38 protein-coding genes and 7 pseudogenes are annotated in these 49797 nt (G+C 72.3%); 29 read left to right on the top strand and 16 right to left on the bottom strand.

Annotated features, from left to right (window positions below):
- The first annotated feature begins 531 nt into the window (after positions 1–531).
- From AC5WRT_RS34395 to AC5WRT_RS34385, 3 genes are read left to right on the top strand one after another with little or no spacing between them, the layout of a single operon-like run.
- Complete coding sequence (locus AC5WRT_RS34395) at positions 532–1518, top strand: hypothetical protein (protein WP_496100916.1); 987 nt, start codon at positions 532–534, stop codon at positions 1516–1518.
- Positions 1519–1557: 39 nt separating this feature from the next.
- Complete coding sequence (locus AC5WRT_RS34390) at positions 1558–3405, top strand: HSP90 family protein (RefSeq protein WP_496098234.1); 1848 nt, start codon at positions 1558–1560, stop codon at positions 3403–3405.
- 2 nt (positions 3406–3407) lie between these two features.
- Positions 3408–6338, top strand: a complete 2931-nt coding sequence (locus AC5WRT_RS34385) for a hypothetical protein (protein WP_496100915.1) — start codon at positions 3408–3410, stop codon at positions 6336–6338.
- Positions 6339–6418: 80 nt separating this feature from the next.
- On the opposite strand, the pseudogene AC5WRT_RS34380 reads toward AC5WRT_RS34385, so the two are convergent.
- A pseudogene (locus AC5WRT_RS34380) lies at positions 6419–7101 on the bottom strand (DNA polymerase III subunit beta family protein); the annotation flags it as partial.
- A gap of 64 nt (positions 7102–7165) precedes the next feature.
- Positions 7166–9181: a serine/threonine protein kinase gene (locus AC5WRT_RS34375; protein ID WP_496100914.1), complete on the bottom strand. Its 2016-nt coding sequence runs from the start codon at positions 9179–9181 to the stop codon at positions 7166–7168.
- A gap of 712 nt (positions 9182–9893) precedes the next feature.
- Here AC5WRT_RS34375 and fusA point away from each other — a divergent pair.
- The 6 genes from fusA (at position 9894) to AC5WRT_RS34345 (ending at position 19562) form a co-directional block, all read left to right on the top strand.
- Positions 9894–11951 (top strand): elongation factor G, encoded by a 2058-nt coding sequence (gene fusA / locus AC5WRT_RS34370; protein WP_496098237.1) that lies wholly within the window; start codon positions 9894–9896, stop codon positions 11949–11951.
- Positions 11952–12894: 943 nt separating this feature from the next.
- Entirely contained in the window at positions 12895–14211 is a 1317-nt protein-coding gene (locus AC5WRT_RS34365) for an ABC transporter substrate-binding protein (protein ID WP_496098238.1), read from the top strand.
- 8 nt (positions 14212–14219) lie between these two features.
- Positions 14220–15209, top strand: a complete 990-nt coding sequence (locus tag AC5WRT_RS34360) for a carbohydrate ABC transporter permease (protein ID WP_496098258.1) — start codon at positions 14220–14222, stop codon at positions 15207–15209.
- Between the two features lie 16 nt (positions 15210–15225).
- Positions 15226–16065: a carbohydrate ABC transporter permease gene (locus AC5WRT_RS34355; RefSeq protein WP_496098259.1), complete on the top strand. Its 840-nt coding sequence runs from the start codon at positions 15226–15228 to the stop codon at positions 16063–16065.
- A 29-nt stretch (positions 16066–16094) separates the two neighbouring features.
- Positions 16095–17459: a GH1 family beta-glucosidase gene (locus AC5WRT_RS34350; protein ID WP_496098239.1), complete on the top strand. Its 1365-nt coding sequence runs from the start codon at positions 16095–16097 to the stop codon at positions 17457–17459.
- Positions 17460–17735: 276 nt separating this feature from the next.
- A complete protein-coding gene (locus AC5WRT_RS34345) occupies positions 17736–19562 on the top strand; it encodes a pectate lyase-like domain-containing protein (protein ID WP_496100913.1) in 1827 nt (608 codons plus the stop codon).
- 423 nt (positions 19563–19985) lie between these two features.
- Here the strand turns inward: AC5WRT_RS34345 and AC5WRT_RS34340 are convergent.
- Positions 19986–20534 (bottom strand): annotated as a pseudogene (locus AC5WRT_RS34340) (integrase core domain-containing protein); the annotation flags it as partial.
- Between AC5WRT_RS34340 and AC5WRT_RS34335 the strand changes: the two are divergent.
- Positions 20533–21021: pseudogene (locus AC5WRT_RS34335) on the top strand (SAM-dependent methyltransferase); the annotation flags it as partial. The pseudogenes AC5WRT_RS34340 and AC5WRT_RS34335 sit on opposite strands and share 2 nt — an antisense overlap.
- 27 nt (positions 21022–21048) lie before the next feature.
- On the opposite strand, the pseudogene AC5WRT_RS34330 reads toward AC5WRT_RS34335, so the two are convergent.
- The 4 genes and pseudogenes from AC5WRT_RS34330 to AC5WRT_RS34315 form a co-directional block, all read right to left on the bottom strand.
- A pseudogene (locus tag AC5WRT_RS34330) lies at positions 21049–21306 on the bottom strand (3'-5' exonuclease); the annotation flags it as partial.
- Positions 21273–22517 (bottom strand): annotated as a pseudogene (locus AC5WRT_RS34325) (DUF4357 domain-containing protein); the annotation flags it as partial. The pseudogenes AC5WRT_RS34325 and AC5WRT_RS34330, both read right to left, overlap by 34 nt.
- A gap of 272 nt (positions 22518–22789) precedes the next feature.
- Complete coding sequence (locus tag AC5WRT_RS34320) at positions 22790–23200, bottom strand: hypothetical protein (protein ID WP_496098241.1); 411 nt, start codon at positions 23198–23200, stop codon at positions 22790–22792.
- Positions 23182–24120, bottom strand: a complete 939-nt coding sequence (locus AC5WRT_RS34315; protein ID WP_496098242.1) for a 5-methylcytosine restriction system specificity protein McrC — start codon at positions 24118–24120, stop codon at positions 23182–23184. Before AC5WRT_RS34315 ends, AC5WRT_RS34320 begins: the two co-directional genes overlap by 19 nt.
- Before the next feature lie 164 nt (positions 24121–24284).
- On the opposite strand from AC5WRT_RS34315, the gene AC5WRT_RS34310 reads away from it, so the two are divergent.
- Positions 24285–24683 carry an EVE domain-containing protein gene (locus tag AC5WRT_RS34310; protein WP_496098243.1) on the top strand — a complete coding sequence of 133 codons (399 nt, stop codon included), beginning with the start codon at positions 24285–24287 and terminating at the stop codon, positions 24681–24683.
- A 96-nt stretch (positions 24684–24779) separates the two neighbouring features.
- A complete protein-coding gene (locus AC5WRT_RS34305; RefSeq protein WP_496098244.1) occupies positions 24780–25262 on the top strand; it encodes a hypothetical protein in 483 nt (160 codons plus the stop codon).
- Between the two features lie 399 nt (positions 25263–25661).
- Here AC5WRT_RS34305 and AC5WRT_RS34300 read toward each other — a convergent pair whose 3' ends face one another.
- Positions 25662–26114, bottom strand: coding sequence for an ATP-binding protein (locus AC5WRT_RS34300; protein WP_496098245.1), 453 nt, complete (start codon positions 26112–26114; stop codon positions 25662–25664).
- A gap of 331 nt (positions 26115–26445) precedes the next feature.
- Between AC5WRT_RS34300 and AC5WRT_RS34295 the strand changes: the two genes are divergently transcribed.
- The 3 genes from AC5WRT_RS34295 (at position 26446) to AC5WRT_RS34285 (ending at position 29013) form a co-directional block, all read left to right on the top strand.
- Complete coding sequence (locus tag AC5WRT_RS34295) at positions 26446–27657, top strand: L,D-transpeptidase (RefSeq protein WP_496098260.1); 1212 nt, start codon at positions 26446–26448, stop codon at positions 27655–27657.
- Between the two features lie 313 nt (positions 27658–27970).
- Complete coding sequence (locus tag AC5WRT_RS34290; RefSeq protein WP_496098246.1) at positions 27971–28831, top strand: helix-turn-helix domain-containing protein; 861 nt, start codon at positions 27971–27973, stop codon at positions 28829–28831.
- Positions 28828–29013, top strand: a complete 186-nt coding sequence (locus AC5WRT_RS34285; protein WP_496098247.1) for a DUF397 domain-containing protein — start codon at positions 28828–28830, stop codon at positions 29011–29013. The genes AC5WRT_RS34290 and AC5WRT_RS34285 overlap by 4 nt, the downstream gene beginning before the upstream one ends.
- A gap of 112 nt (positions 29014–29125) precedes the next feature.
- Here the strand turns inward: AC5WRT_RS34285 and AC5WRT_RS34280 are convergent, their stop codons facing one another.
- The gene (locus AC5WRT_RS34280) at positions 29126–29995 is read right to left on the bottom strand and encodes a hypothetical protein (RefSeq protein WP_496100912.1); all 870 of its coding nucleotides are present in this window, start codon (positions 29993–29995) and stop codon (positions 29126–29128) included.
- 71 nt (positions 29996–30066) lie between these two features.
- Here AC5WRT_RS34280 and AC5WRT_RS34275 point away from each other — a divergent pair, with 71 nt between their 5' ends.
- From AC5WRT_RS34275 to AC5WRT_RS34260, 4 genes are all read left to right on the top strand, one after another.
- Positions 30067–30429 carry a hypothetical protein gene (locus tag AC5WRT_RS34275; protein WP_496098248.1) on the top strand — a complete coding sequence of 121 codons (363 nt, stop codon included), beginning with the start codon at positions 30067–30069 and terminating at the stop codon, positions 30427–30429.
- On the top strand, positions 30426–31511 hold the full coding sequence (locus AC5WRT_RS34270) for a DEAD/DEAH box helicase (RefSeq protein WP_496098249.1): 1086 nt from the start codon (positions 30426–30428) through the stop codon (positions 31509–31511). Before AC5WRT_RS34275 ends, AC5WRT_RS34270 begins: the two co-directional genes overlap by 4 nt.
- Positions 31512–31669: 158 nt before the next feature.
- The gene (locus AC5WRT_RS34265) at positions 31670–32287 is read left to right on the top strand and encodes a hypothetical protein (protein ID WP_496098250.1); all 618 of its coding nucleotides are present in this window, start codon (positions 31670–31672) and stop codon (positions 32285–32287) included.
- 47 nt (positions 32288–32334) lie between these two features.
- Positions 32335–33039 (top strand): YcnI family copper-binding membrane protein, encoded by a 705-nt coding sequence (locus AC5WRT_RS34260; RefSeq protein ID WP_496098251.1) that lies wholly within the window; start codon positions 32335–32337, stop codon positions 33037–33039.
- Between the two features lie 72 nt (positions 33040–33111).
- Here the strand turns inward: AC5WRT_RS34260 and AC5WRT_RS34255 are convergent, their stop codons facing one another.
- Positions 33112–33882: a CDP-alcohol phosphatidyltransferase family protein gene (locus tag AC5WRT_RS34255; RefSeq protein ID WP_496098252.1), complete on the bottom strand. Its 771-nt coding sequence runs from the start codon at positions 33880–33882 to the stop codon at positions 33112–33114.
- Between the two features lie 107 nt (positions 33883–33989).
- On the opposite strand from AC5WRT_RS34255, the gene AC5WRT_RS34250 reads away from it, so the two are divergent.
- The 5 genes and pseudogenes from AC5WRT_RS34250 to AC5WRT_RS34230 form a co-directional block, all read left to right on the top strand.
- Entirely contained in the window at positions 33990–34979 is a 990-nt protein-coding gene (locus AC5WRT_RS34250) for a zinc-dependent alcohol dehydrogenase (protein WP_496098253.1), read from the top strand.
- A 111-nt stretch (positions 34980–35090) separates the two neighbouring features.
- Positions 35091–35489, top strand: coding sequence for a 6-pyruvoyl trahydropterin synthase family protein (locus AC5WRT_RS34245; RefSeq protein WP_496098254.1), 399 nt, complete (start codon positions 35091–35093; stop codon positions 35487–35489).
- Positions 35486–36667, top strand: a complete 1182-nt coding sequence (locus AC5WRT_RS34240; protein WP_496098255.1) for a glycosyltransferase family 4 protein — start codon at positions 35486–35488, stop codon at positions 36665–36667. The genes AC5WRT_RS34245 and AC5WRT_RS34240 overlap by 4 nt, the downstream gene beginning before the upstream one ends.
- Positions 36664–37866 (top strand): class I SAM-dependent methyltransferase, encoded by a 1203-nt coding sequence (locus AC5WRT_RS34235; RefSeq protein ID WP_496098256.1) that lies wholly within the window; start codon positions 36664–36666, stop codon positions 37864–37866. Before AC5WRT_RS34240 ends, AC5WRT_RS34235 begins: the two co-directional genes overlap by 4 nt.
- A 275-nt stretch (positions 37867–38141) precedes the next feature.
- Positions 38142–39320 (top strand): annotated as a pseudogene (locus AC5WRT_RS34230) (lysylphosphatidylglycerol synthase transmembrane domain-containing protein); the annotation flags it as partial.
- A 257-nt stretch (positions 39321–39577) separates the two neighbouring features.
- On the opposite strand, the gene AC5WRT_RS34225 reads toward AC5WRT_RS34230, so the two are convergent.
- Positions 39578–40369 carry a creatininase family protein gene (locus AC5WRT_RS34225; protein ID WP_496098784.1) on the bottom strand — a complete coding sequence of 264 codons (792 nt, stop codon included), beginning with the start codon at positions 40367–40369 and terminating at the stop codon, positions 39578–39580.
- A 38-nt stretch (positions 40370–40407) separates the two neighbouring features.
- On the opposite strand from AC5WRT_RS34225, the gene ribA reads away from it, so the two are divergent.
- Positions 40408–41079: a GTP cyclohydrolase II gene (gene ribA, locus AC5WRT_RS34220; protein WP_496098783.1), complete on the top strand. Its 672-nt coding sequence runs from the start codon at positions 40408–40410 to the stop codon at positions 41077–41079.
- A 47-nt stretch (positions 41080–41126) separates the two neighbouring features.
- On the opposite strand, the gene AC5WRT_RS34215 is transcribed toward ribA, so the two are convergent.
- Positions 41127–42359 (bottom strand): serine hydrolase domain-containing protein, encoded by a 1233-nt coding sequence (locus tag AC5WRT_RS34215; RefSeq protein ID WP_496100911.1) that lies wholly within the window; start codon positions 42357–42359, stop codon positions 41127–41129.
- Between the two features lie 313 nt (positions 42360–42672).
- Here AC5WRT_RS34215 and AC5WRT_RS34210 point away from each other — a divergent pair, with 313 nt between their 5' ends.
- On the top strand, positions 42673–43122 hold the full coding sequence (locus tag AC5WRT_RS34210; RefSeq protein WP_496098781.1) for a PPOX class F420-dependent oxidoreductase: 450 nt from the start codon (positions 42673–42675) through the stop codon (positions 43120–43122).
- A gap of 17 nt (positions 43123–43139) precedes the next feature.
- On the opposite strand, the gene AC5WRT_RS34205 is transcribed toward AC5WRT_RS34210, so the two are convergent.
- Positions 43140–44024: an NAD(P)-dependent oxidoreductase gene (locus AC5WRT_RS34205; RefSeq protein ID WP_496100917.1), complete on the bottom strand. Its 885-nt coding sequence runs from the start codon at positions 44022–44024 to the stop codon at positions 43140–43142.
- 103 nt (positions 44025–44127) lie between these two features.
- Between AC5WRT_RS34205 and AC5WRT_RS34200 the strand changes: the two genes are divergently transcribed.
- A complete protein-coding gene (locus tag AC5WRT_RS34200) occupies positions 44128–44724 on the top strand; it encodes a TetR/AcrR family transcriptional regulator (RefSeq protein WP_496098780.1) in 597 nt (198 codons plus the stop codon).
- A gap of 236 nt (positions 44725–44960) precedes the next feature.
- Here the strand turns inward: AC5WRT_RS34200 and AC5WRT_RS34195 are convergent, their stop codons facing one another.
- Positions 44961–45626, bottom strand: a complete 666-nt coding sequence (locus AC5WRT_RS34195) for a TetR/AcrR family transcriptional regulator (protein WP_496098779.1) — start codon at positions 45624–45626, stop codon at positions 44961–44963.
- Positions 45627–45812: 186 nt separating this feature from the next.
- Here AC5WRT_RS34195 and AC5WRT_RS34190 point away from each other — a divergent pair.
- Positions 45813–46094, top strand: a pseudogene (locus AC5WRT_RS34190) (sugar phosphate isomerase/epimerase and 4-hydroxyphenylpyruvate domain-containing protein); the annotation flags it as partial.
- Between the two features lie 160 nt (positions 46095–46254).
- Positions 46255–48213 (top strand): ArnT family glycosyltransferase, encoded by a 1959-nt coding sequence (locus AC5WRT_RS34185; RefSeq protein ID WP_496098778.1) that lies wholly within the window; start codon positions 46255–46257, stop codon positions 48211–48213.
- A 22-nt stretch (positions 48214–48235) separates the two neighbouring features.
- Here AC5WRT_RS34185 and AC5WRT_RS34180 read toward each other — a convergent pair whose 3' ends face one another.
- Positions 48236–48823, bottom strand: coding sequence for a histidine phosphatase family protein (locus AC5WRT_RS34180; RefSeq protein WP_496098777.1), 588 nt, complete (start codon positions 48821–48823; stop codon positions 48236–48238).
- A 6-nt stretch (positions 48824–48829) separates the two neighbouring features.
- Positions 48830–49708: a phosphogluconate dehydrogenase (NAD(+)-dependent, decarboxylating) gene (gene gnd / locus AC5WRT_RS34175; RefSeq protein WP_496098776.1), complete on the bottom strand. Its 879-nt coding sequence runs from the start codon at positions 49706–49708 to the stop codon at positions 48830–48832.
- Positions 49709–49797 lie beyond the last annotated feature (89 nt).

The following is a 49797-nucleotide window of genomic DNA, read 5'->3' as shown; positions in this document are numbered from 1 at the left end:
CCCATGGACCGCGTGTCCGGTCGGCCGGGATGCCCGGCGTCCGCGGGCCGCGCAGACGCCGCGCGGCGGGCGCCTTGGCCCTGGGCGCGGGCAGCCCTGCGGGCCTCCGCCCGGCCGCCCCGCGGCACGCCGTCCGAGCCGGACGGCCGGTTCCTCCCCGACGATCGGCGCCGGTGTTCACTCATCCTCGCGACTCCTCAGCCAGGTACAGGCCCGCCTGCCCGTGCGAAGCCGACCGGCTTCGCCATGATGCGTCATGGGGGGCCTGGCCCGGGCCCACTGACGCTCCAGGCGATTACTACAAGTTGTAAGAGTAGGTGGTGCCCGACAGGCTCCGACGACCACCCCGGGCCAAGGCCCGACGGTACGGTACGGGACGCGGTGCCGAGGCGGCGCCTACCGGGGCCGGGGCCCGGAACGCGGCGGGCCGGACGGGGAACGCGGGGCCCTGGGGAAAACCCTGTGGCAGCGGTGTCGGTGGTGCCGCTTATGCTGCACGGACGATCACGCGGAACCTGGGGAGGGCGCGGCATGTTCGGCAAACTGTTCGGCAGGGGCGGGGAGAGACCGGCGGTGGATCCGTACGCCCTGCCCGCCCCGCGCAGGCTGAAGAACGGGACGTACACGCTGCACGCGCTCGGTGACGCACGGGTGCTCGCGCTGGTGGAGGCGGCCGGTGCGGGCGACTGGGCGGCGGTCAGGGCCGCGCTGGCGCCCTTCGATCTCGGCCGCGACCACCACGTCCTCGGTGAGCTGGCCGACCTGGCCGGGGTGCAGGACTGGATCGGCCGGGCCGCCGAGGAGGACAAGGAGAACCGGGCGACGGCCCTGCTGATATCCGGCGCGCGCCACATCGCATGGGGCTGGGAGGCCCGCACCTCCGCGCGTGCCGTGAACGTCACACAGGAACAGTGGCGGATCTTCCACGAGCGGCTCCACATCGCCGAGGAGCAGCTCTTCGAGGCCGCCGAGTCGCGGCCGGACTGGATCACGCCGTGGCGCCGCCTGCTCACCTCCGGCCGTGGCATGTCGCTGGGACCCGCCGTCACCGAGACCCGGCTCGACGCCGCCCTGCGCCGCGACCCGCTGGACCTGGAGACCCACATCGAGTGGGTGTCGCAGCTGCAGCCCCGCTGGGGCGGCGAGCCGGGCCAGGCCCTCGCGTTCGCCCGTGAGGCGTTCGCCCGGGCACCCGAGGGCCATCGCCTCGGCTGTGTGACAGCCATGGCGCACATCGAGGACTGGGTGGAGGCGGACAACAAGAACTGCCTCAGAACCCCCGAGATCCAGGACGAGTTGCTGGAAGCGGCCGAGCACAGCATCCTCCACCCGGCCTACGTGCGGCGCCCGGGCTGGCAGCACGACTTCAACATCTTCGCGATGGCCCTGTCCCTGGCCTCCGAGCGGATCGCGATGCCGCGCGTCTTCGACGAACTGGGCGGCGCCTACACCGCGTGGCCCTGGAAGTACATGGCGAAGCCGGAAGAGATGTACGCCCGCGCCCGGCGCAACGCCTGACCCCGCCAGCCACTTCTCCATCCCACCCCGGACTGCCCCATGACTCTGCCCGACACCCCTTCGAGCCAGGCCGGCGCCGACCGCACCTTCCAGGTGGATCTGCGCGGCCTCGTCGACCTCCTCTCCCACCACCTCTACTCCAGCCCTCGCGTCTACCTGCGTGAACTGATGCAGAACGCGGTGGACGCGCTGACCGCCCGGCACGGCATCGAACCGGCTGCCCCCGGCGGCGCGTTCGGCATCCGCCTGTACGCCGACGGTTCGGTGGTTCGGGTCGAGGACGACGGCGTCGGTCTCACCGAGGCCGACGTGCACACCTTCCTCGCCACGATCGGCCGTAGCAGCAAGCGCGCCGACCAGATCGCCGAACAACGCGGTGACTTCATCGGCCAGTTCGGCATCGGCCTGCTCTCCTGCTTCCTGGTCGCCGACGAGATCCACGTGCTGAGCCGCTCCGCCCGCACCCCCGACGCCCCGGCAGTGGAGTGGCGGGGCCGCGGCGACGGCAGTTACACCGTCCGCACCCTGCCCGCCTCCGCCCGCCCCCGGCCCGGCACCACCGTCACGCTGACCCCGCGCGCCGACGCGGGCGAGTGGACCCGGCCCGCCCAGGTGCACGCCCTGGCCCGCCACTTCGGCTCCCTGCTGCGCCACCCCGTGACCTTCGACGACGGCACCGAGGGCCCCGGCGCGGCCGTCAACCCCGAGCCCGCGCCCTGGGCGCGCGCGTACCCCACGCCGGGGGCCCGATCCCGCGCACTGGCCGCGTACGGCGAAGAGGTCCTCGGATTCACGCCGCTGGACACCATCGAGCTGGACCTGCCGGCGGTGGGCCTCAAGGGCATCGCGTGCGTGCTGCCCGAGGCGGTGCCGGCCGGGCGCCGACACGGTCACCGCGTGCACGTCAAGGGCATGCTTCTGTCGGAACAGGCCGCGGAGATCCTGCCCGAGTGGGCGTTCTTCGTCCGCTGCGTCGTCGACGCCGAGAGCCTGCGCCCGACGGCGTCCCGCGAGTCCCTGTACGAGGACGACACCCTCGCCGCGGTCCGTGACGCCCTCGCCGAGCGGCTGCGCGCGTGGATCGCCCGGACCGCCGCCAGCGACCCGGACCTCCTCGGCCGCTTCCTCCAGGCCCACCACCTGGCCGTGAAGTCGCTGGCCGTGCACGACGACGAGATCCTGCGGATGCTGCTGCCCTGGCTGCCGTTCGAGACCACCGACGGACACGCCACGCTCGACGAGTTCGCGCGCGCCCACCGCACCGTGCTCGTGACCTCCAGTGTGGAGGAGTTCCGGCAGATCGCGGCGATCGCCTCGGCCGCCGGGCTCGGCGTCGTCAACGGCGGCTACACCTACGACCGTGAACTGGTCCACCGGCTGCCGGAGATCAGGCCGGAGGTCGGCGTCGCCGACCTCGACCCGGCGACGCTCACCGCCCACCTCGACCCCGTGGACCGGGAGACGGAGCTGGCCGCCGCGGCCTACCTCGCCCTGGCCCGCGACGCCCTCGCCGTCTTCGACTGCGACGTCGCGCTGCGCACCTTCCAGCCCGCCTCCGCCCCCGCACTGCTCCTCGACAGCCGCGAGGCCCGCCACGAGCGCACCCGTTCCCGGCTCGCCCGCGAGCAGCAGGGCGGCCTGTGGGGCGACATCCTCGGCCACCTGCGCCAGGAGGCCCCGCGGGCCCAGCTGATCCTCAACCAGCTCAACCCGCTGGTCCGTACCGCCGTCACCATCGACGAACCCGAACTGGCCCGCACCAGCGCCGAAGCCCTCTACGGGCAGGCCGCGATGCTGTCCCGGCGTCCGCTCAGGCCCGCCGAATCGAGCCTGATCAACCGCTCCTTCCTCGACCTCCTCGCCCACGCCCTCCGCAAGGACAGCTGACGATGCCGACCGCACCCCAGACCATTGACGAGCTGTACCAGGCACTCCAGGAGAACGACCGGCGCCCCTACGGCCGTACCCGCACCGTCACGGCCGAGGAACTGGTAGACGCCGCCGAGCAGTTCGCCGAACCGCTGCCGCTCGTCCACGCGCTCCTCGAACTCCAGGAGGCGTACACCTACGGCTCCGAACCCCGCAAGTCGCCCGTCGTCTTCGCCCGCCTGCTCACCCTCTTCGACGAGCAGCCCGACGTCTTCGACGAGCGCCTGCGCCATTCGCTGTTCTGGCGGTTCAAGTGGGTGGCCAACGCCCTGCGCCAGCTGCCCGAGATACCGCTGGCCAGCCTGCGCCAGTGGCTGACGGAGATGCGCGACCGGTACGAGAAGGCCGGCCTCGGCCTCCAGCCGTACTACGGGCAGGCCTATCAGCTCGCCGCCCACATGGGCGAGGACACCGCCCTCGCCTACGAGCTGTGGGCGGGCCGCACCCGCACCAGGCTCAGCGACTGCGAGGCCTGCGAGACCTGCGAACGCGCCCTGTACCACCTCGCGGCGGGCGACGACGAGCGGGCCCTCGGCGCCTGGGAGCCCGTCCTGGCCGGGAAGGAGTCCTGCAGGGAGGAGCCCGCCCGTTCCGTCTCGTACGCCCTGCTGCCCCTGCTGCGCACCGGTCACGCCGACCGGGCCCGCCACCTGCACCTCGCCGGCTACCGCGCCTGCCGCCGCGACCCCTCGATGTCCGGGGAGGTCGGCCGGCACCTGGAGTTCTGCGCGCTGACCGGCAACGAGGCACGCGGTCTGGAACTGCTCGCCGAGAACCGGAGCCTGTTCGACGAGGTCGACTCGCCGCTGGACCAGCTCAGCTTCCTCACCGGCGTGGAGGTCCTCCTCCAGCGCGTCGAACTCCTCGGGCACGGCGGCCTGCCCGCCGCCGGATACGCGGGCCGCACCTGGACGGTGGCCGGGCTGCGCGCCGAGGTGCGCGGCCGCGCCGACGATCTCGCCGCCCGCTTCGACGCCCGCAACGGAACCACGGCCCACACCGACCGGCGCAGGGCCCGCCTGGAGCGCGCCCCTCTCCTGGACGCGCTGGAACTGACCCTGCGCACCCGCGGCCTCGACGACGTGGTCCCGGTCGCCCCGGCCACCGTACCCACCACCCGCACGACCGAAGCCGCCCCCGAGTCGCTGCCCGAACTCGCCGCCCGCGCAAGGGAGCTGGACCAGCAGGGGCATCCGGAGGCGGTGGTCTGCTGGGCCCGGCTGCGCCGCCTCGTCGCCGCCCCCGACTACGTCCACCCCGACGATCCGGCCGTGGGACCGCTCGGCCGGCTGCGCGCGGACCTGCTCACGGACGAGGCGAGCCGGGCGGGCGACCGGGACCGGTTCGAGGAGGCCGCGGAACTGTACGAACAGGCTGCGGGCCTGTACGACGAGGCGGGGGTGCCGGGGCACGCGGCGCTGGCCCGTGCCTGCGCCGTGCTCGCGGCAGCCGAGGCCGCGGAACGGGCCGACGGAGCCGAGCCGAAGGGGGCCGCGCTGACCGCCGCCCACACGGCCCTCGTCCGGCTGCACGAGGAGACGACCGGCCTCGCGCCGTACCAGGAGGCCCGGCTGCTGCGGATGCGGGCGACCGCGCTCGGCCTGCGACTGCAGACGTCCGGGAACAAGGAGCACGTCGGGCCGGCCCTGGCCGAGGTGGACCTGCTGCTCGACTTCGCCACCCGGCACGACATCGCCGGGCAGGTCGCCGGCGGCCAGTTGCTGCGGGCCGGCACGTATGCCCTCTCCGGCGACCTGCCCGCCGCGGCCACGGAGACCGACGCTCTCCTCGACCGGCTGAAGGCGCACGGCCCCGCCTGGCACCTGCCCCGCGCGCTCGCACTGCGCGCCCGGATCCGGCTCGGCCTGCGGGACGCGCAGGCCGCGCACGCGGACCTCACCGAGTGCCTGCGACTGGCCGCCGAGTGGCCGTCCGGGACGGTCGACACCGCCCGCCTGCACGGTGATCTGGCCCAGGCCTGCATGTACCTGGGCCGCCCCGACGAGGCACTGCGGCACCTGACGCGCTCCGCGGAGCTGGACCTGCGCCGCGGAAGCCGGACGGACGCGTTCTGCACCTACAGCAACGCGGCCCAGCTCAGCCTCGACCTGGGCCGCGTCGAGGACTGCATCGCGCTGCTCGACTCGCTCCTGGCCGAACCCGACGTCGCCGCCGGAGAGCTGGACGGCCGGCTCGTCGCCCAGCTCCGCCTGACCCGTGCCCGCGCCCTGCACGCGGGAGAGGACCTGAAGGCGGCCACGGCGGAGTTCGTCGCCCTCGCGGCCGAGTCGGCCGGCTGGGACGACGACCCCGGGAGCCATGCCATGATCGCCGCGGAGACCGCCGTACTCCTCGCGGAATCCGGCGAGTTCGGCCGGGCCCGCGAGGCCGCGGACCAGGCTCTCGCCGCCCACGCCCGGGCCCCGCGGTACGAGCAGCTCAGCAACTGTCTGCGCGAACTCGCCCGCCTCCAGGCCCAGCGGCAGGGCTCCGAGGGCCTGGCCGACGCCCTCGCCTTCCTCACCGACGCGGGTCGGGTCGCCGACGAGGCCCGCGCAGCGGGGTACGAGGCCCGCGGCCGGTCCCTGGACAGTGCCCTGGCCTACGAACACGGGCGGGTGGGCGCCTACACCGGGGAGTACGAGACCGCCCTGGCCGCCCTGGACAAGGCCCTCACCCTGCTCGGCGAACCCGGCCCCGACGCGGAACACGCCGGCGAGTGGGCCGAGTGCGTCCGCCTCGCGGCCGCCGTGGAGGGCATCTATCTCAAGCGCCCCGCCCCGGCCCTCACGCGCCTGGACGCGGCGGTCTCCCGCCTGACGACGCTGGGCCACACCGAGGAGGCCGAACCGCTGACCTCCCTGGCGGCCCGCCTGCGCGACGAGGCGTAGGGTGGCGGGCGCGCCTGCCGGGCCGCGCCGGAACGAAGGGCCCCTGTGCCGGGGCCGTTCGTCATCTCCGGCCGTCAGCTCCTCGTGAAGGAGTGCAGGGACACGCGGTCACCGTCGAGACCGAGCCGCACCGGTTCCTCCCCCTGGAGCAGGGCCCGCATCGCGTCGGCCAGCGGCAGCGGCACGAGGGCCTGCACGCGCGGCCCGTCGTGGCCCGTGGCGGAGGCCCGCGCGACCGCCATCCGGTAGCGGTCGGTGGCCACGACGGTCAGTTCCTCCCCTTCGACGTCGAACAGGATCGCGCCGAGCCTCGGCAGATCCGGGTCCGTACCGGCCGCGAAACGGACCGCGTCAGCGCGGCGGCCAGCTCCGGCGCGGGGACGGACAGCCGTGCGGTGACGACGGCGAGCGAGGTCATGGGGTTCTCCCTGTGGTCGAGGACGGCTCGGAGTGCGCAGAACGCGCCGCGGGCGTCGGCGAGGCCCCGTTCGAGGCGGCGCAGGTGCGCCTGGAACAGCCGGCGCACCAGGTCCGTGTCCGCGCTGGACCAGCCGGCCAGGACCAGCCGGATGTCCGCGAGGGGCATCCCGGCCCGCCGCAGACGGGCCAGCAACCGCGCCTCCTGGAGCTGGTCCGGTTCGTACCAGCGATAGCCGCTGACCGGGTCCACCCATGCGGGGACGAGGACACCGGCACGGTCGTAGAACCGCAGCGCACTCACGCTCAGTCCGCTGTCCCGGGCCATCTCGCCAATGCTGCGCATCTCGCTCTCCACACCCGCGACCATGAGCCCTCGACAAGGTCGAGGGTCAACCCCGGCCCGCCGCTCAGCCGGGGCAGTCGGCCGGCGTCATGGCCGTGCCCCAGCGGATCATCAGGTACCCGGACCCGCCGATCTCCGCCACGGCGTAGCGGGTGTACGGCCAGGCGCTGCCCGCGCTCCGCCGTTCGCTCACCAGGGCCCGGCACGCCGTGCCCGCGGCCGCGTCCGCCCAGGATTCGACCTGCTGCTCGTTCCACTCCACGTAGTCCGACCACACGTACATCGCCGAATGCGCGGGGTCGAAGCCCACCTTGATCTCGTTGTTGCCGAGTACGCGATCGGTGCCGAGGCTCTGCCGCATCCCGTTGGTCGTCGCGATGATCTTCCGGGCGGCGCCGTCCGCGACCCGGATCTCGGCGCCGTCGGTGCTGGGGATCATGGCCTGCCCGAGGCCGTCCTCGTCCGGCTGCCAGTCCTGCGCGGCGCCCGCGCCGTCCCCGGCGCCGTCGTCCGCGCCGCCGGCGGCCGACCGGCACGCGGAGTTCGCGACGAAGTCGTCGTCCCAGGTCACCTGCGGGCCCTGCCCCGCGTCCTGCCGGACCATCACATACGTGCGGTAGGCCAGTTCCGGGTGCAGACGCACGGCGTCACGCATCGTCAGACACATGTTCCTTGCGATCTCCGTCTCGGCGTCCATCGTCCCGGACGCGTCCGAGGCCAGCCCGTACGACAGGTAGACCTCGCGGCGCGACGGGTGGAACCGCACGTCGTCCGGGGTGAAGCCGGCGCCGTCGCCCAGCTCCTGGGCGACGGCGCCCTCGTCCTGCAGCACCGCGCGCGCCACGTCGTGCTCGGCCGCGCCCCGCGCCGCTCTCGCCTCGTCCCAGTTGCGCAGGGTCGCCGGGCCGCTGCCGGCGCCCTTCTCACGTGCCGCCGCATCGCCCTTCGCCGCGCTCGCCGCGGGCCCGGCGGCACTGGCGGAGGAAGGCGGCGACGCGGTGGTGGACGAGGACGCGTGCACGGCGTTCCCGGTGTCCCCGGGCAGCAGCGCCGCGGCCCCTCCGGCCAGGCCGCCGACGACGCCCGCCGCGAGCACGACCGCGCCGGCCAGCCGCTTCTTCGACCGGCTCCGGTCCAAGGGGAGTCGCCATGCCGGGTCCTCCCCGGCCGGTACGTCCCACACAGCGGCGACCAGGTCCGCGGCCGTCGCCGGCGGCGGGTCGGCGCTCGCCGCCTGGGTGGCCTGCGAGGCCAGCAGGGCCGCGCACTCCCGGGCGGCCTCCGTGGCCGGCGGGCGGTCACCCGGCTCCTGCGCCAGCGCCTTCTCCACGAGGGCGCGCAGCGGGGCGGGGACGCCCTCCAGATCCGCCTCGCCGGACATCACGCGGAAGGCCACCACGTCGGGCGCGCCGGTGCCGAAGGGCAGTCGACCGGTGCCGGCGTAGGCGACCAGCGCCCCCCACGCGAAGATGTCGCCCGCCGGGCCCGTGGTGCCCGCACGGTACTGCTCGGGGCTGATCCAGCCCGGGGTGCCCGTCGTCACCCCGGTACGGGTCACGCTGGTGCCGTCGGCGGCGTGCGCGATGCCGAAGTCCAGCACCAGGGGGCCGACGGAGGTGAGCAGCACGTTCTGCGGTTTCACGTCGCGGTGCACCACTTTGGCGGCGTGGATCGCGGCCAGCGCCTGCGCCGTGGCGGCCGCGAACGCGTACAGGCTTGCCTCGTCGAGCGGTCCGTGCGCGGCCACGTGCTGGTTCAGCGAGGGGCCCGGAACGAACGCGGTGGCCAGCCACGGGGTCGGCGCGTCCGGGTCCGCGGCGAGCAACGGCACGAGATGGGGCCCGGTGATCCGGGACGACAGCTCGACCTCGCGCCGGAAACGCGCGCGGAACTCCGGATCCTGCGCCTGCTGGGGGTGAATCACCTTCACGGCCACCCGCATGCCGTCGGCGGCGACTCCGGCATGGACCGTGCCCATGCCTCCGGCGCCGAGGCGGCCGACGATCCGGTACGGGCCCACGCGGGAGGGGTCACCCGGACGGGCCGGCCGTACTCTTCCGCCGGGACCGTTCTCGCTCACGAGCACTTCCTTGAACTGTGGCGGCCTGGGCAGGCCAGGGTGGGACAGGGGACGGGCGGACGGCCGCGAGCGCGCGGACGGCGCCGGACAGCGGCCGACCGCCCGCTCGCGGCGGCGCATCGACGTACGCGGTGGCGCGGCCTTCTGAACGAGGGCGGTGCGTATGAACGAGGGCGGTCCGTTGAACGAGGGCGGTCCGTTCGAAGGTGGACGGTCCGTCAGATACGTGACGTGGAACGTGTCACCCGGCGGCGTGCCGCTCCGTCAAAACCGCCCGCGCGTCGACAGGTTCCGTCCCCCGGCGTCCGTACCCGACACTGCCCTTCCGCATGAGCGGCCCCCTCCCCGGTCCTGTGCGAGGCCAGCCTAGGGCTTGGTGAGCCGGACGGTGGCGTACACGGCGGAAAAATCACGTGCCCGCGCAGCGCGCCTCTCGTACCGTCATGCCGTACCGAGCGCCGCCACGACCGTACGGCGGCGCATGTCGTCCGACACAGAGGGGAGCCCGGCCGTGCGCGCACGTACCGCCGTCGTCGCTCCCCGTTCCCGGTACGAGGTGATCCTCGTGTCCCGGTGGTGCCGGTGCCCGCTGCGCGGCCGGCACCGGACGCCCGTGATGTCCCGCTGACCTCGACGCACGGGCAATCGCGCTGCCCTTTTCCCGACAACGGGCCTGAGGTGTCAGGCCCGATCCGCAGAAAGGCCCTGGGTCGTGCGCACGAACACCACCACCCTCGCCGCCGTCCGCAATCTCGGCATCCTCGCCCACGTCGACGCGGGCAAGACCACCGTCACCGAGCGGATCCTGTACGCGACGGGCACCACCCACAAGCGGGGCGAGGTGCACGAAGGCACCACCGTCACCGACTTCGACCCACAGGAACGCGACCGCGGCATCACCGTCTTCGCCGCAGCCGTCAGCTGCGCCTGGGACGGCTGCCGCATCAACCTGATCGACACCCCCGGCCACGTCGACTTCGCCGACGAGGTCGAGCGCAGCCTGCGCGTCCTGGACGGGGCGGTCGCCGTGTTCGACGCCGTCGCCGGGGTCGAGCCGCAGAGCGAGTCGGTGTGGCGGCAGGCGGACCGGCACGGCGTGCCGAGGATCGCGTTCGTCAACAAGATGGACCGGGCGGGCGCCGACCTGGACCGGACGGTGGACTCCATCAGGCACCGGCTGCATCCGGTACCGCTCGTCGTCCAGCTTCCCATCGGCGCGGAGGACGCGTTCACGGGCGTGGTGGACCTCGTACGGATGCGCTCGCTGGTCTGGGACGACGGCGCGGGCACGGCCGCGGAGGGGCCCGTGCCCGAGGAGCTGGGTGTGGAAGCGGTACGGCGGCGGCGGGCGCTGGAGGAGACGGTGGCGGAGCTGCACCCGGCCGCCCTGGAGGAGTTCTGCGACCGGGAGACCCTCTCCGCCGAGACGCTCACCGCCGCGCTGCGCGACCTCACCCGCACCCGGGACGGCGTCGTCGTGCTGTGCGGTTCCGCCTACCGCAACCGCGGCGTGGAACCCCTGCTGGACGCGGTCGTGGCGTACCTGCCCTCGCCGCTGGACGTCCCCGCCGTGCGCGGCGTCCACGCGGGCGCCGCGCAGGAGCGGGCCGCCGACCCCGAAGCGCCGTTCGCCGGGCTCGTGTTCAAGGTGACCGCGAGTGCCACCGGGCGGCTGGCCTCCGTGCGCGTGTACTCGGGCACCGTCGAGAAGGGAGACATTGTGTGGGACCCGGCCACCGGCCGCACCGAGCGTGTGGCGCGCATCCTGCGGGTCATGGCGGACCGGCACGAACGGCTGGACCGTGCGGTCGCCGGTGACATCGTCGCGCTCGCCGGTGTGAAGTCGGCGCGGGCCGGCTCCACGCTCTGCGATCCCGGAGCCCCGCTGCTCCTGGAACCACCCGTGTCCGCCGAGCCCGTGGTGTCCGTCGCCGTCGAGGCCCGGCGTGCCACGGACACCGGACGGCTGGGGGCCGCGCTGGCGCGGCTGGCCGAGGAGGACCCCTCGCTGGTGGTGCGCACCGACGCCGAGACCGGGCAGACCGTGCTGTCCGGCATGGGCGAACTCCACCTGGAGGTCGCGGTGGAGAAGATCCGCCGCGACGGGGGACCGGAGGTGTGTGTCGGCCGGCCGCGGGTCGCCTACCGCGAGACGGTCGTCGAGGGAGTGACCGGGTTCGTCTTCCGGCACGTCAAACAGGACGGCGGAGCAGGACAGTTCGCGCACGTCGTGCTCGACGTGGAGCCGCTCGGGCCCGAGGTCGGGGCCACCGGCTTCGAGTTCGCCTCCACCGTGGTGGGCGGCGCGGTGCCGCAGGAGTACGTGCGCGCGGTCGAGGCCGGCTGCCGGGACGCCCTCGCCGAGGGGCCACTGGGCGGGCACCCGGTGACCGGACTGCGGGTCACGCTCACCGACGGCGCCACTCATGTGAAGGACTCCTCCGACACGGCCTTCCGCACCGCCGGCCGGCTCGGGGTCCGCGCGGCCCTGCGCGCCTGCGCGACGGCCCTGCTGGAACCGGTCGCCGAGGTCACGGTCACCGTGCCGGAGGACGCCGTGGGCTCGGTCCTCGGCGACCTCGCCGCCCGGCGCGGCAGGGTCGGCGGTTCCGGGACGCGGGGCGGCGACGCCGTTCTGACGGCGACCGTGCCGCTGGCGGAGCTGTTCGGCTACGCCACCCGGTTGCGCAGCCGCACCCAGGGCCGCGGCACCTTCACCACCCGCCCCACCGGCTACGCCCAGGCACCCCGGCCGGCGCCGGTCCGGTGACGACCGGGGGACCGCACCGCCATGTGCCGCATCGGCCGGCGGTGCGGTCCCCGTGTGCCGCGGGACGGGCGGGTGCCGAGCCGGAGACGCGGAGTGTGGCCGGCCCGCCTCGGTCCCGGTCCTGGCTCGGCTCCCGTCATGCGCCCGGTCGCTGTCCGGGGGCCTGCCCAGGACGGCTGGACATGCAGAGGTAGCGTGGCGCCGGGGCGTTCCCCGCAGACACGTGTGCCGTGCGCGGTGCCCGGAAAGCCGGTCCGTCCCGGGGGGGAGTCGAGTGAAGTACAGAGTCGCCCTCGTGGCGTTGTTCCTCCTGCCCGCGCTCTGGGGAGCGGCGAACCTCACGCGCGCCCTGACGGCCTCGGCAGAGGTCGAGTGCCCCGGAGAGAACGTGGGCGAGGACGGGGAAGAGCGCCCGGGCCCGATGCGGCCCGGGGACACGCAGTGTTCCGTCCTGGACGGATCCGTCGCGGTGGCGACGCGGGGGGATTTCGCGCAGACTTCCGCAATCCGCTGTCCGGCGCACGAGACCTTCCGCCAGAGCCCCCCGCTCCGTCGGCGAGCGGCCCGGTCACGACGTTGCTGACGGAGCCCGAACCCGGGTCGGTCGCCGGGTCCGGCGCGTGCCGGCTCGTCGGCCCGTCGAGATACAACCGTTGCACAACGGCGCCCCGGCTCTCGCGCCGCAGGTCACGCACCGTACGGCCGCTCACCGCTGCCACCTGACCTCCCCGATTTCCGGCGTTTCTCCGGGCTCTTCCGGCCCGTTCGACGGTTTGCCGCTGCCCGATCCCTTGACGAGCGTTTCTCCTGAGGTTTAACTCACGTCCTAAATTAAGCCATGAGGGGCTTCGGCGGCCGAACGGGTCCCCACGGGTCCGCACCCGTGCCCGCTTCCGTGAACACCCTCGGCGTTCTCGACTCCCGGAAAGGGACACCAGGAGCCATGCGCAGCATCCGAGCCGCGGCCACAGGCGCCGTCACCCTGTCTCTCGTCCTCGCGGCCACGGCCTGCGGAGGGGGCTCGTCCAGCGGTGGCGGGTCCGACGACTCGCCGAAGACCCTGACGTACTGGGCCTCCAACCAGGGCGCCACCATCGCCGTCGACAAGCAGGTCCTCCAGCCCGAACTCGACAAGTTCCAGAAGCAGACCGGGATCAAGGTCGAGCTGGAGGTCGTGCCCTGGTCCGACCTGCTCAACCGGATCCTCACCGCGACCACTTCGGGCCAGGGCCCGGACGTGCTGAACATCGGCAACACCTGGAGCGCCTCGCTGCAGGCGACCGGCGCGCTGCTGCCCTGGGACGCCAAGAACTTCGCCAAGATCGGAGGCAAGGACCGGTTCGTCGACTCCGCGCTCGGCTCGACCGGCGCGGCCGGCAAGGACCCGGCCGCGGTTCCGCTGTACTCGATGGCGTACGCCCTCTACTACAACAAGAAGATCTTCGCCGACGCGGGGATCGGCAAGCCGCCGGCCACCTGGGACGAACTGGTCGCGGACGGCAAGAAGATCCAGGCCAAGGGCAAGTCCCCGCTCGGCGCCGAGGGCTCGAGCCTGGCCGAGAACATCCACCACGTCTTCGTGTTCGCCAAGCAGCGCGGCGCCGACTTCTTCACCGCCGACGGCAAGCCGGACTTCACCGACGCCAAGGTGGTCGACGCGGTGAAGAGCTACGTCGACCTGATGGCGAAGGACAAGGTCATACCGACCGGTGACGCCGAGTACGCGCAGAACCAGTCCGTCAGCGACTTCGCCAAGGGCAAGCAGGCCATGCTGTTGTGGCAGTCGGCCGCCGCCAACCTCAAGTCCCAGGGCATGAGCGAGGACGCCTACGGCATCGCGCGCGTCCCGGTGATCTCCGGCACGCCCGGCACCGGCACCCAGGTCGACTCGATGGTCGCCGGCATCAACCTGGCCGTCTTCAAGAACACCCACAACCTCGACGGCGCAACGAAGTTCGTGAAGTTCATGACCTCCGACGACGAGCAGAAGATCCTCAACAAGGCCTACAGCTCCATCCCGCCGGTGAAGTCCGCCCAGGAGGACCCCGCGTTCAGCGCTCCCGCCAACGCCGTCCTGAAGACCACCCTCGCCACGAGTGCCGCCGCGCTGCCGCAGGTCCCGTCCGAGTCGCAGTTCGAGACGGCGGTCGGTACGGCCGTCAAGGACCTGTTCGCCGACGCCGCCGCCGGACGCCCCGTGACCACCGACACGGTCAAGGCCGCGCTGAACAAGGCCCAGCAGCAGATGCCGGCGGCGTGAGCGAGACGATGACGACCACCGCCTTCAAGGAGCCGGTGACGCAGGCACCGTCCGGGGCGGCGGCGCGCGACCCGCGCCCTCGCCCCGGACGGCTCCGCCGCGTCTCGCTGCCGTACCTGCTGCTCCTGCCCGCCCTGCTGCTCGAACTCCTCGTCCACCTGGTGCCGATGGTCATCGGCATCGTGATGAGCTTCAAGGAACTCACCCAGTTCTACATCCGCGACTGGAGCACCGCCCCCTGGGCCGGCCTGGGCAACTACAAGGTGTCGGTGGACTTCCACGCGCCCGTCGGCGAGGCCCTGCTGCACTCCTTCTTCGTCACCATCGGCTTCACCCTGCTGTCCGTCGGCCTGTGCTGGCTCGTCGGGACCGCGGCCGCGCTCTTCATGCAGGACACCTTCCGCGGCCGCGGCCTGCTGCGCGCGCTGTTCCTGGTGCCGTACGCGCTGCCCGTCTACGCGGCCGTCATCACCTGGGTGTTCATGTTCCAGCACGACAACGGCCTGGTGAACCACGTCCTGCACGACCAGCTGCACCTCACCGACAAGCCGTCCTTCTGGCTCATCGGCGACAACAGCTTCTACGCCCTGCTGACCGTCTCGGTGTGGAAGGGCTGGCCGTTCGCCTTCCTCATCGTGACGGCCGGCCTGCAGAACATACCCCGCGAGCTGTACGAGGCCGCCGCGCTCGACGGCGCGGGGATGTGGCAGCAGATCCTCCGCATCACCCTGCCCTCGCTGCGCCCGGTCAACCAGGTGCTGGTCCTGGTCCTCTTCCTGTGGACCTTCAACGACTTCAACACCCCGTACGTGCTGTTCGGCAGGTCCGCCCCCGAGGCCGCCGACCTCATCTCGGTCCACATCTACCAGGCGTCCTTCGTCACCTGGAACTTCGGCACCGGCTCCGCCATGTCCGTCCTGCTGCTGCTCTTCCTGCTCGTCGTGACGGGCGCGTACCTGCTGTTCACCTCGCGCGGACGGAGGGTCGGCCATGTCTAGGACCGTCAACCCACCGATGGCGTCACCGCGTTCCTACCTGTGGTCCCGCCGGATCTTCCTCAGCCTGCTCACCGGTTTCGTGCTGGTCCCGGTGTACGTGATGGTCTCCAGCTCGCTGAAGCCGCTCGCGGACGTCACCGGCAAGTTCCGCTGGCTGCCGAGCGGGCTGACCGTCCGGCCGTACATCGACATCTGGTCGACGGTCCCGCTGGCCAGGTACTTCGTGAACTCGCTGATCGTGGCGGGCGCTGCGACGATCTGCTCGGTGGCCATCGCGGTGTTCGCGGCGTACGCGGTCAGCCGCTACGACTTCCGCGGCAAGCGCGTGTTCACGGTCACGGTGCTGTCGACGCAGATGTTCCCCGGCATCCTCTTCCTCCTCCCGCTGTTCCTGATCTACGTCAACATCGGCAACGCCACCGGCATCGCCCTCTTCGGCTCCCGAGGCGGACTGATCCTCACCTATCTGACCTTCTCCCTCCCCTTCTCCATCTGGATGCTGATCGGCTACTTCGATTCGGTCCCGCGCGACCTGGACGAGGCGGCGCTGGTGGACGGCTGCGGCCCGCTCGGCGCGCTGCTCAGGATCGTCGTACCGGCCGCGATCCCCGGCATCGTCGCGGTCGCCGTCTACGCCTTCATGACCGCGTGGGGCGAGGTGCTGTTCGCGTCCGTCATGACCAACGACACCACCCGCACCCTCGCCGTCGGCCTCCAGGGCTACTCCACCCTCAACAACGTCTACTGGAACCAGATCATGGCCGCCTCGCTGGTCGTCAGCGTCCCCGTGGTCGCCGGCTTCCTCCTTCTGCAGCGCTACCTCGTCGCCGGCCTGACGGCGGGCGCCGTCAAGTGACCGACACCCCTGATCCCGAAGGGACTTCCGTGTCCGAACCCATCGACCTCGCCGCACTCCCGCACGACTTCCTGTGGGGCACGGCCACCGCGGCGTACCAGATCGAGGGAGCCGTCGCCGAGGACGGCCGCGCGCCCTCGATCTGGGACACCTTCTCGCACACCCCCGGGAAGATCGCGAACGGCGACACCGGCGACGTCGCCTGCGACCACTACCACCGCTGGCGCGAGGACATCGCCCTGATGCGCCGTCTTGGCGTCAACGCCTACCGCCTGTCGGTGGCCTGGCCACGGGTGGTCCCCGGCGGCACGGGCCAGATCAACCCCACGGGCCTCGCCTTCTACGACGAGTTGGTGGACGCCCTGCTGGACGCCGGCATCACCCCGTCCGTCACCCTCTACCACTGGGACCTGCCGCAGATGCTCCAGGACCGCGGCGGCTGGCCCGAGCGGGACACCGCCCACGCGCTCGCCGAGTACGCCTCGGCCCTCTCCACCCGCCTCGGCGACCGCGTCAAGCTGTGGGCCACCCTCAACGAGCCCAGCTGCTCGGCCTGGATCGGCCACCTGGAGGGCACGATGGCCCCCGGCTGGACGGACCTCACCGCCGCCGTGCGCGCCTCGGTCCATCTGCTGCTCGGCCACGGCCTCGCCACACAGGCCGTCCGAGCCGCCGCCCCCGACGCCCAGGTCGGCATCGTCAACAACCTCTCCACCGTGCACCCGGCCACCGACCGCCCCGAGGACGTCGCGGCCGCCCGCCGCCACGACGGCCACGTCAACCGCTGGTGGCTCGACCCGGTGCACGGCCGGGGCTTCCCCGCCGACATGGTGGAGACCTACGGCGTCGAACTCCCCCTGCGCGACGGCGACCTGGAGACGATCGCCACCCCCCTGGACTGGCTGGGCCTGAACTACTACTTCCCGGCCTACGTCGCCGACGCTCCGGGCGCCCCGGCACCCTACGTCCGCGCGGTGCGCCGCGAGGGCGTCCCGCGCACCGGCATGGACTGGGAGATCGACGCGAGCGGCATCGAGACCCTGCTGCTCCGCCTCACCGAGGAGTACGGCGCCCGCAGGATCTACGTCACCGAGAACGGCTCCGCCTTCCCGGACGTGGTCCGCCCCGACGGCAGCGTGGACGACCCGGAACGCCAGGACTACCTGGAACGCCACCTGGCCGCCTGCACCTCGGCCGCCCGCAGGGGAGCCCCGCTCGCCGGCTATTTCGCCTGGTCCCTGCTGGACAACTTCGAGTGGGCCTACGGCTACGACAAGCGCTTCGGCCTGGTCCACGTCGACTACCGCACCCAGGTCCGCACGATCAAGGGCAGCGGCCACCGGTACGCGGACATCGTGCGGGTGCACCGGGGGGAGGCACGCAGGGCGGCGTGAGCGGGGCCCGGAGGGCTGGGGCGCGGGAGCGGGAACCTGCGCCCCCGGTACGCACCGCTCCGAGCTTGCCGGGGCTTCGCACAGGGCCCGTTCTCCACGAGCGACGACCGAGGCCCCGGCTCGTCGCGCGACAACTCACCGTGGAGCGCGGCATGTTACCGGTACAGACTTGTTGACGCTGCATACCGGCGATGATTCACTCCGCGGCTGAGAGCGCTCTCTCGCGATCGCGGACCAGCCGCGGTCCCGTTCACCCCACCACGTTTAAGGAGAGCCGTGTCTGTGATTCCCTCTCGTCGTGCCCTGCTCCGCGGGGCGGCTGCTGCCGCCGCAGCGGTGCCGCTGACCGGTGCGACCGCAGGATCCGCCTTCGCGTCGTCGCCCGACCTTGCCGTCGGCTCGGGCGATCACGGCGCCGGCCACGGGACGGCCGGTCTCGGGCCGAACGTCCTGGTCTTCGACACGTCGATGGGCGACGCGGCGATCCAGGCGCGGATCGACGCCGTGTTCGCCATCCAGCAGTCCAACCAGTTCGGAACCGAGCGGTACGCCCTGGCGTTCAAGCCTGGCACGTACAACGTCGAGATCAACGTCGGCTTCTACACCCACGTCCTGGGGCTCGGGGTCCGCCCCGAGGACGTCGTGATCAACGGTCATGTGACCGTCGACGCCCAGTGGTTCGGCGGCAACGGCACCCAGGACTTCTGGCGGGCCGCCGAGAACCTGACCATCGTGCCGCCGGACGGACTGGAGCGCTGGGCCGTGGCCCAGGCCGGCCCGATGCGCCGGGTCCACGTCAAGGGCGACATGATCCTCATGCCGAGCCCGCCCGGCAACGGGTGGTCCAGCGGCGGCTTCCTGGCCGACAGCGTGGTGGACGGCCGGATCAACTCCGGCTCGCAGCAGCAGTGGCTGTCGCGCAACGACACCATCGGCAGCTGGACCGGCGCCAACTGGAACATGGTCTTCGTCGGTGTCCAGGGCGCACCCGCCACGTCCTTCCCGACCCCGCCCTGCACGACCGTCGGCCGCACCCCGGTGATCCGGGAGAAGCCGTTCCTGACCGTGGACCGCCGCGGTGCCTACCACGTCTTCGTGCCCGCGCTGCGTCGCGACAGCACCGGCACCTCCTGGGCCGGCCGACCGGCCGCCGGCCACAGCATCCCGCTGACCGGGTTCCACGTCGCACAACCGGGCGACTCCGCCGCGAGCATCAACGCGGCGCTCGCCAGGGGCAAGCACCTCCTGCTCACCCCGGGCATCTACCCGCTGTCCGCGCCGCTGCGGATATCCCGGCCCGGCACCGTCGTCCTCGGCCTCGGTCTGGCCACCCTCCAGGCCGTCAAGGGCAACTCGCTCGTCGAGGTCGCCGACATCGACGACGTCTCCGTGGCCGGTCTGGTCCTCGAGGCCGCCTCCGCCGATTCCCCCGTGCTGCTGCGCGTCGGCGACGGCCGCAGCCGCAGGAACCACGCGCACCGCCCCACCGCCCTCTTCGACATCTTCCCGCGCATCGGCGGCGCGGTCCCCGGCGGCACCCGCGTCAGCGTCCAGATCGACAGCGACGACGTGATCGTCGACCACGTCTGGGCCTGGCGCGCCGACCACGGCCTCGACGGCACCTTCGGCTGGTCGGTCAACCCCGCGGGCGTCGGCTTCCTCGTCAACGGCGACCGGGTCACCACCTACGGTCTGTTCGTCGAGCACCACCAGAACTACGAGGTGCTCTGGAACGGCAACCACGGCCGCACGTACTTCTTCCAGAACGAACACCCCTACGACGTCCCGACGCAGACGGCCTGGAAGCACGGCAACACCAACGGCTTCGCCGCCTACAAGGTCGGCGACCACGTCACCGAGCACCACGCGTGGGGCCTGGGCAGCTACGCCTACTTCGACCTCGACGCCAACATCTACACCGACCGCGCCTACGAGGTCCCCGACACCCCGGGCGTCGTCCTCACCTCGCTGATGACGGTCTGCCTCAACGGCCCGGGCGGCGGCGGCATCCTGCACTGCGTCAACAACGCGGGCGACCCCGTCGAGAACGGTTTCGGAACCTACTACATGAAGTCGTACTCGAACGGCGCCGGGGTGGTCTGACCGCCCCGCGGGCAGTGACGCTGCCACGGCGCACTCCGCCCACACCGTCTCGCCGGGGCCGCTGTCGACGGGGGGACTCCAGCCCCGCGGTCGGCCGGGGCCCCGGCGAGCAGGCGGCCGCGCCCGCCGTCGCGCGGGTCGTCCTCCGAGGTGTGGGCGGGCCGGTGGAGGAGAGTATGCCGAGGGTGTCGGCTGCACCGAAGCCGCATGTAAATCCGCGTCGCAATAGGTCGCCGTCCCGGGCCGTCTCTGCTGCCGAGAATCTTGAGCATCCGGTGGCGGACGCCCGCGGCTGCTTACTGACAGGGTGCCGCGGCGGCCGGACTTGGTGCCAGGTCTTCACCAGGTCCGGCCCTCCGACGCACCCCTGCGTTCCTTGACGTACCCCGGCCCTGGTTGACTCTTCCGCACGGGCTCCCAGGACTAGCTGTATTGCCCTGAGAGGTTGGGGACGCGACTGGCGGGTGGCTGGCCCCTGAGCGCGGTGTGTCCGCGGTGGTGATTGTAGGTGTGCAGCCACTGCGGGAACGCTTCCCGGCGCTCGGCTTCCGACCGGTAGGGGCGGGCGTAGGCCCACTCGTCCAGCAGGGTGCGGTTGAAGCGTTCGACCTTGCCGTTGGTCTGGGGCCGGTAGGGCCGGGTTCGTTTGTGGGCGATCCCGGCCGCTGCGAGGGCGTCGCGCCAGTCGCGTGAGCGGTAGCAGGAGCCGTTGTCGGTCAGGACCCGTTCGACGGTGATCCCGGCCTGGGTGAAGAAGGCGTGGGCCCGCTGCCGGAAGCCGGTGGCGGTCTCCTTCTTCTCGTCGGCGTGGATCTCGCTGTAGGCGAGGCGGGAGTGGCCGTCGACGGCGGTGTGCAGGTAGCTGTAGCCGAGGTTGGGGCGGCCGTGGACGGTGCGGGGCCGGGCGGGGTCGCGGTGCGCGGAGCTGTTGCGGCCGCCCTTGGCTCTGCCGTGGACCTTGTGCCCGCCGCCGTCGCGCCGCGTCGCCGATTCCCATCGCGACCATCTGGCGGAATACCAAGCACTGAAACAGGAACTGACCGCACAGGTGCGGCGGTTGGCCGAGCTGCTGCCCGCCCTGACCGCTGAAGCGGGCACCAGCGTCCTGGACGGCCCGTCCGTCGGCGTCGCCGAGCTCGCACGCGCCGGACTGGTCCAGTACGGCGATCCTGAACCGGTCTCGGTCAGCGACCGGCTCGACACGGATTTCCTTCAGGGGTTCCTGCGCAGCGCGGCGAATACCCGCCGGTCCACGAGCGACAGCGGAACGTTTCGGCTTGACGGCAAGGGCGCCCGTATTCCGCAGATGGACATCGCCGAACAACGCCGGTACGGGGCCGCCTTCCGCGCCCTGCAGGAGTTCGAGGAACTGGCCCGGCGCGTTGCCGAGCTGAGCAAGCAGACGTCCGCTTTGGCGCGGGACGGTTTGGGCAACGGAGCGCTGGTCCCCGGCGAGTGACGGGGCCATGCCTCTCCGGTCGCCTGATCAGCTCTCCTGCGGCACGAACGGACTGGCCGTCCCGCTCCACGACACCGCCAGTGCCTCCCGCGCTCGCGTGCACGCCACGAACAGCAGACAGCGCTCGCGCAACAGGTCCGCATCGTGCTGGAGCGCGTCCACGGAGGCCGGCATGACCTCACGTGCGAAGGGCACCGCACTCGCGGTCACCCCGAGGACGGCCACGCAGCGGAACTCCAGCCCCTTCATGGCAGCCGGAAGGCGACCTCCCGGGTCTGCGGGTCCTCCTGGGGCCGGAAGCCCTCGAAGAAGTCCTCGTACGCGTAGGAGGGATGGAACTGCACGAGCTTGACCTGCTCCGGGCCGCCGCCGAGGAACTCGGCGAGCTTCAGGGCGAGGTAGGTCTTGCCGGTGCCGGGCGGCCCGTAGAACACCAGCTGACGTTCGTCCCAGAGCAGGTCACGCACCTCCCGCAGCCAGTCCACATCGTGCACGAGAAGTTCGTCGGCCAGCTCGTCCACCGGCTCGGGCAGTTCGAGCTCGCGGCGGGCGGCCATCACCTGTATCTCCACGCTCGGGTCGCGGTCCACGGCCCGAGCTTCCTCGGCCAGCTCCTGGTCGCTGAGGCCGAGCCCGTCCACCAGGGCCTGGACGGAGGACAGGTCGACCACGTCGTGCTGGACCGACAGCTTCTGCTGCAGTTCCTCCGGCAGCTCGTCGTACGGGTAGCCGTTCGGCTGCCACTCCACCGGCCGCCGCAGATTGGACCGCCCGCCCTCGGACTCGACCTGCTCCGCTCCGCCGGTGATCTCGCCGACGTACAGCCGGCCACCGGAGATGGTGCAGACGGTGTCACCAGGTTTCATCCGGGAGAGGAACGCGTGCACCTCTTCCGCCAGTTGCTGCTTCTGGCTGTACGTGGCCGTGGATTCGTAGTCCTCCTGGATCAGGAGGCGCAGCTGGTCCTTGCTGATGCCCTGCTCCACACCCTCGCGCAGCCGCGAGGCGGCGAGAGTGACACATCCCTCGGGCAGCCACATCCGCTGCACGAGGTCGAGCCCGCTCACGTTGGAACCGCGCACCAGCCAAGGGCGGTTGGGGCCTGGCCACATCCCCGGCATGAAATCCCCGAGGGGGCGGCCGTCCTCCGTCTTCCAATTGATCCAGCCGTTGGCACTGTGGCCTTTCAGCACCGCCGCAGCCCTGGAAGAGGAGTCGAAAGTGATGGCTTCGGCCGTCTCCAGCCAGCCGGGCCACCTTTCGGACGGCTTGATCCGTCCCTGCCGGATCAGCTCTTCGCGCTGCATGTGGGCACCGGCCACGCGGGCGGGGAACGACGGCACGACCTCCGGTCGCACGGGTTGGCCCGCGGGAACGACGAACTTCCGGCTGCCATTCGTCCCCAGTTCATTCGCCGGCCGTCCCTGGGCCACTGGTCCGCCGTTCGGCAGCCGCAGGTAGAACTCCGGGTACTCCCTGCTCTTTTCAGCCGACATGGCTGGCCCCTCCCGCACACGGATCCACCGACTACGGTAGGGCCACCCACCGACAAGGGGCCGGTCGGGGCCCTTCAGACGGATGGGTGGACGGCCGGGATGATGCTCGTCCCACCGGCTCAGGGCGTCGAGGGGGCGCACGAACGTACTGTGCGGCAGGCAGGACATCGGCATTCTGAGAGTCCTTGACGTCATTGCCTGGATGAAGGGCGGAGAAGGCCCGAATCGGACGAGCTGAGACGTAGCGGCGGCTTGGGGTGACATCCCGACGGTCAAGACGTCCAGTCGGGCAGCCGGGGATGGTTGACGGCTCCGGGAAGGTCGCACCACGGCCGCAGTTCTCCGTAGGCCTTGGTCCCGTCGTAGCTGAGGTCGGGTCCCTTCATCCGGTACGACTCGGCCAGGGCCACACAGGCGGCCTCGCCCTTGGTGCCGACCGTTCCCGGGGCCAGTTGGTCTGCGCCGTTCACGGCGGCGTCCAGGCAGTTGCCAAGGGCTCCGTGGTCGTCCGCGGTGTCGCCGCTCGCGGCCGTTTTGTCCAGAGCTACGACGGCGTCCGCGCAGTCCCGAGGCATCCTGGTGCGCTCGAGGGTGACCGCCCTGATCAGCTCGTCCACTGTCGTGTCGGCGGCTTTGTCCTGCTTACCGTAGGTGTTGAAGGAGGCTATCGGGCGGGACGGCAAGGGGGCTGTTGGGCGGCGTTGCATGCCGTCCGCATCCACGCGCTCGCCTGCCCCGGTGGGGCGTGTGTGTCGATGCCGAGCACGTGGATGACGCCAAGACCGCGCTGAGGGCTGCCGATCCGCAGCGTGCGTCGGGCGTATCCGCCCGGCTGAGGGTGGACGATGACCGCGCTCGGGGCTTCGACGGGTGTGTAGCCGGCGCTGTAGGTCAGGAGCTGGTGGATGTCACCCGCGCTCACGCCGTGGCGGTCGTAGCGCTTGTACTTGGCGTCGATGGGCAGCAGGGCGTGATGGCCCGTGCCGGCGTGGGGCAGGCTGAGCAGAAGGTCGGGGCGGAACGTCGAGGTGCTGCCGAGGTCGCCGCGGACGGTGATGCCGGTCCGTCCGTTGCTGGGGACGGAGCGGCCGCCGTGCGGGGTGGCCGCCTCGGTGGCGAGCCGCCGGACGACGGCCTCCCAGAGCGCGGGCATGGTCAGCAGGAGGCCGCCCGCCGAAGTGCCGTGGTCGGTCAGCAGATCGCTCACGCCTCCGCCGCGCAACAGCAGGCGGGCCCACGTGTGAGCGGGACGGTAGCGGGTGTTGAGGCGTGTGTACCGGGTGCGCTCCAGGGCGCGCAACGCGGTGGCGGGCGTGCCTGCAGCCGGGAACGCGTCGGCGACGCCGTGCAGGCCGCATGATGTGCTTCGCGGCGCTGCCGCCCTTGATGCTTCCCAGGTTCGGAGTGAGGAACTCGAGGAGTCGGCAGTACGTCGGTTCGGACCCGGCGGGGGCGGGCTGCCCCAGCGCGTAGCGCTCGAGCGGCAGCGTCTTCCACCCCTCCAACGGGAAGAGGGAGAGCACCCGTTCGCGCTCCTTCTCGGCGGCCGACTCCACCTCGGCGACGGCCGCCCGGTCGAACTGGCCGGCCGCTGTACGCACATCCACCCCACCTGTCATGCCGCCATGATGCCGGATGGCGTCGAGCCCGCTGCCGGAGGTTGGTGGTTCCTCTGCGAACGGCCGAGTCGGCTGACACCATGGACCGGCAGGGGGCAGTAACGGCTCCGCACTCGCGGAGCACAGCGACGCACGTGATGGGGGAAGCATGGAGGACTGGATCTACATCCTCAACCCGAACAAGGACACGCTGGACGGGGAACCCTCCACCAAGGAAACCATCCGCCGCCTCGCCCACGAAGAACCTGAACTCGACCTCTGGCTCAGCCGGCGCAACCGTATGAGCCCAGGGGACCGCCTGTGGTTCTTCTTCAGTCAACCGGAGTCGGCCGTGGCGGCGCTGGCCGAGGTCGACAAGGAGCCGTACGAGGATCCCGACGACCCGGAGTTCTCGTACCGGGTCGAGGCGACCCTGCTGCCCGGCGCGACGGAGGCCTTGTACGGCAGCCCCGTCGGCCGGGAGGAACTGAGGCTCGCCCAGGTGAGGTCGGTGCAGAAGGTGAAACCCGAGGCGTTGCCGGTGCTGCTCGCGAGGGCCGGGTTGTAGGACGACGGTACGGAGACGAAGCGGGACGGGGCCGCCGGCGCGAGATCCCTTCGCGCCCGTCGAGCAGTCGCTGCTCACCCGGCTATCGTGATCGGTATGCCGTCCTCGCACCTGCTGATCATCGGAGACCGGGCCGCCCTGAGCTGGGTGGTGACCGAGCAGTGGATGGCGTTCCCGGCAGGGCGGTCGAAGGCGGCCCGTGCGCTGGAGGAGGGCGACGAGATCTTCGTCTACACCACGCGCGGATGCTTCCGGAACCCGACGCACGACCTCGGCCGGGTCGTGGCCCGGGCCACCGTCGCCGGCCCCGTCCGGGTCCTGGAGGAGCCGGTCGTCTTCGGCGAGCGCAGCTTCACGGAAGGCTGCCTGCTGGAGGTGTCCGGCCTGGCCCGGTTCCGTGAAGGGCTCGTCCTGCGCGACCTCGTACCGCGCCTGTCGGTGTTCCCGGACCCGGCCACGTGGAGTGTGCGCATGCGGCGGGCTTCACTGACCCTGCCGCCGGGTGACGCCGAGTTGCTGCGTGCGGAGCTGGAGCCGCTCCTGTCGCCGTACGAGGAGGCGGTCGAGGGCTACCGCTGAGAGCCGGTGACTGGTTGATGCACCAGGCCCGCCACGCCCGCCGCGAGGGCGCGACGGCGATTCATGGCGTGCATGCCTCAAGAATGCGCGCCATCTGACCACCTGCGGGTGCGGGTCACTCGGCTCCCGCGGCGGCAAGGTGCTCGCGCATCACGGCCGCGATCTCCGTGGCATCTCCGGTGGGCGGCAGACGCCACGGCGTCTCGTCGCCGTTCTCCATCACGAAGCTGCTCACGAAACGCACACTCGCGGGTGAGGGGGCGTACGAGTCACGGAGCCGCACGCAGTCCCACACGCATCTCCGCCCACCGAACGGCCTGACGGCACGGGTTGGTTGAACGTCTTTCGCATCGCACAAGGTTCTCGGAGCGCACAGCGGCACCCACGGCGGGTCCCGCCTCAGCCCAGGGGCGCGGAGAGCGTGACAAGTTCCGCCCAGACCGTCTTGCCGCTGGGCGGATACGGCTCTGCGCCCCAGCGGTCGGCGAGGGCGGTCACCACGAGCAGGCCGCGACCCGACTCCGCATCCGGAGGCGGGCTGAAGTCCGTGGCGGGGCAGGGGAGGCGGTCACCCCGCGCGTCGGTCACGGCGATCCGCAGCAGGCCGGCCCCCGGGTCGAAGCGGAGCCCCAACCGGAAGTCCCGGCCCTGCACCCGGCCGTGCAGAGCCGCGTTGGCAGCCAGTTCGGCCACGATGTGCTCCGCCCGCTCGGCCGCGGACGGCGGCACCTGCCAGGCCTGGAACTCCGCCACAGCGAGCAGTCGGGCGAGCCGTGCGCCGCGACGGGTGGACGACAGCTGCTGTGCGAACGTCCGGACGGTGGTGGGGGAGTGGGGCGTGCTCACGTTCATGGGGCCACCGTGAAGGGTGCGCGGGGGCGCGCGCCAGGTAAAAGCCACGTACGGTACGTGAGCGTACGGACACTCCCAGTGCGGTGTACGGCAGTCCGGTGGTCGCTCTGGAGCCCCGGCGGGAAGCGGAATCACCCCGGCCTTCGGGCCCGGCCTCGGCTGTGCGCTCGACGGCGCGGTGGCCTTCGCCACAATTTGCCCATTTGGGATGGATAACTGCGTACAAATAGTTCGAACGGTGGTTGCACTACTGAGGTAATCAGCTCAGCGATTCAGAGACCAATGGCATTGGGAGAAGCGTTTGCTCACGGCGCGTAAACGACGGACCAGGCTGGTGGCTGCGGCCGGCGTACTCGGCGGCGTGCTCGCGGTCACGGCACTCGGCGGTACCAGTTTCGCCGCCACCGGCGGCAATGACGCCGGGAATCCGACGAAAACGCAGGCTCCGGCGGATCGGGCGGCCGCCCAGGACGCCTCCGACGCCCGGATAGAGATCACGCCAGGGCAGGGCGCCCACGACGTCGGCATCAACGACCCCGTCAAGGTCACCGTCCGTGACGGAAAGCTCACCAAGGTGACCATGACCGCCGTAGCGACCGGCGCCGAGCTTCCGGGCACCCTGTCCGCGGACGGCACGTCCTGGAAGCCGGACGGCCGACTGCAGCGGGCCACCAGGTACCAGGTCGCCGCAGAGGCCGAGGACGCCAAGGGCCGCTTGGCCACCGAGAACGCCACGATCGCCACGGTCTCACCGGCCAACGACTTCATCGGGCACCTCTCCCCCGAGAACGGTTCGACCGTCGGCGTGGGCATGCCGGTGACGGTCGACTTCGACGAGGCGGTCGGCGACAAGGCCGCCGTGCAGCCGGAGATCCACGTCAGTTCCAGCAGCGGCCAGCGGGTCGTCGGTCACTGGCTCAACGACGGCCGCCTGGACTTCCGCCCCGAGCGCTACTGGAAGCCCGGCTCCACCGTCACCGTCAAGCTCGACCTCCACGGCGTCCGGAAGACGGTCACGTTCAAGATCGGCCGGAGCCAGATCAGCACGGTCGACGCCGCGACGAAGCAGATGACCGTCGTACGGAACGGCAAGACGATCAAGACCATCCCGATCTCGTCCGGCAGCCCCGAGCACCCGACGTACAACGGTCGGATGGTCATCTCCCAGAAGTTCCGGCACATCCGCATGAACGCGGCGAGCGTCGACCTCACGGACAAGGACGGCAAGCCCGCGTACAACATCGCGGCCGTACCGCACGCCATGCGCCTGACCGACTCGGGCACGTTCGTCCACGGCAACTACTGGGAACCCGACTCGGTCTTCGGCAAGGTCGACACCAGCCACGGCTGCGTGGGCCTGAAGGATGTCCAAGGCGGCGGCGACGGCAGGCAGCCCGCCGCGTGGTTCTTCGACAACTCGATGATCGGCGACGTCGTGATCGTCAAGAACTCCAAGGGCGGGAGGGCCCTGGCCCCGGACAACGGCCTCAGCGACTGGAACATGCCGTGGAGCGAGTGGGTCGCGGGCAGCGCCACCCACTGACGCCAGGTCGTACCGCACACACCTGAACATGACTCCCTCCGCCAGGCGGTGGCCGGCATCGTTTCGGCCGCCGCCTGGCGTGTCAGGGCGCCCGAGCAGTCTTCGGCCCGGTGAGTCTCCCCGCCTGCCGACTTCAGCGTTCCGCCACCCGTCGGCCCCCTTCGGGCGTGAGCCCGGGACCGAGTTCCCGGCAACCTCGTACGGTGAGTCAGCGTACGGACACGTTCGGTGGACAGTACGCATACGGGTTGGCCACGCTGGGTGTTCTCGGTCAGGGGGAACTGGCACGTGTGCACCTGGAGGTGGGCCTCGAATGACGACCGACCGCGTCGAACCGGTGGGGTTGGGCGGAGAGTGCGAGCGGGAACCGGACCCGTCGGACAGTCTGCGAACGTTCGGGGCGATTGTCCAGGCGCTGCGCGAGCACGCGGGGCTGAGCCGGGCGGAGTTCGGGGAGATGGTCCGCTTCTCCAAGCACACGGTGGAGTCGGTGGAACTGGGGCGGCGGATGCCGGACGCGTCGTTCGTGGAGCGGGCGGAGGAGGCCCTGGGCAACACGGGGGCGTTGCGGCGGGCGGCGTGCTTCTTGACGCGGGGGGAGGCGGGGCTGGCGGCTTGGTTCCGGCAGTGGGCGAGGCTGGAGCGGGTGGCGGTGAGCCTGTGTACGTATGAGTGCCGGTTGGTGCCGGGGTTGTTGCAGTCGGAGGGGTATGCGCGGGCGGTGTTTGAGGGGACCGTTCCCGTGGCTCCCGACGGCCAACTGGAGGACTACATGGCCAGGCGGATGGAGCGGCAGCGGATGCTGGTCGAGCGGCCGACGACGCCGTTCAGCTTCATCGTCGAGGAGCATGCGTTCCGGCGGCGGTTCGGCGACACGCAGAGGATGCGCAAGTTGTACGACCACGTGCTGAAACTCAGCGCGCCTCGCAACGTGTTGCTTCAGATCGTGCCGCTGGAGGCTGGGTTGCACGCCTGTCTGGATGGTCCGGTCCGGCTCCTGGAGACGCCGAAGGGCCAGCGGTTCGCGTACTCCGAAGGCCAGCAGAACGGCCGCTTGATCTCCGACCCAAAAGAGGTGAGCCTCCTCTGCCAGCGCTATGACACACTGCGCTCGCAGGCCCTGAACCCCGAAGACTCACGGGGTCTGCTGGAGCGACTGCGAGGAGAGCTATGAGCAAGACGGAACTCGCCTGGTTCAAGTCCAGCTACAGCGGCAGTCAGGGTGACGACTGCGTGGAGGTCGCCGTCACCGAGCAGGCCATTCACGTACGGGACTCCAAGGATGCGATGCGCACTCCCTTTGCCGTGGGTCGGGACGGCTGGTCGCGTTTCGTGGACTTTGTGGCGGAGGCCTGAGGACGACGCGTCACGGTGGCAGGCCCGCAGGCGCATGCCACCGTGACGCTGACGGCTCTTCGCAGTTGAGGGTGTAGTCGGGCTGCGCACGTGGCTGACCTTCGGGGCTCTCTCAGCCTTCCGCGTCGCGCTCCTCCTCGTCCCCGAGCCAATGGAGCGCTCGCTCGGCGATCCCGCTGGAGAGCTTGCCCGTTACCGAGCTGGCCAGCTCGGGGGTCTCGTTGCCGAAGCTTATGGCGGCATCGACGCCTTTTGTTCCTGCCTCGAGTGCCTTGTCCCTCGCCTCCGTGGCCGCGTCCACCCACCGTCTCGCCTCCGACGACTGGCGACCGGACTCAATACCGAGCCGCCCGTGGAAGACATGGACGCTGGCTGCGACATGGTTGCTCGACTGGACTACGGCCGGGAACTTGATCGGGTTGAACAGCACCTCTGCGTTGGCCGTGCCGGCAGCCGCATCCATCCGGGCCACCAGACGCTCGGTGCTCCGCGAGATGAGATCCAGCCGGTTCCGCCGGGCAACCCGAAGCCCGAGGCGATGCCGGTCCAGCTCCTCCGGAGCGCCGTCCAGCACCCGGTCGAGTTCGAGCACTGCGAGCGCGTCCTGCAGTTGGAAGCAAGGAGCCAGCACAGCGAGCCACTCCTGAGTCTTGGACCCGGCTTCCTGGGCCGTCGCGGCGAGATCGCCGATGTTGGTTTTGCGCTCCATCTTCTCCGCGAGTGCGTCGAGTTGACGCAACGCGTACGCCTGGGTGTTTGCGACCGTTGCCGGCGCGGCCTGCACCTTCGACCACGTGACCTCGGAGACTCGGCCCACCTGCTCTCGGATGGTCATGCTCTCCTCGATCAGGAGGTCCACTCCGATCATGCGGGCCACCACAGCGTCCTTCTGGGCGCGCAGGACGTCGTCGACCTTCTCGTCGATCGTGGCGAGGTAGTCGGTGATCTCGTCCATGGCCTGCTGCATCGCGAGCTGAGCCATGATCCTCGCGCTGCGCGAGACCACGCTCGGTCTGGCCCAGGAAGTCGCGGAACCCTGGGTGAGCCTGCGGCGTGGCATCGGACGCGTCCTGCTCGCGGACCGGTTGCGCGGACGCCGAGGGGACCCTGGGCGGACTCGTGCGCCAGGGCGAACCGCCCCGCCTGGCGGAAACGCTGTTGCGGATGACCGAGGCGGCTGCCTGGTGCTCCGCCGAGCCGCTGTGCGCAGAGCACTCCGGGCAGGGCTTCGGCAACCTCAACCGGGCCGCCTGCCACGCCTGCGCCCTGTTGCCCGAGACGAGTTGCGAGTCCGGCAACACGCTGCTCGACCGCGCCCTCGTCGTGGGCGGCGAACAGGTACCCGGCTACTTCGAGCCCATCGTCGCCGCTGCCCGGGCAGCCGCGGCCGCAGCCCTGGAGCACCCCGCCTCATGACACTCACCTACTTGGACCTCATGCCGGATCAGCGGTCCGCGCTCGACAGCCTGCCGTTCGACGGCAACCATCTCATCAGCGGTCCGCCCGGCAGCGGCAAGAGCCTGCTGGCAGCACAGCGTGCGGTGATGCTGGCACTGACCGGCACCCCGACCGTCCTGCTCACCCGCTCCCGTCTGCTCCACCAGTCCCTGGCAGCCACCGTCCACGCGCTGGGGCCCAGAGACCGCACCGTTCGCGTGGCGACGGCGCACTCATGGCTGGCCGACTGGTACGGCCCCAAGGCTCCGCGTGCCGAGGACGGCTGGTACGAATGGCCCGCGTTCTACGAGCGGGCCGCTGAAGTCGAACCCGACCCCCATCTGGCCCTCGTCGTCGACGAGGGCCAGGACCTGCCGCCCGAGTTCTACCGGTTGTGCAGGCTCCTCGGGGGTCGCATCACGGTGTTCGCCGACGAGGGCCAGCGGCTGACCGACACGAACTCCACCCTGGCGGAAATCACCCAGCGCCTGGGCAACTGCACGCGCGTCGAACTCGAGGGCAACCACCGGAACACTCGCCAGATCGCCGCGTTCGCCGCGCACTTCCACACGGGCGCCGGCCTGCCCTCCCTCCCGGACCGGGACGGGCCGCCACCGCGCGTGCACAGACTGCCCGAGCGAGGCGCCGCCGACCTGCTGATCACGCCGGCACAGACACATCCCGGTCACACCATCGGCGTGATCGTGAACTCCCGGCATACGCAGTTCTCCCTGCTCGGCAGCCTGGAGAACAGAGCACCGTGGCTGAAGCCGCAGCTGTACACGTCCCAGGCGGTGAAGGGCCGCTACCGCACCCTGGACCTCGCCCGCCCGGGTATCGTCCTGGTCCACCGTGCCAGCGCCAAGGGACTGGGCTTCGACACGGTCGTCATCCCCGACACGCACACCGACGCGGCTGCCGATCCCACCTCGGCGTCCCTGCGGATGACCTACTACGTCCTGGCGACCCGTGCCCGGCGCGAGCTTCACCTCGCCTACGAGGGCGTGGTCGAGCCACCGTTTCTCGCCCGGGTCGGCTCGGGGGAGCTGCTGCGAGGCTGACCGAAGTGCGGTCCTCGCTCCGTCGCCGTACTCGCCACCTCGGTGGGATGAACGCGTTCGAGTTGTACGCAATACGCGGCTCGGCCGGCCGTGCCGGGCGGTGACTGAACCGTCCGCTGCTGCACGACGTATCCCCGGACGTGGCAGGATCCCTCACCATGAGCGCGTCCCCGGCGGTGAGAGGCCTGCGGGCCGCCGTGTTCGCCGCGGTGTGCGTCCTGCTCGCCGCCGCCGGGCACGGGCTCACCATGGGCGACATGCCGCCGCTGTGGGCCGACGAGGCCGCCTTCGCCGCCGTGCTCGGTCTCGGCTGGCTTCTCGGCGGCCGGGAGCGCTCGTTGCCCGGCATCGGCGTGGCCATGCTGCTCGTCCAGACCGGCTTGCACCTCGGCTTCGACGCCGCCCACAGCAGCGTCGGGCACGTCGGCGCCGGGCCCATGGCGTCCATGCCCGGTCACGCCACGGCCGGCATGTCCGGTCAGCCGATGGCCGCGATGGACACCCACGCGGCCTCCCACGCCACCGCCGCCCACCTCCTCGCCGCCCTGGTCGCCTCCTGGTGGCTGTGGCGCGGGGAGGCCGCGCTGTGGTCGTTGCTGCGGCGGGCCGGGACCCTGGTGCCAGGGCTCGTCGCCTGGTGGCGCGGCCCCCGGCTGGCCGCCCCGACCGGAGTCGCCCCGGGCGTCCCGGCCGCCCCCGAACCGCCTCGGCCGACCCTGCTGCGGCACGCCGTCAGCAGACGCGGGCCTCCGTCCCCGATCCCGTACTCGCCCTGACCCCTGAGCCCGACCGACACGTCACCCGTACGGAGATCGACACAGCCATGTCCGCATCACGTCCCACCACCCGCCGTGCCGGCGCCGTCGCCGCCCTTGCCGCGACCACGGTCCTGCTCGCCGCCGGTGCCGCCTCCGCGCATGTCACTGTCCACCCCGACAGCTACGCCAAGGGAGCCACCGACGGCGTGCTGACCCTCCGCGTGCCCAACGAGGAGGACAAGGCCTCCACCACCAAGGTGCAGGTCTTCCTGCCCACCGACCATCCCGTCCTCGGCGTGCTCGTGCACCCGCAGGACGGCTGGACGGCCAAGGTCACCACCACCAAGCTCAAGACGCCGGTCAAGACCGACGACGGCACCATCACCGAGGCGGTCTCCGAGATCACCTTCAGCGGTGGGAGGATCGACGCCGGGCAGTACGAGGACTTCGACGTCGCCTTCGGACAACTGCCTGGCGACACCGACAAGTTGGTGTTCAAGACCCTGCAGACCTACTCCGACGGCAAGGTCGTGCGGTGGATCGAGGAGCCGACCGGTGGCGACGAGCCCGAGGATCCCGCCCCGGTGCTGAAACTGACCGCCGGTGACACGGCCTCCGCGCCCGCCAAGCCCGCCACCGCCGGAGCCAAGGCGGCCGACGCCAGTGACTCCACCGCCCGTGGGCTCGGCGTCGCCGGGCTCGTCGTCGGTGTGCTCGGCCTCGCCGCCGCCGCGTTCGCGGTCGTACGGACCCGGACCGGGCGGTCGTGACGGAAGGAGAACAAGGGGGAAGGGCCCGGCCGGCACTCCGGTCGGGCCCTTCCCGGCGGCGGCCGTCCGCCCTCAGCGCGTCGCCAGCTCCAGCAGTTCGGGGTCGGCGGCCTCCTGCACGAGGAGGCGGGAGACGCGGGACGTCCGCCACAGCCACCACACGTCCCGGCCGAAGGACCACAGCAGCGACCCCAGGGCCAGGAGCACGGTCGTGAGGTTCGCCGGGCGGGGGAGGAGTTCGGCGCCCGCCAGGAGCAGCGCCACGCCCTGGATCGCCGCGACCGTCTTGCGGGCGAAGGACGGCGGCAGCGGGGCGTTCAGCCAGGGGGCGAGCCGGGCCGCGGCGACGAAGGCGTAGCGCATGCCGCCGATCAGCAGCACCCACGGGCCCAGCTGGGTGGACACGTACACGCTCAGCACCAGGATCAGGAACGCGTCGACCTCCATGTCGAAGCGCGCGCCGAGTGCGCTCGACGTGCCGGTGCGGCGGGCCACCTTGCCGTCGACGCCGTCCAGGAGCAGGGCGATCGCGGTCAGGGCGATCAGCAGCGTCACCGGCGGCGCGCTCTCGAAGGAGTCCGCGACCAGCGCCGTCACCCCGCCCACCAGGGTGGCCCGGCCGAGCGTGACACGGTTGGCCGGGCCGAAGGAGCGTAGGCAGGAACGGTGCAGGGCCCTGGCCAGGACCGCCCAGGTGGCGAACGCGAACGCCAGGCCCGTCAGCCAGCCGGCCGGCCCCATGCCTATCGCCGTGCCGAGCAGAGCCAGCAGCAGGAGCTGTACGCCCGCTCCGACAGCGGTCTCCTGCTGGGGCCTCGCGTCATACGTGTTGTTCAGGGCCACCGCACACCCTCCGGCCGAGTGACAGAGTCGATCAACGCCGCGTACTGTGCGCGGCCTGTGCACTTCTCGGTACGTGAACAACTTCCCTACCGTTCAGGAGGATGCCGATGAACCGCTCGGCCCGCGCGTTCTGGCTCGACTCACCGGGCCACGGTGAGCTGCGCGACATCACCCTCGCGGACCCCGGCGAGGACGAGGTCGTGGTGCGCGCCCTGTACTCCGGGGTCAGCCGCGGCACGGAGACACTCGTCTTCCGCGGCGGTGTGCCGCGCAGCCAACACGGCCTGATGCGGGCGCCGTTCCAGGAGGGCGAGTTCCCGGCTCCGGTGAAGTACGGCTACCTCAGCGTCGGCGAGGTGGAGGAGGGCCCGGCCGGCCTCGTCGGCCGCACCGTCTTCTGCCTGTATCCGCATCAGACCCGTTACGCCGTTCCGGTGAACGCGGTGACCGTCGTGCCGGAGACGGTTCCCGCCGCGCGGGCCGTGCTCGCCGGGACCGTGGAGACCGCCGTGAACGCCCTGTGGGACGCCGCGCCGCTGATCGGCGACCGGATCGCGGTGGTCGGCGGCGGCATGGTCGGCTGCTCGGTGGCCGCCCTGCTGGCCCGCTTCCCGGGCGTACGGCTGCAGCTCGTCGACGCCGACCCCGCCCGCGCCAGGACGGCCGAGGCGCTCGGCGTGGACTTCGCGACGCCCGACGGCGCCCTCGGCGACTGCGACCTCGTCGTGCACGCCAGCGCCACCGAGGCCGGCCTCACCCGCGCCCTGCAACTCCTCGCCCCCGAGGGCACGGTGGTGGAACTGAGCTGGTACGGCGACCGGCGCGTCACTCTCCCGCTCGGCGAGGCCTTCCACTCCCGGCGGCTCACCGTGCGCAGCAGTCAGGTCGGCACCGTCTCCCCGGCCGCCCGGGCAGGACGCGGTTACGCCGAACGGATGGCGCTCGCCCTCGACCTGCTCGCCGATCCGGCACTGGAGGCGCTCATCACCGGCGAGAGCGCCTTCGAGCAACTCCCCGACGTCATGCCGAAGCTCGCCTCGGGCGAGATCCCCGCCCTGTGCCACCGGATCAGCTACGCCGAGGCGGGCCTGACCTGAGAAAAGAGTGAGAGAGGACTGAACACGGGGAACCGAAGAGCCGTACTACACGGCATCCCCCGACGGGTAAGGGCAGGGGGACCAGACGCGTCGTACCTGGAGGGTCGTCCGTTGTTCAGCATCACCGTCCGCGATCACATCATGGTCGCCCACAGCTTCCGCGGCGAGGTGTTCGGGCCCGCGCAGCGTCTGCACGGTGCCACGTTCCTCGTGGACGCCACCTTCCGCCGCGAGCAGCTGGACGAGGACAACATCGTGGTCGACATCGGCCTGGCCACGCAGGAGCTGCGCCTCATCACCGCGGAGCTGAACTACCGCAACCTCGACGACGAACCCGAGTTCGCCGGCGTCAACACCTCGACCGAGTTCCTCGCCAAGGTCGTCGCCGACCGGCTCGCCGAACGCATCCACAAGGGCGCCCTCGGCGAGGGGGCCAAGGGCCTCGCGGGCATCACCGTCACCCTGCACGAGTCGCACATCGCCTGGGCGAGTTACGAGCGTGGCCTGTGACCGGGGCGACCACGGAGCGGGCCGGGCTGTCGTACGTCCCGGCACAGCCCACCACTGCCGAGAAGGCCGCAATCATCCCCATGTCCCTGCGCACGGTGCACTTCGTCGTGCCGGGCGGCGTCGACGACCCGGCCGCGCCCAGTGGCGGCAACGCCTACGACCGCCGGGTCTGCCTGGACCTGCCCGGCTTCGGCTGGCAGGTCACCCGGCATGCCGCGCCCGGCACATGGCCGCGGCCCGACCGGGCCGCCTGCGACCACCTCGCCCGCACCCTGAACGACCTCCCGGACGACGCGGTGGTGCTGCTGGACGGGATCGTCGCCTGCGGTGTCCCGGAACTCGTCACCCCGCACGCCGACCGCCTGCGCCTGGCCGTGCTCGTCCACCTTCCCCTCGGCGACGAGACGGGTCTCGACCCCGCCGTCGCCGCCGGCCTCGACGCCCGCGAGCGTACGGTGCTGCGCGCCGCGCCCGCCGTCGTCGCGACCAGCGACTGGGCGGTACGCCGGCTCGTCTCCCACCACGGACTCGCCCCGGAACGTGTGCATGTGGCCGCGCCCGGCGCCGACATCGCGCCGCTCGCGCCCGGCACCGACGGTGTCTCGCACCTGGTGTGCGTGGCCGCCGTCACCCCGCGCAAGGGCCAGCACCGGCTCGTGGAGGCGCTCGCGGCGGTACGGGACCTGCCGTGGACCTGCGAACTCGTCGGCGGAGTCGGCCACGCCCCCGACTACGTCGCCCGGTTGCGGCAGACGATCGCCCGGTACGGCCTCGCCGACCGGCTGCGCCTGACCGGGCCGCGGTCCGGTGCCGATCTCGACGCAACGTACGCCGCCGCCGACCTGATGGTCCTCACGTCCTACGCCGAGACCTACGGCATGGCGGTCACCGAGGCCCTGGCCCGCGGCATCCCTGTCCTCGCCACCGACGTCGGCGGGCTCCCGGAGGCGGTCGGGCGCGCCCCCGACGGCGGGGTGCCCGGCATCCTGGTGCCGCCGGAGGACCCTGCCGCGCTCGCCGCCGAACTGCGCGGCTGGTTCGGCGAACCCGACGTACGCCGCCGGCTCAAGGCCGCAGCCCGGGGCCGCCGCGCCGCGCTCGACGGCTGGGCCACCACGGCCCGCAGCCTCGCCGGCGTCCTCGCCCGGCTCCCCGAAGCCCCCGGGAGGGCGGCATGACCAAGCCGGAGACCACGATGAACGGCATGGCCGCCGTCCCGGCCCAGGGCGCACCGCAAGACGCGGCACGGGCGGCGAGGGCCGGCGGCGAGGAGGAACCGGTGGCCAAGACCCGCCGGGACGCGTCGGCTTCGGATGCTGCGGCGGATCCGGGGACGTCCGGTGCGGACTCCTCGGGACGACACCTCGAGGCCGGAGCCGGGAGGATCCTCGTGAACCGGGGGACGGCGGCGGACGGTGCCGCGCACTCCGGCGGCGACGACGGCGTGGCGCCGGGCACGGACGCGTCGGTCGTCGCCGGGGCCGGACCCGTCGGGCGGTCCGGGGAACGGGCCACCGTGCGGCTGCGGGAGGGCGAGCCGGAGGAACCGCCCCGTTACGCGCCCGAATGGCTGCGGTTGCGGGAGACGGCCGACGCGGCCGCCCGCGCCGAGGAACTGCTGGCCCCGCTGCGGGCCCGGCTGGCCGACCTGCCGGAAGGCGGCGGCGCCCTGGCCGTGCACGACCTGGGCTGCGGCACCGGCTCGATGGGCCGCTGGCTCGCGCCCCGCCTGGGAGGCCCCCAGCACTGGATCCTGCACGACCGCGACCCCTATCTGCTGCACTTCGCCGCCGTGGGCTCCCCGCGCTCCGCCGCCGACGGCCACGGCGTCACCGTGGAGACCCGGCGCGGCGACATCGCCCGGCTGACACCGGACGCGCTGGCCGGGGCCTCGCTGGTCACCGCCTCCGCGCTGCTCGACGTGCTCACCCGCGAGGAGGTCGTCACCCTCGCCGACGCCTGCGCCGGGGCCGGCTGTCCCGCGCTGCTCACGCTGTCCGTCGCCGGGCGGGTCGAACTCACCCCGGGCGACCCCCTGGACAAGGACATCGCCGAGGCGTTCAACGCGCATCAGCGGCGCAACGGGCTGCTCGGACCGGAGGCGGTCACCGTCGCCTGCGAGGCGTTCGCCGCGCGCGGGGCCGCCGTACGGGTGCATCCGAGCCCGTGGCGGCTCGGCCCCCGGGAGTCGGCGCTGACGGAGCAGTGGCTGCGCGGCTGGGTGGGGGCGGCCGTAGAGCAGCGGCCCGAGCTGCGCGACCGTGCGGAGCCCTATCTCCGGGACCGGCTCGCCGCCGGCGCCGCCGGTGGGCTGCGGGTCGTGGTCCACCACAGTGACCTGCTCGCCCTGCCGCGGCCGACGGGCGGAGCGTCATGAGGGCACGGCCGGCCGCGGCGGAGCACCAGCGCCGGGTCACCGCAGCCGACGGCCGCGCGCGCGTGCACGTCACGGAGCCGGTGCACGCACCGGTGACGTCCGACGGGGCGGCACAGGCATGCGTGCGAGGGCCGGAAGCGGCGCCGCGGGCGCTCGGGCAAGGTGCGGACACGGCTCACGCGCGCGTGGGCGGCACGGAAACCGGTCTCGTCCGCGTGCACGACGGCGGCCCGGCCGAGACGTGTGTGCACGGCACCGGCGTCCTTGACGCGCGCATGCACCGGCGGTCGTCGGTGCCGGCCTCGCCCCCCGATCCGTCGCCGCCGACGGCCGGACCCGCACAGCCCCAGCCCCCCACCCCCCGGCCCCCCACCCCCCGGCGCCCCGCCCTTCGTGCTGTGCGTGCGCACGTCGGCACTCTCGCCGGTGCGGTCATCCTCGGAACCCTGCTGTGGCGGCTGGACACCGGCGTGCTCGTGGACGGGCTGCGGCGGATCGACACCGGGACGGTGCTGGCCGCGCTGGGGATCGGCGTGGTCACCACCGTCCTCAGCGCCTGGCGCTGGCAGTTGGTGGCCCGCGGTCTGCGCATCCGGCTGCCGCTGGGCGCCGCCGTCGCCGACTACTACCGGGCGCTGTTCCTGAACGCGGCGCTGCCCGGCGGGATCCTGGGCGATGTGCACCGGGCGGTACGGCACGGCCAGAGCGCCGGTGACCTGCGGCGCGGGGTGAAGGCCGTGGTACTGGAACGCGTCGCCGGGCAGCTCGCGCTGGCCCTGCTCGCCGTGGCGGTGCTGCCGACCCTGCCGTCCCCGGTCCGCGCCCAAGCCCGCGAATTCGCCCCGCTCGCGGCCCTCGCCGTGACCGGGGCGCTCGCCGTCGGCCTCGCCGTACGGATGAACCGGGCGCCGTCCCGCCGGGCCGGCGGCCTGCGTGCCGCACTCGGCGAGGCACGCCAGGGCCTGCTCTCCCGCCACGGGGGACCGGGCATCGCGCTGTCCTCCGCCGTCGTGCTGGCCGGGCACCTGGCGATGTTCGCCGTGGCCGCCCGGGTCGCCGGCTCCATGGCCTCCGCCACGCAGCTGGTTCCGCTCGCGGTCCTCGCCCTGGTCGCCATGGGGCTGCCGCTGAACGTCGGCGGCTTCGGCCCGCGCGAGGGCGTCACCGCCTGGGCGTTCGGCGCCGCGGGGCTCGGCGCGAGCACCGGAGTCGCCGTCGCCGTGGTGTACGGCGTGCTGAGCTTCGTGGCGAGCCTGCCCGGTGTGGTCGTCCTGGCCGTGCGCTGGTACGCCGGCCTGCGCACTCCCAATGCCACAGCGGACGAAGCCGCCGGCCCCCCCGCGGGCAGGGCCGCTGCCGTTCCGGCGGCCTGCGTCAGGGTCACCCGGGCGGGCGGCGGTTCCCCGCTCGCCCGCGCCGCTGCTGCTCCGGCGGATGGCGTCCCGATCATCCCGGCGGGCGGTTCCGGGGCGAGCGGGGCGGAGGACGACCTCCTGCTCGCCTGCGGGGGAAGTGCCGCTGCTGCTCCGGCGGATGTCCCGCCCCACGCGGCGGACGGCGTCCCAGCCACCGGGGCCGACGAGGCGATGTCCGCCCCCGCGGGCAGGGCCGCTGCCGTTCCGGCGGACGGGGTCCCGGCCACCCCCGCCGACAGCGCCACTGCCCCGGTGGACGCCCCCTCGGTCACCCGGGCCCGCGGCCCGGCAGTCGGCTACCCGCGCCCCTCCGCCGTCGACGTGAGCAACGTGAAATACGGCTCGAAGGATTCCGCGAGGCTCGCCAGCAGTTCCTTCCCCTTTTGCGCCGACCCCAGGGAAGGACGGCCGATGACGCCCGATTCGGTATAGGCGGACATTCCCACGGTGAGCAGATGCCGACGGTCGTCGGCGGTGAAATCGGCGGACTCGTGACCAGGGCGGACGAATTCGGGATGAGCGTGCAGCAGAATCGAGGTCTCGATTTCACCGGCGTGCATGTCGGTGAGCAGCGAGGTCCGCACCCCCGCCCGCTCCCGCGCCGTCTCCCAGTCCTCCGCGGCCGGGAACAGCGCCATCCGCTCACCGCGCGCGGACGCCTCCTGCACGACGTTGCCCAGAACGTAGTTCCCGCCGTGGCCGTTGACCACGACCAGCGCGTCGACGCCCGAGCGGCGCAGCGACGCCGCGATGTCACCGACCACCGCGTGGAGGGTCACGGCGGAGATGCTGACGGTCCCCGGCCAGGCCGCGTGCTCGTGCGAACAGGAGACCGTCACCGGAGGAAGGAGGTGTACCGGGTACGCGGCGGCGATCTCCCGTGCCACGGCACAGGCGACGAGCGTGTCGGTCGCCAGCGGAAGGAACGGACCGTGCTGTTCGAAACTGCCGACGGGAAGGACGGCGACCTGGGCCGGCACCTCCGCCCCCCGGCTCCGTACGTCTTCCGTGGTGTCCGTCGGCAGCACGCCGCAGGCCACGCCGTACGCCTCCTCGCATGCCGCCGTTCGCGCACCCGAACCACTCATCTTTTCATGGCCTTTCGTCTCTGCTTAGGAATCAGATCATGACAGAAAACACCGGCGTCAACATGGGCGTGCTCGGCAAGAAGTCCCCGCGGTGTTCGGGTGCGGAACGCGTCGTGAATGCGCCGCTGCCCACCGTGTACGGCGAATTCCAGGCGATCGGCTACCTGGACCACGACCGCGGTGACGAGCAAGTGGCCCTGGTGTACGGCGAGATCGGCACCGAGAACGTGCTGACCCGGCTGCACTCGGAATGCCTGACCGGCGACGCGTTCGGCTCCCGGCACTGCGAGTGCGGCGACCAGCTGGCCTCCGCGCTGCGCGCGGTCGTGGCCGAAGGCAGCGGGATCGTCGTCTACTTGAGAGGCCACGAGGGCCGCGGCATCGGTCTGCTCGCCAAGCTGCGCGCGATGGCCCTGCAGGCGGAGGGTCTGGACACGGTGGAGGCGAACCTCGCGCTCGGCCTGCCCGTGGACGCCCGTGACTACGGTGTCGCCGCCGAGATCCTGCGCGACCTCGGGGTGCGCTCGGTCCGCCTGATGTCCAACAACCCCCGCAAGCGGGAGGCGTTGGTCCGGCACGGCATCCAGGTCGCCGAGCGGGTGCCGCTGCTGATCGAGCCGTGCGAGAGCAACATCACGTATCTGCGCACCAAGCGCGAGCGGCTGGACCACATCCTGCCCCACCTGGACGCCGTGGCCCACGGCTCCTGATGACCGCGTCCGCCGCCTCCCCCCACGGGCGGCGGGCGCCCCGGCGGTCAGTCCAGCAGCGCCTCGTGCACCAGCCGTCGCAGCTCGGGGAAGACCTTCAGCGTCCTCGGGCGTACCTGCGTCATGAACTGGACCGTCAGCTCATGGGCGGGGTCGAGCCAGAACGCGGTCGTGGCCGCGCCGGTCCAGCCGTAGGTGCCGGGGCTGGACGGGGCCAGGGTGCGGGAGGGGTCGGTGACCACCGAGACGTTGAAGCCGAAGCCGAGTCCGTCGTTGCCGGGCTCCTGGTGGACGGGGGCACCGAAGGACCGCAGTGTCGCGTCGCCGGGCAACTGGTTGCGGGTCATCAGGCCGACCGTGTCCGTGGACAGCAGCCGGACGCCGTCCAGTTCGCCGCCCCGGCGCAGCATCTCCATGAACCGGTGGAAGTCGTACGCCGAGGAGACCAGGCCGCCGCTGCCCGACAGGAACCTCGGCCGGCCGTGCACCGGCAGCCCCGGCACCGGTTCGATGCCGCCGTCGTCCGTCTCCCGGTACAACTCGGCCAGTCGGCCTGCCTGTTCGGAGGGTCCCGGCTCGATGTGGAAGCCGGTGTCGGTCATGCCGAGCGGGCGCAGGATCCGCTCGGCGAAGAACGCGTCCAGCGGCTGCCCCGACACCACCTCGACGACCCGGCCCAGCACGTTCGACGCCACCGAGTAGTTCCACTGCGTGCCCGGATCGAACTGCAGCGGCATCCGCGCGTAGACCTCGACGGTCTCCGTCAGATCGGCGCCGGGCGGCACCGAATACTCGAGACCGGAATCGCGGTAGCGGGCGTCGACGGGGTGCCGGTGGTAGAAACCGAAGGTCAGGCCCGCGGTGTGGGTGAGCAGATGCCGGATCAGGACCGGGTTGGCGGCCGGGCGGGTGCGCAGGTCCGCACCCGAACCGCCGTCGTACACGCGCGGGTCGGCGAACGCCGGCAGATGACGTTCGAGGGGGTCGTCCAGGGACAGCCCGCCCTCCTCGACCAGCAGCAGTACGGCGACCGCGGTCACCGGCTTGGTCATGGAGTAGATCCGCCACAGCGTGTCCGCCTCGACCGGCAGCGCGGCCGCGACATCGCGCCGGCCGTACGTGGTGAGGTGGGCGATCCGGCCGCCGCGCGACAGGGCCACCAGAAAGCCGGGCAGCCGCCCGTCGTCGACGAGGCGGGTGGCGTACCGGTCCAGGCGGTCCAGCGCCTTCTCGTCCAGCCCGGCCTCACCCGGGTCGACTTCCTGCCGCAGCTGTGCCATCGCTCTCCTCCGGTAGCCTCGTCCGCGATGCCCCCGGCAGCCCGCCGGAACACACCCGTGGCCCATCGTGGCCCAGGAAAGCCGCCACGGACCCGCTCATCAGCGGCTTTTGTGATCGACACGACGCCTTCGGCCGTCGTGAGCCCCCGTTTCCCGCTCCTGTCCCGACCAGCGCACAGCCGCCGTGGGTTCCGGCCGCACACGGCGACGGCCGGCCGCGCGCGGCGGCCCGTCGCCCGAGCACCGCGCCGACCGCCGCACCCGGCCTGCGGGCGTGGGAATGCCGGGTCCGATCCGCCGGGTTGACCGTGTCATGAGCGAAGACTCCACCTCGGCCCCCGGGCAGGACGCGCTGCTCGCCCTGTTCTCCGAAGGCGACGCCGGTGTCCTGGTCACCCTCAAACGCGACGGGCGCCCCCAGCTGTCCAACGTCAACCACGCCTACTACCCCGACGAGCGCGTGATCCGGATCTCAGTCACCGACGACCGGGCCAAGACCCGCAACCTGCGCCGTGACCCCCGCGCCTCCTACCACGTCACCAGCGCCGACCGCTGGGCGTACGCCGTGGCCGAGGGCACGGCCGAACTCTCCCCGGTCGCCCGGGACCCGCACGACGACACCGTCGAGGAACTGATCAGCCTCTACCGTGACGTCCAGGGCGAGCACCCGGACTGGGACGACTACCGGGCGGCGATGGTCCGCGACCGCCGCCTGGTGGTGCGGCTGCACGTCGAAAGGGCGTACGGCATCCCGAGGCGCTGACCCGCCCCGGTTCCCGGCTACGGGACCTGGGCGGTCCGTGTCCGCGTCTCGATCGCGCGGAGTACGGCGACCATGTCCTCGCCGCCGTACCCCTGCGCCACCGTCTCCTCGAACAGGGTGTGGCACACGTCGAGGAGCGGTGAGGCCAGCCGGGCCCTGCGGGCTGCCTCGGCGATGAGCCGGTTGTTCTTCAGGACGTCCAGTGCGGCCGCCTGCACCGAGAAGTCCCGGTCGAACAGCTTCGGCGCCTTCATCCGGGACACGCCGCTGGCCACGGGGCCCGCGTCGAGGACGTCCAGGAACAGCCGCCGGTCCAGGCCCTGCCGCCGGGCGAAGTGGAACGCCTCGGTCAGCCCGGTCACCTGGGTGATCAGGAAGAGGTTCACGGCCAGCTTCATCAGCAGCGCGCTCGGCGCCGGGCCGCACACGAACGTCTCCTTGCACATCGGCGCGAGCAGCGGCCGTACGGCGTCCACCGCGTCCCGCTCCCCGGCGAGCATCGCCACCAGCTGCCCCTCCTCCGCCGGCACCCGTGACCCGGAGACGGGTGCCTCGACGTACCGGCCGCCGACGGCGCGGACGTCGGTCTCCAGGGCGCGGGAGTACTCGGGGGAGGTGGTGCCCATGTGGACGACGGTGCGTCCCGCGGCCCGTGCCGCCAGCGCGGGTGTGCCGCGGCCGAGGACGGCGTCGACGGCTGTCTCGTCCGCGAGCATCAGCAGGACGACCTCCGCCCCGGCGAACACCTCGTCCACCTCCGCGGCGACCCTCGCCCCGGCCGCGCCCAGCGGTGCGGCCCGTTCCGGGGTGCGGTTCCAGACCACCAGGGGTGTGCCGGCGCACAGCAGGCGCTGTGCCATGGGGCGGCCCATCACTCCGAGACCGATGAAACCGACGTGCACGGTGATCGTCCTCCGCTCCGGGACCGAGGTTATGACGGCTGTCATAGTAGCGGCCGTTATGACGCCGGTCATAGAGTGGGGTGAGGCGAATCGGAGGTCGGGGATGGGCGAGGCGCGACACGGGCCGCGGGAGCGCATGGTGTTCAGCGCGGCCCAGCTCATCCGGCGCGGCGGCGTCGGCGCGACCGGCATGCGGGAGGTCGCCGCGCACGCCGGAGCACCGCGCGGCTCGCTCCAGCACTACTTCCCGGGCGGGAAGGAACAGCTGGTCGACGAGGCGGTCGGCTGGGCCGGCCGGTATGCCGGCAAGCGCATCGCACGCTTCCTCGAAGGGCTGGCGGAGCCGACGCCGAGCGGGCTGTTCGCCGCGATGGTCGCGCAGTGGACCGACGAGTACGCCGCACACGGCTTCGCGGCCGGCTGCCCGGTCGCCGCCGCCACCGTCGACTGCGCCTTCGTCGACGGCTCGACCCGGGAGGCCGTGGCCACCGCGTTTCGCACCTGGCGCACCCCGCTCGCCGGGGCACTCGCCGGCATGGGCGTCCCCCGAGCCCGCGCCGAGTCCCTGGCCACGCTGATGATCAGCACCCTGGAGGGCGCCGTCCTGATGGCGCGCGCCGAGCAGGACGTACGGCCCCTGACCACCGCCGTACGGGAGCTCGGACCGCTGCTCGACGCGGCGGCGGCCCCGGTCCGCTGAGCGCCTGGTCCTCGCCCCGCGGCCCGCGCCACAGCCGGGTGCGTGCGGCGCGGCACGGCGGGCCGTTCCCCTCGCCGGCGACCAGGGGTCGGTAGCCGGGCCGCACCGCGGTCCCGACGCGCATCCCGCACCCGTACCCACTGGACAGTCAGTCGCGGTGGGTGGGAAGTTGCGCGCGTGTCGTCCCGCTGTCGGGAGTCCGTGCGCAATCCTGGCGGGAAGGCCGCGTGTCCGGGTCAGCCGGCGGTCCGCTCCGCGGTCAGGTAGGCGATCACCATGTCGCCGAGCATGGTCCGGTAGTGCTTCCGCCGGGCGGGGTCCACCAGGTCCCGGCCGAACAGGGCGCCGAACGTGTGCCGGTTGGCGACCCGGAAGAAGCAGAACGAGCTGATCACCGCGTGCAGGTCGACCGCGTCCACGTCGGCCGTGAACAGCCCCGACTCCTGTCCGGCGGTGAGGATCCGGCGGATCACCTCCAGCGCCGGGGAGCCGATCTTCCCGAGCTTCTCGGAGGCCGCGATGTGCTCGGCGTCGTGGATGTTCTCGATGCTGACCAGGCGGATGAAGTCCGGGTGCCGCTCGTGGTGGTCGAAGGTCAGCTCGGCCAGCCGCCGGATGGCGGCGACCGGGTCCAGGTGCTCGACGTCCAGCTGCTGCTCGGCGTCCCGGATCGCCCCGTACGCCCGCTCCAGCACGGCCGTGAACAGCTGTTCCTTGCCGCCGAAGTAGTAGTAGATCATCCGCTTCGTGGTGCGGGTGCGGGCCGCTATCTCGTCGACGCGGGCGCCGTCGTAGCCGGCCCGTGCGAACTCCTGCGTGGCCACGGCGAGGATCTCGGCCTTGGTGCGGGCGGCGTCGCGCACGCGTCCCCCGGGGCGTACCGGTTCTTCGACGCTGGTCATCGCTGTCCTTCGGGCCGGGGGACATCTGGTGGCGGGCGCTCGTGTGCGTGCCGGTGATTGTAGAAGCAGGGGGCCGGAGGTCGCCGGGTCTTCCGCGCGCGCCCTCGCGGCTGATGCAGCCAACGTACTGGCTCGTACATTGACTCCGCCCCGGGAGGGTCACGTGACCAGGGACTCGTATCTCGTCGGGCTGCCTTCCGCGCAGCGGGCGGCCGCCTGCTGACGGTGCCGCCCACGTACCACGACGACCTCGCCGCCCGCCACGACCTCACCGACGCCGAGCTGGACACCCATCGCGACCGGGGCGTCCTCTACGACCAGGACACGGGCGGCGCCTTCCGGCACTGCTACACCGAGACCGTCGGCCGCGTCCTCTTCGAACTCGTCGAACGCGACCCCGGTCATCAGGGGTACGGCACCGCGAACCCCCCGGTGCGCCTCTCCGCCCGGCATGCCGGGCGTTACTGAGGGACACGGGCGAAAGAGAGGGTGAAGGAGGCGGTGAGACCTCGGTGAGACCGGGCCCCGGCACGCGCCGCCCGCCTCTCCGGCGGCCGATACTCGCACGGTCCCGGACAGACCCGGTGTCCCGGACCCGAGAGTCCCCGACCGGGTGCCTGGAAGTCCCATGCCGCTCCCCGCCGGCCGGCCCCTGCTGCGCCCCGGCCCGCCACCGCACGCGCCCTCCGCGTCCATACCCCTGCGCGCCGACCGCTACGAGCGCCCGGTGCTCGCCGCCATCGCCGTACTCGCCGCCGTGCTGTGCCTGTGGGGCCTCGGCCACAGCACCTACCACGCCTTCTACGCGAGCGCGGTGCGCAGCATGACCGACAGCCCGGCCGGCTTCCTCTACGGCTCCTTCGACCCGGTCGGCTCCATCACGCTGGACAAGCTGCCCGGCTTCCTGTGGCCGCAGGCGCTGTCCGCGCTCGTGTTCGGCTTCCGTCCGTGGGCTCTGGTGGTGCCCCAGGCCCTGGAGATGGTGGGCTGCGTCCTGCTGCTGCACCTGCTGGTCCGCCGCTGGGCCGGGGTGCCCGCCGGGCTCCTGGCCGCGGCGTTCCTGACGCTGACCCCGGTCACCGTGGGCCTCGGCCGCTCGGTCACCGAGGACGCCCCGTTCGTGCTGCTCCTGCTGCTGGCCGCCGAGGCCTGCTGGCGGGCCACCGAGCTGGCCCGCCCGCGCACCCTGCTGCTCGCGGGCGTCTGGGTGGGACTCGCCTTCCAGTGCAAGATGCTGGAGGCCTGGGCGGTGCTGCCCGCGCTGGCCTCGACCTACCTCCTCGCCGCGCCCGCCGCCCTGCGCCGCCGCGTCACGCACCTGGTCCTCGCCGGAGCGGTGACCGTGTCGGTGTCGGCGTCGTGGATGCTGGTGGCCGCCCTCACCCCGGCGGGGTCCCGCCCGTACCTCGACGGCACCACCGACGACTCGCCGTTCGCGCTGGTCGTCGGCTACAACTTCCTGACCCGTTTCCGCGCCGTCGGCGTCGACGCGGCCGGCACCGGCAGCATCGTGGCGAGCGGGGCGGCCCGCGTGGGCGGAGGGCCGGGACCCGGCATGGGCGACGGCGTGGGGAAGATGTTCAGTCCCGGCCTGGCCACCCAGACCGGCTGGCTGTATCCGCTGGCCGCGCTGGGGCTCGTCGGCGGGCTGCTGGCGCTGCGCCGGTGCCGGGTGCCGCGCACCGACCGGCTGTTCGCCGGGTACGTGCTGTGGGGGGTGTGGTTCGTGACGTTCTTCGCCGTCTTCAGCTTCGGCAGCGTCACCGGCCACACCTACTACATGGGCGTCGTCGCGGTGGCCACGGCCGCGCTCGCCGCGATCGGCGTCGTCCGGGCGGGCGGGACCCGCGTGTCTCCCGCACTCGGCGCGGCCCGGCCCGGCCGCTCCCGGCCGCTCGTCGCCGTCCTCGGCGTCAACCTCCTGTGGTGCGTGGCCCTCACGTTGTGGTACCCGCGCTTCCAGCCCTGGTCGGCGCCCTGCGCGATCGCCCTCGGCCTGCTCGCGCTGCTGCTCGCGGCCCTGCGCCGACGCTCCGGCGAGGCCGCCCGCCGCATCCGGCCGCGAGGCGTGCTCGCCACCGCCCTCGCCGCCGTGCTGCTGGTGCCCGCCGTCTGGACGGCGTCCGCGCTGTCCCTGCGCTACAACCAGCCCGGCTCGTTCGGCCGGGTCGGCCCGACCAGCACCCGCACCGCGGCGATCACCCTCGGCCCGCAGCACCGGCGGCTGCTGGCCTACCTGACCGCGCACCGCGACGGCGCCCGCTATCTGGCCGCCGTACCGGCCTGGGAGGACGCGGCGCCGTACATCATCGCCGCCGACGCGTCCGTGCTGCCGATGGGCGGCTTCACGGGCCGCGTCCCCTACCCGGCGCCGGCCGTGTTCCACCGGCTGGTGAACACCGGGCGGCTGCGCTACGTCATCGTCCCGGGCGCCGACCTGCGCCCCGGCGCCCCCACGGACCGCAGCACCGCCGGTGTACTGCTGCGCTGGACCAGCGTCCACTGCGCGCTCGTCCCGAGGTCCGCGTACGACCCCGGCGACCGCACCAGGCTGCTGTACGACTGCGGCCCGGCCCACCGGAGGTGAACCGGGCCGCGTCGAAGGGCCGTCACGGCCGTCTGTTCCACTCGGCGATCACCGGGCGGCCGTGCTCGGTGGACAGCCTGCTGACCGTGCCCGTGGCCAGCTGGAACAGCCGTCCCTCAGCGGGCGGCAGGCCCAGTCGGCGAGCGCTGAGCACCCGCAGGAAGTGGGCGTGGGCGACAAGGACCACGTCCCCCTCCGCGAGGGCCGGGGACACGCGGGCCAGCACCCGGTCGGCGCGGGCCCCGACCTCCTGCGGTGACTCACCGGGGTGTTCCTCCGGCCCGGGCGGCACACCGTCGGTCCACAGGTCCCAGTCGGGCCGGGTGCGGTGGATCTCGACGGTGGTGACGCCCTCGTAGCCGCCGTAGTCCCACTCGTGCAGGTCGGGATCGGGCGTGACCCCGGCGACGCCCGCCAGTTCGGCGGTGCGGATCGCGCGGCCCAGCGTGCTGGACAGCGCGAGGGCGTAGGTCCGGCCGGTGAGGAGCGGGGCGAGGGACTTGGCCTGTTCCTCACCGCGCTCGGTCAGGGGCAGGTCGGTCCAGCTCGTGTGCTGCCCCGACCTGCTCCACTCCGTCTCACCGTGACGGACCAGCAGAAGGTCCCCCACGGCGGGTCAGTCCTTCTTCTCGACCGCGTGGCCGCCGAACTGGTTGCGCAGCGCGGCGATCATCTTCATCTGCGGCGAGTCGTCCTGCCGCGAGGCGAACCGGGCGAAGAGGGCGGCCGTGATGGCGGGCAGCGGTACGGCGTTGTCGATGGCCGCCTCCACCGTCCAGCGGCCCTCGCCGGAGTCCTCCGCGTAGCCGCGGAGCTTCTCCAGGTGCTCGTCCTCGTCGAGGGCGTTGACCGCGAGGTCCAGCAGCCAGGAGCGGATGACGGTGCCCTCCTGCCAGGAGCGGAACACCTCGCGCACGTTCTCCACCGAGTGGACCTTCTCCAGTAGTTCCCAGCCCTCGGCGTAGGCCTGCATCATGGCGTACTCGATGCCGTTGTGCACCATCTTGGAGAAGTGCCCGGCGCCGACCCGGCCCGCGTGCACATAGCCGTACGGTCCCTCCGGCTTGAGCGCGTCGAAGATCGGCTCGAGCGGCTCCACGTGCTCCTTGTCGCCGCCGACCATCAGCGCGTAGCCGTTCTCCAGGCCCCACACACCGCCGGAGACACCGGCGTCGACGAAGCCGATGCCCTTGATGCCGAGCGCGGCGGCGTGCCTCTCGTCGTCCGTCCAGCGGGAGTTGCCGCCGTCGATCACGGTGTCGCCGGGCTCCAGCAGGTCGCCCAGTTCGTCGATGACGGTCTGGGTGGCGGTGCCCGCCGGGACCATCACCCACACACGGCGCGGCGCGTCCAGCTTCTCGACCAGTTCGGCGAGGGACTTGACGTCGGAGACCTCGGGGTTGCGGTCGTAGCCGATGACGGTGTGGCCGGCGCGGCGGATCCGCTCGCGCATGTTGCCACCCATCTTGCCGAGACCGATGAGACCGAGCTGCATGTCAGTTCACTTCCTGAGCGTTCTTGAGAGTGCGGTAGGCGGCGACGAGGGCCGTGGTGGACGGGTCGAGACCGGGGACGTCCGCGCCT

This window comes from Streptomyces sp. NTD91, from assembly GCF_059510455.1.
This window is presented reverse-complemented; position numbering and strand designations above follow the sequence as displayed.

Bases quoted from the DNA above. Each gene is read 5' to 3' on its own strand.
- AC5WRT_RS34270 (WP_496098249.1), top strand. From the start codon at position 30,426: ATGACACTCACCTACTTGGACCTCATGCCGGATCAGCGGTCCGCGCTC.
- AC5WRT_RS34300 (WP_496098245.1), bottom strand. From the start codon at position 26,114: ATGAACGTGAGCACGCCCCACTCCCCCACCACCGTCCGGACGTTCGCA.
- AC5WRT_RS34195 (WP_496098779.1), bottom strand. From the start codon at position 45,626: ATGACCAGCGTCGAAGAACCGGTACGCCCCGGGGGACGCGTGCGCGAC.
- AC5WRT_RS34285 (WP_496098247.1), top strand. From the start codon at position 28,828: ATGAGCAAGACGGAACTCGCCTGGTTCAAGTCCAGCTACAGCGGCAGT.
- AC5WRT_RS34360 (WP_496098258.1), top strand. From the start codon at position 14,220: ATGACGACCACCGCCTTCAAGGAGCCGGTGACGCAGGCACCGTCCGGG.
- AC5WRT_RS34365 (WP_496098238.1), top strand. From the start codon at position 12,895: ATGCGCAGCATCCGAGCCGCGGCCACAGGCGCCGTCACCCTGTCTCTC.
- AC5WRT_RS34265 (WP_496098250.1), top strand. From the start codon at position 31,670: ATGAGCGCGTCCCCGGCGGTGAGAGGCCTGCGGGCCGCCGTGTTCGCC.
- AC5WRT_RS34390 (WP_496098234.1), top strand. From the start codon at position 1,558: ATGACTCTGCCCGACACCCCTTCGAGCCAGGCCGGCGCCGACCGCACC.
- AC5WRT_RS34215 (WP_496100911.1), bottom strand. From the start codon at position 42,359: ATGGCACAGCTGCGGCAGGAAGTCGACCCGGGTGAGGCCGGGCTGGAC.
- AC5WRT_RS34395 (WP_496100916.1), top strand. From the start codon at position 532: ATGTTCGGCAAACTGTTCGGCAGGGGCGGGGAGAGACCGGCGGTGGAT.
- ribA (WP_496098783.1), top strand. From the start codon at position 40,408: ATGACAGAAAACACCGGCGTCAACATGGGCGTGCTCGGCAAGAAGTCC.
- AC5WRT_RS34310 (WP_496098243.1), top strand. From the start codon at position 24,285: ATGGAGGACTGGATCTACATCCTCAACCCGAACAAGGACACGCTGGAC.
- AC5WRT_RS34210 (WP_496098781.1), top strand. From the start codon at position 42,673: ATGAGCGAAGACTCCACCTCGGCCCCCGGGCAGGACGCGCTGCTCGCC.
- AC5WRT_RS34235 (WP_496098256.1), top strand. From the start codon at position 36,664: ATGACCAAGCCGGAGACCACGATGAACGGCATGGCCGCCGTCCCGGCC.
- gnd (WP_496098776.1), bottom strand. From the start codon at position 49,708: ATGCAGCTCGGTCTCATCGGTCTCGGCAAGATGGGTGGCAACATGCGC.
- AC5WRT_RS34185 (WP_496098778.1), top strand. From the start codon at position 46,255: ATGCCGCTCCCCGCCGGCCGGCCCCTGCTGCGCCCCGGCCCGCCACCG.
- AC5WRT_RS34250 (WP_496098253.1), top strand. From the start codon at position 33,990: ATGAACCGCTCGGCCCGCGCGTTCTGGCTCGACTCACCGGGCCACGGT.
- AC5WRT_RS34305 (WP_496098244.1), top strand. From the start codon at position 24,780: ATGCCGTCCTCGCACCTGCTGATCATCGGAGACCGGGCCGCCCTGAGC.
- AC5WRT_RS34315 (WP_496098242.1), bottom strand. From the start codon at position 24,120: ATGTGCGTACAGCGGCCGGCCAGTTCGACCGGGCGGCCGTCGCCGAGG.
- AC5WRT_RS34385 (WP_496100915.1), top strand. From the start codon at position 3,408: ATGCCGACCGCACCCCAGACCATTGACGAGCTGTACCAGGCACTCCAG.
- AC5WRT_RS34200 (WP_496098780.1), top strand. From the start codon at position 44,128: ATGGGCGAGGCGCGACACGGGCCGCGGGAGCGCATGGTGTTCAGCGCG.
- AC5WRT_RS34290 (WP_496098246.1), top strand. From the start codon at position 27,971: ATGACGACCGACCGCGTCGAACCGGTGGGGTTGGGCGGAGAGTGCGAG.
- AC5WRT_RS34260 (WP_496098251.1), top strand. From the start codon at position 32,335: ATGTCCGCATCACGTCCCACCACCCGCCGTGCCGGCGCCGTCGCCGCC.
- AC5WRT_RS34355 (WP_496098259.1), top strand. From the start codon at position 15,226: ATGGCGTCACCGCGTTCCTACCTGTGGTCCCGCCGGATCTTCCTCAGC.
- AC5WRT_RS34225 (WP_496098784.1), bottom strand. From the start codon at position 40,369: ATGAGTGGTTCGGGTGCGCGAACGGCGGCATGCGAGGAGGCGTACGGC.
- AC5WRT_RS34280 (WP_496100912.1), bottom strand. From the start codon at position 29,995: ATGGCTCAGCTCGCGATGCAGCAGGCCATGGACGAGATCACCGACTAC.